This window comes from Curtobacterium phyllosphaerae (genome assembly GCF_049341865.1).
GTDB classification, from domain to species: domain Bacteria; phylum Actinomycetota; class Actinomycetes; order Actinomycetales; family Microbacteriaceae; genus Curtobacterium; species Curtobacterium phyllosphaerae.
This window is the reverse complement of record NZ_JBMPIU010000002.1, coordinates 1-56230: the sequence shown is the minus strand read 5'-3', so window position 1 is coordinate 56230 and position 56230 is coordinate 1. Positions and strand designations below refer to the sequence as shown.

Annotated in this window: 51 protein-coding genes and 2 tRNA genes (1 of these 53 cut by a window edge); 32 read left to right on the top strand and 21 right to left on the bottom strand. The window is 69.2% G+C overall.

Annotated features, from left to right (window positions below; genetic code table 11):
* Positions 1–310 carry the 5' end (the start) of a class E sortase gene (locus ACO0E0_RS03390; protein WP_422869998.1) on the bottom strand. The gene continues 455 nt to the left of window position 1, outside the view, so only the first 310 of its 765 coding nucleotides appear in the window; its start codon is at positions 308–310; its stop codon lies beyond the left edge, outside the window.
* Positions 311–509: 199 nt separating this feature from the next.
* Between ACO0E0_RS03390 and ACO0E0_RS03385 the strand changes: the two genes are divergently transcribed.
* A complete protein-coding gene (locus ACO0E0_RS03385) occupies positions 510–764 on the top strand; it encodes a cell division protein CrgA (RefSeq protein WP_422869997.1) in 255 nt (84 codons plus the stop codon).
* Positions 765–1000: 236 nt separating this feature from the next.
* On the opposite strand, the gene ACO0E0_RS03380 is transcribed toward ACO0E0_RS03385, so the two are convergent.
* Positions 1001–1855 carry a rhomboid family intramembrane serine protease gene (locus ACO0E0_RS03380; RefSeq protein WP_422869996.1) on the bottom strand — a complete coding sequence of 285 codons (855 nt, stop codon included), beginning with the start codon at positions 1853–1855 and terminating at the stop codon, positions 1001–1003.
* An 8-nt stretch (positions 1856–1863) separates the two neighbouring features.
* On the bottom strand, positions 1864–2394 hold the full coding sequence (locus ACO0E0_RS03375) for a peptidylprolyl isomerase (protein WP_422869995.1): 531 nt from the start codon (positions 2392–2394) through the stop codon (positions 1864–1866).
* A 121-nt stretch (positions 2395–2515) separates the two neighbouring features.
* Between ACO0E0_RS03375 and ACO0E0_RS03370 the strand changes: the two genes are divergently transcribed.
* Positions 2516–3112: a hypothetical protein gene (locus tag ACO0E0_RS03370; RefSeq protein ID WP_422869994.1), complete on the top strand. Its 597-nt coding sequence runs from the start codon at positions 2516–2518 to the stop codon at positions 3110–3112.
* Positions 3113–4078: 966 nt separating this feature from the next.
* Here the strand turns inward: ACO0E0_RS03370 and ACO0E0_RS03365 are convergent.
* From ACO0E0_RS03365 to dnaA, 10 genes are all read right to left on the bottom strand, one after another.
* Positions 4079–4151: transfer RNA gene (locus ACO0E0_RS03365), tRNA-Ala, on the bottom strand.
* 62 nt (positions 4152–4213) lie between these two features.
* Positions 4214–4287, bottom strand: a tRNA-Ile gene (locus tag ACO0E0_RS03360).
* Positions 4288–4353: 66 nt separating this feature from the next.
* A complete protein-coding gene (locus ACO0E0_RS03355) occupies positions 4354–4761 on the bottom strand; it encodes a DUF3566 domain-containing protein (RefSeq protein ID WP_422869993.1) in 408 nt (135 codons plus the stop codon).
* A complete protein-coding gene (gyrA, locus tag ACO0E0_RS03350) occupies positions 4754–7390 on the bottom strand; it encodes a DNA gyrase subunit A (RefSeq protein ID WP_422869992.1) in 2637 nt (878 codons plus the stop codon). Before gyrA ends, ACO0E0_RS03355 begins: the two co-directional genes overlap by 8 nt.
* 128 nt (positions 7391–7518) lie before the next feature.
* The gene (gene gyrB, locus ACO0E0_RS03345) at positions 7519–9492 is read right to left on the bottom strand and encodes a DNA topoisomerase (ATP-hydrolyzing) subunit B (protein WP_422869991.1); all 1974 of its coding nucleotides are present in this window, start codon (positions 9490–9492) and stop codon (positions 7519–7521) included.
* A 156-nt stretch (positions 9493–9648) separates the two neighbouring features.
* Positions 9649–10152, bottom strand: coding sequence for a DciA family protein (locus ACO0E0_RS03340; protein ID WP_422869990.1), 504 nt, complete (start codon positions 10150–10152; stop codon positions 9649–9651).
* Between the two features lie 2 nt (positions 10153–10154).
* Positions 10155–11354, bottom strand: coding sequence for a DNA replication/repair protein RecF (recF, locus tag ACO0E0_RS03335; RefSeq protein ID WP_422869989.1), 1200 nt, complete (start codon positions 11352–11354; stop codon positions 10155–10157).
* A 28-nt stretch (positions 11355–11382) separates the two neighbouring features.
* Positions 11383–12267 (bottom strand): phosphogluconate dehydrogenase (NAD(+)-dependent, decarboxylating), encoded by an 885-nt coding sequence (gene gnd, locus ACO0E0_RS03330; protein WP_422869988.1) that lies wholly within the window; start codon positions 12265–12267, stop codon positions 11383–11385.
* A 121-nt stretch (positions 12268–12388) separates the two neighbouring features.
* Positions 12389–13543: a DNA polymerase III subunit beta gene (gene dnaN / locus ACO0E0_RS03325; RefSeq protein WP_422869987.1), complete on the bottom strand. Its 1155-nt coding sequence runs from the start codon at positions 13541–13543 to the stop codon at positions 12389–12391.
* Between the two features lie 479 nt (positions 13544–14022).
* A complete protein-coding gene (gene dnaA, locus ACO0E0_RS03320; RefSeq protein ID WP_422869986.1) occupies positions 14023–15510 on the bottom strand; it encodes a chromosomal replication initiator protein DnaA in 1488 nt (495 codons plus the stop codon).
* A gap of 360 nt (positions 15511–15870) precedes the next feature.
* On the opposite strand from dnaA, the gene rpmH reads away from it, so the two are divergent.
* From rpmH to ACO0E0_RS03280, 8 genes are all read left to right on the top strand, one after another.
* Complete coding sequence (gene rpmH / locus ACO0E0_RS03315) at positions 15871–16008, top strand: 50S ribosomal protein L34 (protein ID WP_003800212.1); 138 nt, start codon at positions 15871–15873, stop codon at positions 16006–16008.
* 59 nt (positions 16009–16067) lie between these two features.
* Positions 16068–16445 (top strand): ribonuclease P protein component, encoded by a 378-nt coding sequence (gene rnpA, locus ACO0E0_RS03310; RefSeq protein ID WP_422869985.1) that lies wholly within the window; start codon positions 16068–16070, stop codon positions 16443–16445.
* The gene (yidD, locus tag ACO0E0_RS03305) at positions 16442–16825 is read left to right on the top strand and encodes a membrane protein insertion efficiency factor YidD (protein ID WP_422869984.1); all 384 of its coding nucleotides are present in this window, start codon (positions 16442–16444) and stop codon (positions 16823–16825) included. The genes rnpA and yidD overlap by 4 nt, the downstream gene beginning before the upstream one ends.
* 7 nt (positions 16826–16832) lie before the next feature.
* Positions 16833–17813, top strand: coding sequence for a membrane protein insertase YidC (gene yidC / locus ACO0E0_RS03300; protein WP_422869983.1), 981 nt, complete (start codon positions 16833–16835; stop codon positions 17811–17813).
* A gap of 11 nt (positions 17814–17824) precedes the next feature.
* Positions 17825–18316, top strand: coding sequence for a Jag family protein (locus ACO0E0_RS03295; RefSeq protein WP_422870441.1), 492 nt, complete (start codon positions 17825–17827; stop codon positions 18314–18316).
* A 1-nt stretch (position 18317) separates the two neighbouring features.
* Complete coding sequence (gene rsmG, locus ACO0E0_RS03290; protein ID WP_422869982.1) at positions 18318–18974, top strand: 16S rRNA (guanine(527)-N(7))-methyltransferase RsmG; 657 nt, start codon at positions 18318–18320, stop codon at positions 18972–18974.
* Positions 18975–19064: 90 nt separating this feature from the next.
* A complete protein-coding gene (locus tag ACO0E0_RS03285; protein ID WP_422869981.1) occupies positions 19065–19958 on the top strand; it encodes a ParA family protein in 894 nt (297 codons plus the stop codon).
* Positions 19958–20926, top strand: a complete 969-nt coding sequence (locus ACO0E0_RS03280) for a ParB/RepB/Spo0J family partition protein (protein ID WP_422869980.1) — start codon at positions 19958–19960, stop codon at positions 20924–20926. The genes ACO0E0_RS03285 and ACO0E0_RS03280 overlap by 1 nt, the downstream gene beginning before the upstream one ends.
* A gap of 1627 nt (positions 20927–22553) precedes the next feature.
* Here the strand turns inward: ACO0E0_RS03280 and ACO0E0_RS03275 are convergent.
* From ACO0E0_RS03275 to ACO0E0_RS03255, 5 genes are all read right to left on the bottom strand, one after another.
* The gene (locus ACO0E0_RS03275; protein ID WP_422869979.1) at positions 22554–23516 is read right to left on the bottom strand and encodes a D-alanine--D-alanine ligase family protein; all 963 of its coding nucleotides are present in this window, start codon (positions 23514–23516) and stop codon (positions 22554–22556) included.
* A gap of 158 nt (positions 23517–23674) precedes the next feature.
* Complete coding sequence (locus ACO0E0_RS03270; RefSeq protein ID WP_422869978.1) at positions 23675–24982, bottom strand: aminotransferase-like domain-containing protein; 1308 nt, start codon at positions 24980–24982, stop codon at positions 23675–23677.
* A gap of 248 nt (positions 24983–25230) precedes the next feature.
* Positions 25231–25557 (bottom strand): thioredoxin, encoded by a 327-nt coding sequence (gene trxA / locus ACO0E0_RS03265; RefSeq protein WP_422869977.1) that lies wholly within the window; start codon positions 25555–25557, stop codon positions 25231–25233.
* 74 nt (positions 25558–25631) lie between these two features.
* Entirely contained in the window at positions 25632–26618 is a 987-nt protein-coding gene (trxB, locus tag ACO0E0_RS03260) for a thioredoxin-disulfide reductase (protein WP_422869976.1), read from the bottom strand.
* 105 nt (positions 26619–26723) lie between these two features.
* Entirely contained in the window at positions 26724–30887 is a 4164-nt protein-coding gene (locus ACO0E0_RS03255) for a DUF6049 family protein (RefSeq protein WP_422869975.1), read from the bottom strand.
* Positions 30888–30996: 109 nt separating this feature from the next.
* Here ACO0E0_RS03255 and ACO0E0_RS03250 point away from each other — a divergent pair, with 109 nt between their 5' ends.
* The 16 genes from ACO0E0_RS03250 (at position 30997) to dnaB (ending at position 48254) form a co-directional block, all read left to right on the top strand.
* Positions 30997–32421 carry a CCA tRNA nucleotidyltransferase gene (locus ACO0E0_RS03250; protein WP_422869974.1) on the top strand — a complete coding sequence of 475 codons (1425 nt, stop codon included), beginning with the start codon at positions 30997–30999 and terminating at the stop codon, positions 32419–32421.
* Between the two features lie 157 nt (positions 32422–32578).
* Positions 32579–32959 (top strand): 30S ribosomal protein S6, encoded by a 381-nt coding sequence (gene rpsF, locus ACO0E0_RS03245; protein ID WP_422869973.1) that lies wholly within the window; start codon positions 32579–32581, stop codon positions 32957–32959.
* Between the two features lie 2 nt (positions 32960–32961).
* A complete protein-coding gene (locus tag ACO0E0_RS03240) occupies positions 32962–33534 on the top strand; it encodes a single-stranded DNA-binding protein (RefSeq protein WP_422869972.1) in 573 nt (190 codons plus the stop codon).
* Between the two features lie 50 nt (positions 33535–33584).
* Positions 33585–33842 carry a 30S ribosomal protein S18 gene (gene rpsR / locus ACO0E0_RS03235; RefSeq protein ID WP_422869971.1) on the top strand — a complete coding sequence of 86 codons (258 nt, stop codon included), beginning with the start codon at positions 33585–33587 and terminating at the stop codon, positions 33840–33842.
* A 14-nt stretch (positions 33843–33856) separates the two neighbouring features.
* Positions 33857–34309 (top strand): 50S ribosomal protein L9, encoded by a 453-nt coding sequence (gene rplI / locus ACO0E0_RS03230; RefSeq protein WP_422869970.1) that lies wholly within the window; start codon positions 33857–33859, stop codon positions 34307–34309.
* Positions 34310–34568: 259 nt separating this feature from the next.
* Complete coding sequence (locus ACO0E0_RS03225; protein ID WP_422869967.1) at positions 34569–34862, top strand: WXG100 family type VII secretion target; 294 nt, start codon at positions 34569–34571, stop codon at positions 34860–34862.
* Between the two features lie 76 nt (positions 34863–34938).
* The gene (locus tag ACO0E0_RS03220) at positions 34939–35247 is read left to right on the top strand and encodes a hypothetical protein (protein ID WP_422869969.1); all 309 of its coding nucleotides are present in this window, start codon (positions 34939–34941) and stop codon (positions 35245–35247) included.
* On the top strand, positions 35247–36671 hold the full coding sequence (locus tag ACO0E0_RS03215; protein ID WP_422869968.1) for a hypothetical protein: 1425 nt from the start codon (positions 35247–35249) through the stop codon (positions 36669–36671). The genes ACO0E0_RS03220 and ACO0E0_RS03215 overlap by 1 nt, the downstream gene beginning before the upstream one ends.
* 353 nt (positions 36672–37024) lie before the next feature.
* Positions 37025–37318, top strand: a complete 294-nt coding sequence (locus ACO0E0_RS03210; protein WP_422869967.1) for a WXG100 family type VII secretion target — start codon at positions 37025–37027, stop codon at positions 37316–37318.
* 96 nt (positions 37319–37414) lie between these two features.
* The gene (locus tag ACO0E0_RS03205; RefSeq protein WP_422869966.1) at positions 37415–37720 is read left to right on the top strand and encodes a hypothetical protein; all 306 of its coding nucleotides are present in this window, start codon (positions 37415–37417) and stop codon (positions 37718–37720) included.
* Entirely contained in the window at positions 37720–39324 is a 1605-nt protein-coding gene (locus tag ACO0E0_RS03200; protein ID WP_422869965.1) for a hypothetical protein, read from the top strand. The genes ACO0E0_RS03205 and ACO0E0_RS03200 overlap by 1 nt, the downstream gene beginning before the upstream one ends.
* Before the next feature lie 115 nt (positions 39325–39439).
* Positions 39440–40090 carry a hypothetical protein gene (locus ACO0E0_RS03195; protein ID WP_422869964.1) on the top strand — a complete coding sequence of 217 codons (651 nt, stop codon included), beginning with the start codon at positions 39440–39442 and terminating at the stop codon, positions 40088–40090.
* Positions 40087–40767: a hypothetical protein gene (locus tag ACO0E0_RS03190; protein WP_422869963.1), complete on the top strand. Its 681-nt coding sequence runs from the start codon at positions 40087–40089 to the stop codon at positions 40765–40767. Before ACO0E0_RS03195 ends, ACO0E0_RS03190 begins: the two co-directional genes overlap by 4 nt.
* Complete coding sequence (locus ACO0E0_RS03185) at positions 40764–41759, top strand: hypothetical protein (protein ID WP_422869962.1); 996 nt, start codon at positions 40764–40766, stop codon at positions 41757–41759. Before ACO0E0_RS03190 ends, ACO0E0_RS03185 begins: the two co-directional genes overlap by 4 nt.
* Positions 41759–46336, top strand: a complete 4578-nt coding sequence (locus ACO0E0_RS03180; protein WP_422869961.1) for an FtsK/SpoIIIE domain-containing protein — start codon at positions 41759–41761, stop codon at positions 46334–46336. The genes ACO0E0_RS03185 and ACO0E0_RS03180 overlap by 1 nt, the downstream gene beginning before the upstream one ends.
* Before the next feature lie 550 nt (positions 46337–46886).
* The gene (gene dnaB, locus ACO0E0_RS03175; protein ID WP_422869960.1) at positions 46887–48254 is read left to right on the top strand and encodes a replicative DNA helicase; all 1368 of its coding nucleotides are present in this window, start codon (positions 46887–46889) and stop codon (positions 48252–48254) included.
* 182 nt (positions 48255–48436) lie between these two features.
* On the opposite strand, the gene ACO0E0_RS03170 is transcribed toward dnaB, so the two are convergent.
* From ACO0E0_RS03170 to ACO0E0_RS03160, 3 genes are all read right to left on the bottom strand, one after another.
* Complete coding sequence (locus ACO0E0_RS03170) at positions 48437–48931, bottom strand: hypothetical protein (protein ID WP_422869959.1); 495 nt, start codon at positions 48929–48931, stop codon at positions 48437–48439.
* 401 nt (positions 48932–49332) lie between these two features.
* A complete protein-coding gene (locus tag ACO0E0_RS03165; RefSeq protein WP_422869958.1) occupies positions 49333–49737 on the bottom strand; it encodes a hypothetical protein in 405 nt (134 codons plus the stop codon).
* Positions 49738–49788: 51 nt separating this feature from the next.
* The gene (locus ACO0E0_RS03160) at positions 49789–50145 is read right to left on the bottom strand and encodes an ArsR/SmtB family transcription factor (protein ID WP_422869957.1); all 357 of its coding nucleotides are present in this window, start codon (positions 50143–50145) and stop codon (positions 49789–49791) included.
* Between the two features lie 110 nt (positions 50146–50255).
* Here ACO0E0_RS03160 and ACO0E0_RS03155 point away from each other — a divergent pair, with 110 nt between their 5' ends.
* Genes ACO0E0_RS03155 through ACO0E0_RS03130 form a run of 6 tightly spaced genes read left to right on the top strand, consistent with a single transcriptional unit; the run spans position 50256 to position 55839 of the window.
* Positions 50256–51644, top strand: a complete 1389-nt coding sequence (locus ACO0E0_RS03155; RefSeq protein WP_422869956.1) for an FAD-dependent oxidoreductase — start codon at positions 50256–50258, stop codon at positions 51642–51644.
* Positions 51644–53047, top strand: coding sequence for an arsenic transporter (locus ACO0E0_RS03150; RefSeq protein ID WP_422869955.1), 1404 nt, complete (start codon positions 51644–51646; stop codon positions 53045–53047). Before ACO0E0_RS03155 ends, ACO0E0_RS03150 begins: the two co-directional genes overlap by 1 nt.
* 29 nt (positions 53048–53076) lie before the next feature.
* A complete protein-coding gene (locus ACO0E0_RS03145) occupies positions 53077–53493 on the top strand; it encodes an arsenate reductase ArsC (RefSeq protein WP_422869954.1) in 417 nt (138 codons plus the stop codon).
* Between the two features lie 19 nt (positions 53494–53512).
* Positions 53513–54913 carry an FAD-dependent oxidoreductase gene (locus ACO0E0_RS03140; RefSeq protein WP_422869953.1) on the top strand — a complete coding sequence of 467 codons (1401 nt, stop codon included), beginning with the start codon at positions 53513–53515 and terminating at the stop codon, positions 54911–54913.
* A 12-nt stretch (positions 54914–54925) separates the two neighbouring features.
* Positions 54926–55321, top strand: coding sequence for an arsenate-mycothiol transferase ArsC (locus ACO0E0_RS03135; protein WP_422869952.1), 396 nt, complete (start codon positions 54926–54928; stop codon positions 55319–55321).
* A 29-nt stretch (positions 55322–55350) separates the two neighbouring features.
* Entirely contained in the window at positions 55351–55839 is a 489-nt protein-coding gene (locus ACO0E0_RS03130; RefSeq protein WP_422870440.1) for a GNAT family N-acetyltransferase, read from the top strand.
* The last annotated feature ends 391 nt before the right edge of the window (positions 55840–56230 follow it).

The window sequence follows — 56230 nt, the reverse complement described above, 5'->3', positions numbered from 1 at the left end:
CGTACATCGTCCCGAAGACCTGGGTGTTCGCCGGTTGCGCACTCACCACGGGCGCACCCCAGCCGCCCGCCGGCTCCTTGGTGGGATCCACGACCGTGCCGAACGACTGGTTGATCTGCTGCGCGGCCTGCGCGTGCTGTCGACCGACCACGATGTCGTTGAACCACTGCTGCCAGCCGATGAAGAGGAGCACGAGCACACCGGCGGTGATGAGGACGTCGCCGAGGACGCCGAGGACCGTGACCCGAGGGCGGCGACGACCCGCTGAGGGTGACGCCTGGTGACGGCGCGGAGCATCAGTCGTGGTCATCGTGCAGCCGCTCCCCTCTGTCGTTCGCGTTCGCGTTCGCGTTCGCGTTCCCGTGATCCGGTCCGGCGGACCGTGCGCATCGCGGCCGGCGGCACCGGTCCGGCGCCGCGCGTCGTCTGCACGCTTGGCCGGCACGCTTGCTGCCGCGCGTCGTCGGCACGCAGCCGAGCCAGGATGTGTTGACGGTAGGATACCGGCCATGGCCAGAGACAAGGACCGCACCAAGCCCGCCCGGACGACCCGAGCCGACTCGGTCGACACGGCGGGCGACCAGCCCAACCCCGTGTGGTTCAAGCCGGTCATGTTCGGGTTCATGCTGATCGGACTCGCGTGGGTGATCGTGTTCTACGTGTCGCAGGGCACGCTGCCCGTGCCGTCGCTGAACTCGTGGAACATCCTGATCGGCTTCGGGATCATGTTCATCGGGTTCCTGATGACCACACGGTGGCGCTGAGTCGGTCCCCATCGGCCCGTTCACCCAGGTAGACGGCGAGTTACAGCGGTGTGATCATCCCCAATGTTCATAGACCTGTGGATAACTGGCTGTCCCCGCTACCCCACGTTCTGGGGGCACGGCGGCTGGCGGTCCCACCGGACACGGATCGCAGGACGCCCCCGGACCACATGGTCCGGGGGCGTTCCTGTGCGGGCTGATCGCGGCGACGCTCTGGTCGTCCGGTGCCGTGCCGTTCAGTAGTAGGAGAGGTACGCCCCGACGGCGATGACGATCGCGAGGACGGCCTCGGCGATCAGCAGACCGATCTGCAGGCCCCGCTGCCGGACGTTCCGCGTCCGGGCGAACACGTACCCGGTCAGGAGCCCGCCGACGATCCCGCCGACGTGCGCTTGCCAAGCGACCCCGGGCACGATGAACCCGATGACGAGGTTCAGCCCCATCACCACGAGCAGCTGGACGGCGTTGTTACCGAGGCTCCGGTGGATGACGAAGAACGCCGCGAACAACCCGAAGATCGCCCCGGACGCGCCGATCACGGAGGTCTGGGGTGCGAGGACCGCGACACCGACCGAGCCGAAGAGCCCGCTGATGAAGTACAGGGCCAGGAACCGCCAGGTCCCGAGCATCTGTTCGAGCTGCCGACCGAAGACCCACACCGCCCACATGTTGAACAGGATGTGGAGGATGCTCCCGTGCACGAACATCGTCGTCAGCATCCGCCAGGGCTGCGTCGCGATGTACGCCGGGTTGAACTCGAGCGCCCGCGTGACGGGATCGCCGAACGAGCCCGTCAGGAACTGCAACACCCAGATGACGACGCTGACCGCGACGATGACCGTCGTCGCCTTCTGGTCGATCATCGAGAACCGGCGGCGGGCGACGGTGAACCCGCTCGGGCCCATCGCCCGCCGTGTCTCGGTGAAGTGGGCACGCTGTTCCCGCACGCACTCCGGGCAGTGCACCCCGACGGCCGCGGGCGTCTGACACTCGGTGCAGATCGTCCGGCCGCACCGCTGGCAGAGGATGTAGCTCTGCCGGTCGGGGTGTCGGTAGCAGAAGCTCGCCCGGTCGCGTGCGGGATCGGTCACGAGCGGTTCTACGCCTCGGTCTTCACGTCGACGGAGGTGATGACGACGTCGTCGAGCGGCTTGTCACGGCCGTCCGTCGGCACGGCCTCGATCGCGTCGACCACCTTGCGCGACTCGTCGTCCGCGACCGCGCCGAAGATCGTGTGCTTGCCCTGGAGCCAGGGGGTCGCGACCGTCGTGATGAAGAACTGCGAACCGTTCGTGCCCGGACCGGCGTTCGCCATGGCGAGGACGTACGGCTCCTGGAAGGTGAGCTCCGGGGAGATCTCGTCCTCGAACTGGTAGCCCGGGCCGCCGATGCCCTGGCCGAGCGGGTCGCCGCCCTGCAGCATGAAGTCCTTGATGATGCGGTGGAAGACCACGCCGTCGTAGAGCTTGTCGGTGGAGACCTTGCCCGTTCCCGGGTGGGTCCACTCCTTGGTGCCCGTGGCCAGGCCGACGAAGTTGTCGACGGTCTTCGGGGCGTGGTTGCCGAACAGGTTGACGGTGATGTCGCCCTTGTTGGTGTGGATGGTTGCGACAGCGGTGTGCAGAGACATGTACCGATTCTCGCATGCAGCATCTGGACGCTCACACGACTACCAGCAAGGCCCCTGTGACCTGTCAGGCGACCTGGTGGCAGGATGGGCTGATCACCGCCCGATCCGATGGAGGTTGCTCATGACGACTCTCGAATTGTCACGCAAGCGCAAGAAGCAGATCAAGAAGCTCAAGGGTCAGACGGCCTCGCTCCTCGGCGAGCAGCGCAAGGTCCTGGCCCACGCCAACGCCGTCCTGGCCGAAGCACGTGCGAACGCGGCCGATGCCGCTCGCAAGGACGTCGCACCGCGCGTCAAGGACGCCATCGACAACGGTGTCCGTCCCGCCGTCGCGACGAGCGTGCACGCTGCGTCGACCGCGGCCGGTCACACGAAGGAGCGCCTCACGAACGAGGTGTTCCCGTCGCTCGTCTCCGCACTCGGCTCGGCGCTCTCCGTCGTCGACCTCGCGAAGGACCCCCGGGTCAAGAAGATCGTCAAGGAGGCCTCGAAGAAGGCCGCCAAGGCGCAGAAGAAGGGCTCGAAGGCGGCCAAGGTCGTCGCCAAGAACCTCCCGAAGCAGCAGAAGTCGGGCCTCGGCTTCGGTGGTGTCGCGCTCATCGTGGTCGGTGTCGTCGCCGTCGCGGGTGCCGCGTACGCCGCGTACCAGACCCTGCGTGCCGACGACGACCTGTGGGTCGCCGACGACTCCGACTCGGCCGAGAAGCCCAGCGCGTAACGAGCGGTTCGACGGGCGGGGTGTCCGGCGTCCGACGAGTGAGCAGCAATCGTCGCCCGGCCACCCCCCACCCGACAGTTCGCGCTCACTCATCACCGTGGCGCACCGGAGCCCGGCCCCGGCCCCGGCCCCGACGAGTGAGCAGCAGTCGTCGCCCGGCCACCCCCAACCCGACAGTTCGCGCTCACTCATCACCGCTGCGGTCCGCGAGGACAACGCCGGAACGAGCTGACGGAGCGAGGAACGAACGGGCCCGACTTCGATCCGCTCCACAACCCCAACGCGGAACGAGCGGCAGACCCCGACGAGTGAGCAGCAATCGTCGCCCGGCCACCCCCCACCCGACAGTTCGCGCTCACTCAACGTCGCACCAGCGCTCCGGGGCAACGACCGAACGAATCAGCCGAGCGAGGAACGAACGGGCCCGACGTCGATCCGCTCAACAACCCCAACGTGGAACGAGCGGTCCGACCTTCGACGAGTGAGCAGCAATCGTCGCCCGGCCACCCCCAACCCGACAGTTCGCGCTCACTCATCACCGCGGCGGCCCGGAGTCCGGCCCCTGACCTCCGACGAGTGAGCAGCAATCGTCGCCCGTCCACCCCCGACCCGACAGTTCGCGCTCACTCGCCGCCGCACCAGCACTCCGGGGCAACGACCGAACGAATCAGCCGAGCGAGAAACGAACGGGCCCGATGACTCCGACTCGGTCGACAACCTCGACGCAGAGCGAGCGGTCCGACGTCCGACGAGTGAGCAGCAATCGTCGCCCGGCCGCGCCCGACCCGACGATTCGCGCTCACTCATCACCGCGGCGGCCCGGAATCCGGCCCCTGACCCCCGATGAGTGAGCAGCAATCGTCGCCCGGCCGCGCCCGACCCTACAGTTCGCGCTCACTCAACGCCGCAACGGCGCGAGAAGCCGACGCGAGGACGACGAGCGCAGCACGGGCACCCTGGGTGAAGTGGAGCCTAGGAGAATCGAACTCCTGACCTCCTGCTTGCAAAGCAGGCGCTCTACCAATTGAGCTAAGGCCCCGTTCCGGTGATGGTCTCGGCCACCGGGATGTTGCAGATCTGCATGACGGCGGACCGTCGGTGTGGGGCTACTAGGACTTGAACCTAGGACCTCTTCGTTATCAGCGAAGCGCTCTAACCGCCTGAGCTATAGCCCCGAGACCGGATGAAAGCCTACATGACCCGCGACGTTTGCACGAATCGAGCGGCACGCACCCGAACGCTCAGTTGTTGGTGAACCCCACCAGGAGTCCGCCGGTGATCCGCACGCTGAGGTTGTACAGCACGCTGAGGATCGCCCCGAGCACGGTCCCGACGACCAGGTTGAGGAACCCGACCACGATCGAGAACCCCATCACCTGCCCGAGCGAGAACTGGTCCATGATCGAGTAGTTGTTCTGCCCGGTGATGTCCCGCAGCAGGTTGTCGAGCTGGGTGAAGACGCCGGTCTGGTTCAGGATGATCCACACCAGCATCGTCGCGACGACCATGACGATGCTGCCGGCGAGGGCGATCAGGAACGACAGCTTGACGCTCGACCAGAAGTCGACGTACACGAGACGAAGCCGGACCTGCTTGGTGCCGACGGGCCGCTTCGTCTTGCGCTGGAGCTTCTCGGCGACACTACTCATTGCTTGACTGGTCCTCTTCGGCCTCAGGGGCGGGGTCGGTGGGCTGTTCAGCGGCCTCGGCGGGGCTGACGTCCTCGACCGGGCCGGCGGCTTCGATCTCGGTATCGGCCTGGTCGTCCAGGTTCCGCTCACTGTTCCGGGCCACGGCGATGATCCGGTCGTTGTCCGCGAACCGAGCGAAGACGACGCCCATGGTGTCACGGCCCTTCGCGGGCACCTCGGCCACGGCAGACCTTACCACCTTGCCGCTGGCGAGAACCACGAGCACCTCGTCGTCCTCACCGACGATGAGACCACCGATGAGGTCGCCGCGGTCGACCGCGAGCTTGGCCACCTTGATGCCGAGCCCGCCTCGACCCTGCACGCGGTACTGGTCCGCGGCGGTCCGCTTGGCGTACCCGCCCTCGGTCATCACGAACACGTAGCCGTTGTCGCCGACGACGGCCGCGGTGAGCAGCTCGTCGTCCGCCCGGAACGTCATGCCCTTCACGCCGGAGGTGGACCGGCCCATCGGTCGGAGTGCCTCGTTCGTCGCGGTGAACCGGAGGGACTGCCCGTGCTTCGAGATGAGGAGCAGGTCGTCGTGCTCGTCGACGAGCAGCGCCTGGACGAGCTCGTCGCCCTCGCGGAGGTTGATCGCGATGATGCCGCCGGTGCGGTTCGTGTCGTACTCCGTGAGCGCGGTCTTCTTCACGAGGCCGTCACGGGTCGCGAGCACGAGGAACTGCGCGGCCTCGTAGTCCCGGATGTCGAGCACCTGCGAGATCTGCTCGTCCGGCTGCATGGCGAGCAGGTTCGCGACGTGCTGGCCCTTCGCGTCGCGGCCCGCCTCCTGCAGTTCGTACGTCTTGGCCCGGTAGACCCGGCCCTTGTCCGTCAGGAACAGCAGCCAGTGGTGCGTCGTCGTGACGAAGAAGTGGTCGACGACGTCGTCGGCACGCAGCTGCGCGCCCTTGACCCCGCGGCCGCCGCGGTGCTGCGAGCGGTAGTTGTCGCTCCGGGTCCGCTTGACGTACCCACCCCGGGTGATGGTGACGACCATCTCCTCCTCCGGGATCAGGTCCTCCATGCTCATGTCGCCGTCGTAGCCGAGCATGATCTCGGTCCGACGGTCGTCGCCGAACTTCGCGACGATCTCGTCGAGCTCCTCGCCGATGATGACGCGCTGCCGCTCGGGCTTCGCGAGGATGTCCTCGAAGTCGGCGATCTGCCGCTCGAGCTCCTCGGCCTCGTCGTGGATCCGCTGGCGCTCGAGGGCGGCCAGACGACGGAGCTGCAGGTCGAGGATCGCGCGCGCCTGGACCTCGTCGACGGCGAGCAGCTCCATGAGGCCGTTCCGCGCCTCCTCCACGTCGGGCGACCGACGGATGAGCGCGATGACCTCGTCGAGGGCGTCGAGCGCGGCGAGGTACCCGCGCAGGATGTGCGCGCGCTCCTCGGCCTTGCGGAGACGGTACCGGGTCCGGCGCTGGATGACGTCGACCTGGTGGTCGACCCAGTTGCTGATGAACCCGTCGAGCGGGAGGGTCCGCGGCACCTGGTCGACGATCGCGAGCATGTTCGCGCCGAAGTTCTCCTGGAGCTGCGTGTGCTTGTACAGGTTGTTCAGGACGACCTTGGCGACGGCGTCGCGCTTCAGCACGATGACGAGTCGCTGCCCGGTGCGCCCGGAGGTCTCGTCACGGATGTCCGCCACCCCGGCGAGCTTGCCGTCCTTGACGAGGTCCGCGATCTTGATGGCCAGGTTGTCCGGGTTGACCTGGTACGGCAGCTCGGTGACGACGAGGCAGGTCCGTCCCTGGATCTCCTCGACGTTGACCACGGCGCGCATCGTGATGGAGCCACGGCCGGTCCGGTACGCGTCCTGGATGCCCTTCGTGCCGAGGATCTGCGCACCGGTCGGGAAGTCCGGGCCCTTGATGCGGAGCAGCAGCGCGTCGAGGAGCTCGTCGCGCGTGGCGTCCGGGTGCTCGAGCGCCCACTTCGCGCCGTCGGCGACCTCGCGGAGGTTGTGCGGCGGGATGTTCGTCGCCATGCCGACCGCGATGCCGACCGACCCGTTGACGAGCAGGTTCGGGAACCGCGCCGGGAGGATCGCCGGCTCCTGCGTGCGGCCGTCGTAGTTGTCCTGGAAGTCGACGGTGTCTTCCTCGATGTCCCGCACCATCTCGAGCGCGAGCGGAGCCATCTTCGTCTCGGTGTACCGCGGGGCGGCGGCGCCGTCGTTGCCCGGCGAGCCGAAGTTGCCCTGGCCGAGTGCGAGCGGGTACCGGAGCGACCACGGCTGCACGAGACGGACGAGCGCGTCGTAGATCGCGCTGTCGCCGTGCGGGTGGAACTGGCCCATGACCTCGCCGACGACGCGCGCGCACTTCGAGTAGGCGCGGTCCGGACGGTAGCCGCCGTCGTACATGGCGTAGATGACGCGACGGTGCACGGGCTTCAGACCGTCGCGGACCTCGGGCAGGGCACGGCCGACGATGACGCTCATCGCGTAGTCGAGGTACGACCGCTGCATCTCGAGCTGCAGGTCGACCGGGGAGATCCGGTCACCGGAGACGACGATGTCCCCGGCGTCGCCGTGCACGATCTCGGGCCCGTCGGCCCCGGTGTCGTTGTCGTCAGCCATGTGCGTTGCTTCCCTTTCTGGAGACCGGGGACCGGTCTGGAGGCGGTGGTTCCGTCAATCGCGCCGGACGCGACCGCAGGTGGTCGGGACGGGTGTGCGCGACGGCTGCCGCGCCTCCCGTACGACCATCAGATGTCGAGGAACCGGACGTCTTTCGCGTTCTGCTGGATGAACTGCCGCCGCGACTCGACGTCCTCGCCCATGAGCGTCGAGAACACGCCGTCCACCGCGGCGGCGTCCTCGAGCGTCACCTGGAGGAGCGTCCGGGTGTCCGGGTTCATCGTGGTGTCCCACAGCTCCTTGTAGTCCATCTCGCCGAGGCCCTTGTACCGCTGGATGCCGTTGTCCTTCGGGATGCGCTTGCCGGCAGCGAGCCCGGAGGTCATCATGGCGTCCCGTTCACGGTCGCTGAAGACGTACTCGTGTGCCGAGTTCGACCACTTGAGGCGGTACAGCGGCGGCTGGGCGAGGTACACGTACCCGCGTTCGATGAGCGGCCGCATGTAGCGGAAGAGCAGGGTGAGGAGGAGCGTCGTGATGTGCTGGCCGTCGACGTCGGCGTCGGCCATCAGCACGATCTTGTGGTACCTGGCCTTGTCGGGGTCGAAGTCCTCACCGATGCCCGCACCGAACGCGGTGATCATCGACTGGATCTCCTGGTTCGCGAGCGCACGGTCGAGCCGGGCCTTCTCGACGTTCAGGATCTTGCCGCGGAGCGGGAGGATCGCCTGCGTCATCGGGTTCCGGCCCTGCACGGCAGACCCGCCGGCGGAGTCGCCCTCGACCATGAAGATCTCGGAGAGGGTCGGGTCCTTCGACTGGCAGTCCTTGAGCTTGCCCGGCATGCCGCCGGACTCCAGGAGCCCCTTGCGACGGGTGCTCTCCCGGGCCTTCCGCGCGGCCATCCGGGCCTGCGACGCCTGGATCGCCTTGCGGACGACGTCCCGCGCCTGTGTCGGGTTGCGCTCGAGCCAGTCGCCGAGCTCGGTGCCGACGACGCGCTGCACGAACGACTTGGCCTCGGTGTTGCCGAGCTTGGTCTTCGTCTGGCCCTCGAACTGCGGCTCGCCGAGCTTGACGGAGATGACGGCGGTGAGGCCCTCGCGGATGTCGTCGCCCGTGAGGTTGTCGTCCTTGTCCTTGATGATGTTCTTCTCGCGCGCGTACTTGTTGATCAGCGTCGTGAGCGCAGCGCGGAAGCCCTCCTCGTGGGTCCCGCCCTCGTGCGTGTTGATGGTGTTCGCGAAGGTGTGGACGCTCTCCTGGTAGGACGTGTTCCACTGCATCGCCAGCTCGAGGGAGATCTTGCGCTCGGTGTCCTCGGACTCGAGCGAGATGACGTCGGGGTGGATGACGTCGACCTTCTTGGTCGCGACCAGGTACTCCACGTAGTCGACGAGTCCGCGCTCGTAGAGGAACGAGTCCTTGCGGGCTTCTTCGCCCTCGTCCGGGACGCGTTCGTCGTGCAGCGACAGGCGCAGTCCCTTGTTGAGGAACGCCATCTGCTGGAACCGGCTGCGGAGGGTCTCGTAGTCGAAGTCGACGGACTCGAAGATCTCGGCGTTCGGCCAGAACGTGATCGTCGTGCCGGTCTCGTCGGTCGGTTCGTCCTGCGAGAGCGGCGCGACCGGGACGCCGTCGGTGTAGCTCTGGCGCCAGACGCTGCCCTGCCGGCGGACCTCGACGTCGAGCTCGGAGCTCAGCGCGTTCACGACGGAGGACCCGACGCCGTGCAGGCCGCCGGAGACCGCGTACCCGCCGCCGCCGAACTTGCCGCCGGCGTGCAGGACGGTCAGGACGAGCTGGACCGTCGAGATGCCTTCCTTCTCGTGGACGTCGACCGGGATGCCACGGCCGTTGTCGACGACGCGGACGCCGCCGTCTTCGCGGATCGTGATGTCGATCGTGTCGCAGAACCCGGCGAGGGCCTCGTCCACCGAGTTGTCGACGATCTCCTGCACCAGGTGGTGGAGACCGCGCGGACCCGTGGAGCCGATGTACATGCCAGGGCGCTTGCGGACCGCCTCGAGCCCTTCGAGCACCTGGATCTGATCGGCACCGTAGGAATCGTCGGGTGCGGCGTCGTTCGATCCTGATGACATGGTGATGGTGGCTCCTACCCGACTGCAGTTCGTCGTCGCCGAGGCCCGAACCGGGCACTCGTGCAACTGTGCAAGTCTACCGCAGGCGGGTCATCCGCACGGCTGAATTCGCCGATCTGCGGGCCGTTTTCGCTGCCAGAGGATGATTTTGCTCGTTCAACCGTAGGTATCGCGAGGACCACGCCCCTGAACCGATCTGAGGCCCCGTTTCCAGGTCGGGGCGTCCGGGGCGAGAACGCGCACCGACTCGACACCGGCCTCCGGGTACCGCTGGGCGATCGTCGTCGTGATCTGCGCGCGCATCAGCCGGAGTTGCGTGGCCCAGGCCGTCGAGTCGCACCGGATGACGAGTGCGTGCTCCTCGATCTGCATCGGCGTGGAGTGCGCCGCGAGCTCGTCGCCGACGACCTCGGGCCAGGCCGTGATGACCTCGGACTGCGCGAGCGGCTCCGTCCAGCCGAGCTCGTTCGTCATCGCGCCGACGACGTCACCGAGTCCGGCCGGCTCCCGACCGCGGCCGTACGGCACGGTGTCGGTGTCCCGTCCGCGGTTCTGCCGGCGGCGAGCGTCGATGCCGCGTCGGGCCGGGTCACCGAACACCGCCTTGAGGTGCTGGTAGAAGCGCGCCGGTTCGGCTGGGCGCACGGGCTTCGGTGCCATGGTCACGCCTCCGTCTCGTCGGCCGGGGCCGGTCCGTGGTCCGCGTCCACGATCCTCCCGGCCTCGATGTGCACCGTGTGCGCCGCGAGCACGGCGGGCACGTCGCCGTGCACGGCGGCCGTGATGAGGACCTGTTCGTACTCGGCCACCGCGCCGGCGAGCCGTCCGCGCCGCGATTCGTCGAGTTCGGCGAAGACGTCGTCGAGGATGATGATCGGATCGCCGAGGCTCGACTCGGTGCGCAGGATCGCTGCGCTCGCGAGCTTGATGGCCAGCGCGAACGACCAAGACTCGCCGTGACTGGCGTAACCGCGGGCCGGTAACCCGTTCAGACGGAACAAGACATCGTCGCGGTGCGGTCCGACGAGGGTCAGGCCCCGGTCGAGTTCGTCCCGCCGGCGTCGTCCGAGGGCGGCCCGGAACGCCTCGGCCGCCGCGGGGACCCCGATCGGCTCCGACTCCGCCGCGTCGAGCGCCGCGCTGTCGTCGGTCTCCGGATCGACGCCCCGGATGCTCAGCACCCCGGCCAACGAGGCGTCGTGGGACTCGCCCGCGACCGTGGCGTAGGCCTCGGTCACGAACGGTGCGAGCCGTCGGGTCAGGTGGTCCCGTGCCGCGACGATCTCGGCGCCGAGGCCGACGAGCCGGTCGTCCCAGACGTCGAGCGTCGACATCGCGTTCGCGTTCACCCCGGACCCCCGCGACGACTTGAGCAGGGTGTTCCGCTGCCGGAGCGTCCGGTCGTAGTCGGCGAGGACACCCTGCATGCGCGGGGCGATGAGCACGAGGAGTTCGTCGAGCATCCGACGGCGTCCGGACGGCTCGCCCCGGACCAGCGCGAGGTCCTCCGGTGCGAACAGGACGCTCGTGCAGTACCGCGGGAGCTCGCGCGGTCTGATCGCCGACCGGTTGACCTGCGCGCGGTTCGACCCGGTGCGGTTGATCTGGACCTCGGCGAGGATGCTGCGGTCCTCGAACGCGAGGCGTGCCCGGACGATCGCAGCGTCGCACCCGGCCCGGACGAGGGCGGCGTCCGTCGGCACCCGGTGCGATCCGAGGGTCGACAGGTACCCGACCGACTCGACGAGGTTCGTCTTGCCCTGGCCGTTCCGTCCGACGAAGAGATTCGGCCCGCGTGCGAAGTCGACCTCCGCCTCCCGGTAGTTCCGGAAGTCGGTGAGTTGCAGGTGGTCGACGTGCACGCGGGCCGAGTGGATTCGGTGGGCCCGACTAGGCCTTCTTGACGGCGTGGCCGCCGAACTGGTTGCGGAGCGCGGCGACGGCCTTCATCGTCGGGGAGTCGTCGCCCTGACGGGAGACGAACCGCGCGAAGATGGCGGCGCTGAGCGCGGGCATCGGCACGGCGTTCTCGATGCCCTCCTCGAGGGTCCAGCGGCCCTCACCGGAGTCCTCGACGTAGCCCTCGAGCTGGTCGAGCTTCGGGTCCTGCTTGAGCGCGAGGACCATGAGCTCGAGGAGCCAGGAGCGGATGACGGTGCCGCGCTGCCATGCGGTGAAGCTCGCCGGGACGTCCTTGACCAGGGGCTTCGCCTCGAGGAGCTCGAAGCCCTCGGCGTAGGCCTGCATGATCGCGTACTCGATGCCGTTGTGGACCATCTTGACGTAGTGGCCGGCACCGACCTCGCCCGCGTGGACGAAGCCCTCTTCGCGCGGACCCTCGGGGCGGAGCGCGTCGAAGACCGGCATCGCGCGGGCGACGTCCTCGTCTGCGCCACCGACCATGAGGCCGTAGCCGTTCTCGAGGCCCCAGACACCACCGGAGACGCCGGCGTCCATGTAGCGGATCCCCTTGGCGTCGAGCTGCTTGGCGTGGACCTCGTCGTCGGTCCACTTCGAGTTGCCGCCGTCGATCACGAGGTCGCCCTCGGACAGCACGTCGGCGAGGTCGGTGATGACATCGTCGGTGATCTTGCCGTGCGGCACCATCACCCAGACGATGCGCGGTCCCTCGAGTGCGGCCGCGAGGGCGCCGAGGTCCGCGACGTCCGACACGGCCGGGTTCGCGTCGTAGCCCACGACGTCGATGTCGGCGTTGCGCAGACGGGTGCGCATGTTGTTGCCCATCTTGCCGAGGCCGACGAGTCCGATCTGCATGGTTTCCCTTTTCCCGCCCCTGGGGGACGAATCGCGGAGGTCGTGCGGCGTGGTGGGCCGTCGCACTCGTGCTGCGGATCAGTGCAGCGGGGAACGCTGCGTCAGCGCAGCAGGAACTGCTTCACCGGAGCAGGAGGTTGGGCTGGAGCAGGTAGCGGTACCCGTCCGTCGCCGGCTCCTCGCGCGAGGACTGGCCGGTGATGAGCACCGGGCCGGGCTTGTTCGGGTTCTCGGTCTTGGTGAAGGAGATCCGGACGAATTCGGAGTGCACGGCGTTCAGGCCGTCGAGCAGGAACTGGGGCTTCAGCGAGACGACGGTCTCCGCCCCGGTGAGGAGGGCGTCGATCGCTTCGGACGCCTGCGCCTGCTCCGACCCGATCGCTTCGAGGGTGAGGCCGTCCGTGGAGAACGAGAACCGGAGAGCGGCTTCGCGTTCGAGGACGAGCGACACACGGCGCACGGCCTCGACGAGGTCGGCGGTGCTCAGCACGGCGTGGTCGTCCACGGTATCCGGGAAGAGTCGGCGGACCGGCGGGTAGTTGCCCTTGATGAGCAGCGAGGTGACGGTCTTGTCGTCGGCGCGGAACGCGATGAGCTCGCGGTCCTGGTTGCCGCTGAGGGAGACCGACACCGTGCTCGCGGAGCCGAACGTGCGCCCGACCTCCTGCAGGGTGCGGGCCGGGACGAGCGCGTGCCGCGGAGCCTCGGGCTCGTCGCCCTGCCGCCCGGAGTCCCACGCGATCGTGCGGACCGCGACGCGGTACCGGTCGGTGGCGACGAGGGAGATGTCCGTCTCGCCGACCTCGAGCTGCACGCCGGTGATCACCGGGGTGACGTCGTCCCGGCTGGCGGCGACGGCGACCTGGGACACGGCCTCGGAGAACGCGTCGCCCGGGATCACCCCGGTCTGGGGCCCGACCTCGGGCAGGGTCGGGTACTCCTCGACCGGCATGCTCAGCAGCGTGAAGTGTGCCGAGCCGCAGGTCACCGTGATCCGGGAGTCCTCGGTGGAGAAGACCACCGGGGCTGCGGGGAGGCGACTGGCGATGTCGTTGAGCAGGCGGCCCGAGACGAGCACCGTGCCCGGTTCGTCGATCTGGGCCGCGATGCTCGTCTGCGCGCTGACCTCGTAGTCGAACGACGACAGCGTCAGGTGGTCGTCCTCGGCGTGGATGAGCACCCCGGACAGGATCGGGAGCGTGGTGCGCTGCGGCAGGAGCTTCACTGCAAAGGAGACGGCATCGCTGAAGACGTCCCGGTTGACCTGAAACTTCACAGCTGGGACCCCTGTCGATCGGTGTACTTCTCCGGCGGCCCCCATTGTGGCACAGCGCGGCGTCGACGGATTTCTTGTCGTTCCGAGAGCCGGACGCCGTCCACAGGGTTGGCCCCTGGAGAGAGATCGTTAAAACGCAGTAACAGTGTTAACGCTTGTGCACACTGTGGACAACTCTGTGGATGCCAGTCGGCGAGCGGGAACTACAAGGGTGTGAGTTGTGAGTGGTCTGTGGTGTCCCGGGGGATGAGAAATGGTCATTATCGAATGACAGCGGTGTGACTCCACAGCTCGTCCGCTCGCCGCCAACAGGTCAGCGGCGTGTCCTCCACAGTTATCCACACACTTTCCACACTGTGAGAACCACGGCGGTCGACACCGGCTGGAGCGGTGACGCGCGGCGTCTGACGGCCGGTCCGGACGGGGCGGACGTGGTCCGGGCCTCCAGGCGGATGCGCCGATGACGACGGCGGCGGCGACTACTTGTAGCGGTGGTCCTGCTTGATGCGGCTCGTGAGCTCGGTGACCTGGTTGTAGATCGACCGGCGCTCCTTCATGAGCTCGGAGATCTTCTTGTTGGCGTACATCACGGTGGTGTGGTCCCGGTTGCCGAACAGCTGCCCGATCTTCGGCAGGGACAGACTGGTCAGCTCGCGGCAGAGGTACATCGCGATCTGACGGGCCGTGGCGATCGCCTGCGACCGGGACGAGCCGTAGAGGTCGTCGACCGAGAGCTTGAAGTACTCCGCGGTGTGGTTGATGATGTCGACCGGCGCGATGACGTTGTCCTCGTCGAGGGTGATGAGGTCCTTGAGCACGGTCTGGACCAGGGCGAGGTCGACGGGACTCCGGTTCAGGCTGGCGAAGGCCGTGACCCGGATGAGCGTGCCCTCGAGCTCCCGGATGTTGCTCGACACCTTCGACGCCATGTACTCGAGGATCTCGTTGCTGACCTGCAGGTGGTCGCTCTGTGCCTTCTTGCGGAGGATGGCGATGCGGGTCTCGAGGTCCGGCGCCTGGACGTCGGTGATGAGACCCCACTCGAAGCGGCTGCGCATCCGGTCCTCGAACCCGGTGAGGTGCTTGGGCGGCAGGTCGGACGTGATCACGAGCTGCTTGTTGTGGTCGTGCAGGGTGTTGAAGGTGTGGAAGAAGGCCTCCTGGGTGGAGTCCTTGCCCTGCAGGAACTGGATGTCGTCGATCAGCAGGATGTCGATGTCGCGGTACCGCTGCTGGAACTGGTTCGACCGGTTGTTCGCGATCGAGTTGATGAAGTCGTTCGTGAACTCCTCGCTCGACACGTAGCGGACGCGGATCCCGGGGTAGAGGCTCTCGGCGTAGTGGCCGATCGCATGCAGGAGGTGCGTCTTGCCGAGCCCGGAGTCGCCGTAGATGAAGAGCGGGTTGTACGCCTTGGCCGGTGCTTCGGCGACGGCGACCGCGGCTGCGTGCGCGAACCTGTTCGACCCCCCGATCACGAAGTTGTCGAAGTTGTACTTGGGGTTCAGCCGCGAGTCCGGGCGGCTCTGGCTCCCGAGGGCGTCCGTCGCGTTCGGGACGAACGGTGCCTCGATGTACTGCCGGGGTGCCGCACCATGCTCGATCGTGGTCGGCTCGCCGTAGGCCGGGACCGGTGTGGGCATCGTCGTCGCGTTCACCGCGGCGGCGACGGCGTGGTCGCCGCGGGGCTCCGGCGTCATGTCGGGGTTGACGGTGATCGCGAAGTTGGCCACGGTGTCGTCGCCGATCCGGGCGACCGCCTCGGTGATCGGGATCCGGATCCGCTGCTCGAGCATCCCCCGGGTCAGGTCGTTCGGGACCTCGAGGTACAGGGTGCCGGCGAGCACGCCCTTCGGGACGACGAGGTTCAGGAACCCGTGCAGCTGCGGGGTGATCCGGTCGTCGTCGTGGAGGATGCGGAGCACGGATGCCCAGAGGTCCTCGACGGGGTCGGCCGGCATCGTCATCGCACGCTTTCTCACAGGGTTGTCCACAGTCGTGTCCACGGACTCCGAGCTCGCTCCGGACCGGCTGCTCCTCGGTGTCTGCAGGGATCCGGCCCGTGGGTCCCCCAACTGTAAAGGGTCTCGGCGCGTCGTACACAACCCGAGTTGTCAACAGTGTGGAGAATGGGCTGCAACCGGTCCGCGCGGGTGGCTCGTCGCGCGTGGTTTGACCCCGGGGCCGTCCTCACGTACCGTTAAGCGGTTGACTGCGGCCTCCTACGGTCGCGTGGCCGTGTCTCGTGACGTCTTCGTCGCCGTGATGCGGTACCAACTGTCCAGACTGTGACCGGCCGCCCCGTGCGTCCGTGTGGAGACGAGATCATGAGCAAGCGCACCTTCCAGCCGAACAACCGCCGTCGTGCCAAGAAGCACGGCTTCCGCCTCCGCATGCGGACTCGCGCGGGCCGTGCGATCCTCGCCGCCCGTCGCGGCAAGGGCCGCACCGAGCTCTCGGCGTAGGTCCTGCCTCCGTTCCGGAACCAGTTCGGTCGCGGTCGGATCCGGAGCGGCGTCCGCGCATGCTGAACCGCACCTCCCGGATCGTCCGCGGTGACGACTACCGATCGGCCGTGCGCCGTGGTCGCAGGAGCGCCACGGCGCACGTCGTCGTCTCGGTGCTCCCGCGGTCCGGAACGGAACCGACGCGGTTCGGGTTCATCGTGTCGAAGGCGGTCGGGAACGCGGTCACGCGCAACCTGGTGCGCCGGCGGTGCAAGGCGATCGCGCACGATCTCCTCCCCGAGCACCCGGTCGGGCTCGACATCGTGATCCGTGCACTGCCAGCCGCTGCGCAGGCCGACTGGCTTACCCTCGTTGCAGACGTCACGCGGTGTCTCGACCGTTCCCTGGCGTCCCTGAGCGGTGTCGCCGTCTCCGAGCGTGTGAGGAAGGCATGAGCAGGGTCCTGGCCACGATCGCGTTGCTCCCACGCAACGCCTGTGCCGTGGTGCTCCGTGCCTATCGCACCGTGGTCTCCCCGCTCTACGGCGACGTCTGCCGCTACCACCCCTCGTGCTCGCGGTACGCCCTCGAAGCGATCCAGCAGTACGGCGTGGTCCGTGGCACGGCGATGGGCGCCTGGCGCATCGCACGGTGCAACCCCTGGTCCGCCGGTGGGATCGACGACGTCCCCGCTCGTCGTCGTCCATACCCGATCTCCCGTCTCGGCTTCGTGCTGGCGCCGTCGCCCGCCGCCCCCGAGACCCCTCGAACTCCCGCGCGCTCCTCCGGGGCGCCGCTGCCCCGGCTGACCTCCCAGCCCGCTCGAAAGGCGTGACCGCTCCATGGACTTTCTCGGAACCGTTCTCTGGCCGCTCAAGTGGGTGGTCTCCGCGATCCTCGTCGGCTTCCACGCGCTGTTCCAGGCGATGGGGATGGACCCGGCAGCCGGCATCACCTGGGTTCTGTCGATCATCGGCCTCACCCTGGTGGTGCGCGCGGCGCTGATCCCGATCTTCGTCCGGCAGATCAAGAGCCAGCGCCGGATGCTCGAGGTCGCGCCGCAGCTCAAGAAGATCCAGGACAAGTACAAGGGCAAGAAGGACCAGTTCTCGCGTGAGGCGATGTCCCGCGAGACGATGGCGCTGTACAAGGAGACCGGGACGAACCCGCTGTCCTCCTGCCTGCCGCTCATCCTCCAGATGCCGATCTTCTTCAGCCTGTACTCCGTGCTCCACACGGCGCAGATCAACAAGACCGGCATCGGCCTGCTCACCGAGCCCCTCGCCCGCAACTTCGGCAACGCGTCGTTGTTCGGGGCACCGCTGCACGAGACGTTCACGAACGCCAGCGGCTGGGAGGTCCGCGTGATCGCGGGCTTCATGATCGTCGTCATGACCGCGTCGCAGTTCATCACCCAGCTGCAGATCACGGCGAAGAACATGTCGCCGGAGACCAAGGCGAGCCCGATGTACCGCCAGCAGCGGATGATGCTGTACATCCTCCCGCTGGTGTTCGTGTTCTCCGGCCTCAGCTTCCCGCTCGGCGTCATGTTCTACTGGCTCGCCTCGAACGTCTGGACCATGGGCCAGCAGTACGTCGTCATCCGCCGCTCCCCCACCCCGGGCTCGGAGGCCGCCCTGGCTCGTGAGGCCCGTCTCGCCCGCAAGGCGCAGCGCCGCGAGGGTCCGGCACTGACGGCTGGTGGTGCGTTGGCCGCGGTGAACGACATCCGTGTGACCGAGATCGAGTCGCCGCGCGTCAACAACCAGCGTCAGCAGCCGGTCAGCAAGAACCGCGCGAAGAAGAACGGGAAGAACAAGTGACCGACGAGGAACTGCTCGCTGAGGGCGCCAACAGCACGATCGCGGAGGACGGCGACGAAGGCCGTGACGAGGCCGACATCGCGGCGGACTACATCGAGGAACTGCTCGACATCTGTGACCTCGACGGCGACATCGAGATCGAGGAGCGCGCCGGACGTGTGTACCTGTCGGTGACGGACTCCGGGGACAGCCTCCGGATGCTGTCGAAGCCGGACACGGTCACGGCGCTGCAAGAGCTCACCCGCATCGCGGTGCAGAGCGAGACCGGGGAGTTCAGCCGCTTGATCCTCGACGTCGGCGGCTCGCGGGATGCCCGTGCCTCGGAACTGGGGCGCCTGGTCGACACCGCCGTCGAGCGCATCGAAGCCGGTTCTGCATCCGCTGCGTTGCCACCGATGTCGTCGTACGAACGCAAGCTCGTCCATGACCTCGTGTCGGAGCGCGGGTTCCACTCGGAGTCCGAGGGCGAAGGTCGCGACCGTCACACCGTCGTCACGCGCTGACGTGACGGACGCGATCCCCGCGACCGAGCCTCCCGTCCTGGAGCTCGAGCCCAGCGCCGCTGCGTCGCTGTTCGGCACGACGATCGACACGGCGAGGTCGTTCACCGACGAGCTCGCGCGGCGGGGTGAGGAGCTGGGCCTGATCGGCCCGCTCGAACTCCCCCGGCTCTGGACTCGACACATCCTCAACTCTGCGCTCCTCGCTCCCCTCCTGGAGGCACGTGGTCGCGTCGGGGACGTCGGGTCCGGAGCAGGGCTCCCCGGCCTGGTGCTCGCGATCGCGCGCCCGGACGTCGAGATGGTCCTCATCGAGCCGATGGAACGGCGGGTCGAGTGGCTGCGATCCGAGGCAGGTCGTCTCGAACTCGCGAACGTGACGGTCCTGCGGGGGCGCGCCGAGGACGTGTCGTCGTCGGTGGTGCTCGACCAGGTCACCGCGCGCGCAGTGTCGGCGTTGTCGAAGCTGATCCCGATCACGGTGCCGCTCGTCCGGGACGGTGGTCAGCTCCTCCTGATGAAGGGTGCGCGTGTCGACGCCGAGGTCGAGGCCGCCCGCAAGGTGATCGCTCGACACCACCTCACGGACGTCGAGATCGTGGAGCTCGGAGCGGACGTGCTCGACGAGACCACTCGTGTCTTCCGGGCGACTGTCGACTGACGCTTCCGGGCTAGAGTTGTACGACGCCGTCCATCGTCACACCACGTTGCTTGTTCCACGTGGAACATCGACCCCGGGGAAGAGTACTTCGTGAGCCCATCGACTGACTACGACGAGTCGACGCCGCTCGCCCGCGAGGTCGCGGACCTGAACCGTCGGCGTCGCGCGATCGCGACTCGGCAGTTCCCGCTCCCCCCGAAGACTCGCGTCCTGACGGTGTCCAACCAGAAGGGCGGCGTCGGCAAGACCACCACGACGGTCAACCTGGCCGCGGCGTTGGCCAGGGGCGGCGCGAAGGTCCTGGTGATCGACCTGGACCCGCAGGGCAACGCCTCGACTGCGCTCGGGGTCGACCACCGTGCCGAGGTGTCCAGCGTCTACGACGTCATCGTCGACGAAGCGAGGATCGAGGACAGCGTCCAGCAGAGCCCGGAGTCGGAGAACCTCTGGTGCATCCCCGCGACGATCCATCTCGCCGGTGCGGAGATCGAATTGGTCTCGCTCGTGGCCCGGGAGCAGCGGCTCCGAACGGCACTCGACGAGTACCTGGCGTCGATGGACCAGCCGTACCACTACGTGTTCATCGACTGCCCGCCGTCCTTGGGACTCCTGACCATCAACGCGTTCGTCGCCGCACGGGAGGTCCTCATCCCGATCCAGTGCGAGTACTACGCGCTGGAGGGGCTCAGTCAGCTGCTCCGCAACATCGAACTCATCGAACGGCACCTCAACCCCGCGCTCCGGGTGTCGACCATCCTCCTCACGATGTACGACGGTCGGACAAACCTGGCGAACCAAGTGGCGGCCGAGGTCCGGGAGCACTTCGGCGACCAGGTGCTGAAGACGCTGATCCCGCGCTCGGTCCGCATCAGCGAGGCGCCGAGCTACGGGCAGAGCGTGGTCAGCTACGACACGAATTCCACCGGGTCGCTCTCCTACCTGGAGGCAGCGGCCGAGATCGCAGAACGAGGGGCACAGGGCTGATGGCACCGAAGCGGACCGGACTCGGGCGGGGCATCGGGGCGTTGATCCCCACGAGCAGTGACACTGCCGAGCGCCCGGTGGACGTGTTCTTCCCGACGAACTCCGGCGGTTCGACTGCGGCCGGGGGGACGGCGGAGGACCTCGTCGCCGTCCCCGGTGCACGGTTGGCGAACCTCAACCCACTCGACATCGTGCCGAACGGACAGCAGCCCCGTCTGGAGTTTCGAGAGGAAGAGCTCCAGGAACTCGTGCACTCGATCCGCGAGATCGGGGTGCTGCAGCCGATCGTGGTGCGGCCGATCGCCGGCGCTGCCGGTACGGACCCGCAATACGAGCTCATCATGGGCGAGCGGCGACTCCGTGCGACCAAAGAGCTTGGTCTCGCAACAATTCCGGCGATCGTCAAGGACACCCCTGACGACGCGATGCTCCGAGACGCTCTGCTGGAGAACCTGCACCGTGCCCAGCTGAACCCGCTCGAGGAGGCATCGGCCTACCAGCAACTGCTCGCCGACTTCGGGATCACCCAGGAGCAGCTCGCCGAACGGATCGGGCGGTCGCGGCCTCAGATCACGAACACCATCCGGTTGCTCCGGCTCCCCTCCCCTGTGCAGCGGCGCGTTGCGGCCGGTGTGCTGAGTGCCGGACATGCTCGGGCCATCCTCGCTGCGCCGGACGCCGAGTCCATGGAGTACCTGGCGGAGAAGATCGTCAACGAGGACCTCAGTGTTCGGGCCGCCGAGGCTGCTGCTGCGGCGTTGTCCACGAAGCCGGCGCGGGCGAAGCCGGTCCCCGGGAAGCGTCAGGCGCATCTCGACGACCTCGGCGAACGACTCGGCGACCGGCTGAACACCCGCGTACGGATCTCCCTCGGAGCCCGGAAAGGCACGGTGAGCATCGACTTCGCGACGATGACGGATCTGAACCGCATCCTCGGGGAACTCGGGCAGGACGACGTCGGCGCGTAGAGCAGAACAACAACTTTGGGTTCATAGGGCCGAGCCCGATGTTCCACGTGAAACCTTCGGTCATCCCGTCCTCGTGGTCGAAGGAGTGCCCGCGATGGCCCGTGCCGCTGTTCGGTAGCTGATCGGGCCGTATGGATTCCGTCAGTGGTGAGCCGGGTGTTGTACTGTGGCCGGATTGGTGTCGAGGGATGGAAATGCGCAGTTCCGTGGGTAGGTGAAACCTGAAACCCGGTGCGTCGCCGTCGGCCTGCTCCACGAGTACGGGATGCCGGAGGAACGGTGCTGCGTAGCGTTCCTGGTCTTGTTCGAACTGTGCTTCGTGGTGTGGGTGGGACCGGAGTGGTCCCGAATCGGAGCCTCGGCGCGACGTGGACAGACGCTCTGACCAGGCCCCTACAACGCGCTCGTGAACTGTGTCGTCGAATCCTGCTCCTGACCCGAGTGTCCGATCTGGGCGGTCGAGCCGGGCTTGCCGGGCCGGACGGAAGAGCCGGGCCGGGCTGTGCACCCGGACTGCGGGCCGGGTTGCGAGGCCGGTCCACCGCACTGCGCTGGGGCGCCTGCCTGCCGAACCGCGTTGTGGGGTAACTCCAGGGGTCGTCCGGTCGGGACTCAGCCGTCGTCAGCTCGGGTGCTCCACGCAGGCGAGAGGCCGACGGCTCAGTCGCACTCTGAGGCGGTGTGCACACGCGACGCGCGTTGGAGAGTCCATGATGGTCGTCTGCGAGCGCTCAGGTGACCCCACTGCATCGCCATTCGATGCGGGATGCGCCGTGCGGGTAGCGAACGCTCGACCACGTGGCGACGGACGGTCGGGCAGGACGTCGCTGTTGTCTGCCGCGAGCGCGAACCCCACCTTCACGATCCGCCTGGCATGCGGCGTCGTCGCTCTGCCAGGCCGCGGCGACACGGGACCGCCGTCACCAGCGCGGTACAGGTCATGCGGTCGTGATGCCGGTCACTACGCCACCGTGTTGATGGGGATGCCGAAACGGACAAACCACGACATGTCGACAGCGAGTCCCGCAGCGGTCAGTACGCATCGCTGTGTGCTGACGCGCGCAATGTTCCACGTGGAACGTTGAGCCGCAGGGAAGCGTTCCGCCGGAGGCAGGCGGCGGGCCTATTTGTCGGGAGTCGAGGTGAACGTTCCACGTGGAACATGGAACACTTGCGAAACGATGCATCGGTTCCAGGGAGATCGACGTCTCATCACGGACAGACACGAACGTTCCACGTAGAACCCGAGGACGAGACGTCCTACGGCCCGCATGCCGTACACCGTCCTCGTGTCAGGAATTCAAGTTCTGCAATGCGACGGCGCGGTGCCACCACAGGACACGACCATCACGCCCCAGGGACACACTCCATCAACTGACGCGGTCCGCGTTTGCTCGCCGTGGAGCCTCGGCCCGCAAGCAAGTTGCAGCACTTTCGATCGGCCGCCCGGCCGCCCGGCCGCCCGGCGGCTCGCGACTCCAAGTCGGACCATCACACACTGCGGTCCCCGCCCGACGATCAGGCACTGGGGCCTTGGCCCGACGATCACGCACTGGGGTCTCGGGCCACCCATCACGGCTGGTGGTCTCCGGCCCGACGATGAGGCCCGCCGGTCTCGACCGGCGGCTCAGGCGCGGTGGTCCCGGATGGCCTGCTCGGCCAACTCCGCGTACACCCACCCCAGGTCGTGGCCCGAGGCAAGCAGCGCCTGCGGCACGAGCGACGTCTCGGTGAGACCCGGGAGGACGTTCGCCTCGAGGAACCACGGCGTCCCGGCCCCGTCGACGATCATGTCGACACGCGAGATGTGCCGGAGCCCGAGCGCCTGATGTGCTGCCACAGCCGCTGAAGCGGCCTCTGCGGCGATTTCCGGCGCCAGACGTGCCGGGGTGTAGAACGTCGTCTCCCCGGCGTTGTAGCGGGCCTCGAAGCCGTAGACGCCCGAGCGCGGGACGATCTCGACGGCAGCGAGCGGTACGGGACCGTCACCGGTGTCGACGATGCCGACGGCGATCTCCGTCCCACTGATCATCTGCTCGACGATGACGTCGTCGCAGTACGTGTAGGCCGTCACCATTGCGCGGGGCAGGTCGCCCACGTCGGCGACGAGCGTGACGCCCTGCGCACTCCCTCCGCGTGCGGGCTTCACGACGAGCGGCACGGCGTGCTCGTCGGCGATGCTCTCGAGGACGCTCACCGCGCCGAGCTCACGGAACACGTCGTGCGACAGGGTCACGGAGCGCGGGGTGTGTCCTCCGGCCCGGCGGACGAGCGACGACGCGGTCGGCTTGTCCCACGCGAGCCGCGCGGAGGTGGACGCCGAGCCGACGAACGGCACGTCGAGCGCCTCGAGGACCCCTCGGAGGGCCCCGTCCTCACCGCTCGCGCCGTGCAGGACCGGCCACACGACGTCCGGGCGGTCCGTCGTGACGGCGGGGAGCAGTGATGCGTCGGCGTCGCGGAGGTCGACGTCCCAGCCGTACCCGGTCAGCGAGTCCGCGACTCGGCGACCTGACCGCAGTGAAACGTCCCGCTCGTGCGAGATCCCTCCAGCGACGACGATGACCTTGCGGCGTGCGAACTCGGCCATGCTGGCGGGACCTCTCCACGGTGGGGATCAAGGGTGGGGATCAAGGGGCGGGAATCAGCGGGTGGGGATCAGGAGGTGGGGATCCGAGAGCTGCATCAGGGACGGACGACGACGGGCGCGGACCCGGTGACCGACGATGCGGAGCCAGGAAACCCTGGTCAGGACAGGTTCGGCGGCGGCGACGACACAGTCGCACCCTGGTCGACGACCGCGACGGGCCTGGTCGCCGGTCCGAAGGTCGCAAGGAGCTCGAGTTCGTCGTTGACGACGTTCGCGAGCCGTTTCACTCCGACACGGATCTGTTCGGGCGTCGGGTAGCAGAACGACAACCGCATGTTCGTGCCGCCGCGGCCGTCCGCGAAGAACGCGGTACCCGGGGTGTAGGCGACGAGTTCCTTGACCGCCCGTGGGAGCATGCCCTTCGAGTCGAGTCCCTCGGGCAGGGTCACCCACACGAAGAACCCGCCGTTCGGCTCCGTCCACGACAGGTCGGGCAGGAACTCCCCGAGCGCGCTGAGCATGGCGTCACGGCGTTCGGCGTAGAGGCCACGGAACGTGTCGATCTGGCCCTTCCAGTCCGTGGCGTCGAGGTAGGCGTTGACGACGTACTGCCCGAACGAGTTCGGCGCGAGGACAGCTGACTCGTTCGCCAGCACGAGCTTCTCGCGGATCGCGTGGGGTGCGAGCGCCCAGCCGACGCGGAATCCCGGCGCGAGCGTCTTCGAGAAGGACCCGAGGTACACCACGCCGTCCTCGTCGATGGACCGGATGGCCTGCGGTGCCGGCTCGTCGAACCAGAGCAGCCCGTACGGGTTGTCCTCGAGCACGAGGATCTCGTTCGACCGACAGATGTCGAGGATCTCGACGCGGCGCTCGCGGGACATCGTGACGCCCGCGGGGTTGTGGAAGTTCGGGATCGTGTACAGGAACTTCATCCGCTTGCCGGCGGCCCGGAGCGCGGCGATCGTCTCGCGCAGGGCCTCCGGGACGAGTCCGAGCGAGTCAGTCGCGACGTGCACGGTCTCGGCCTGGTACGAGCGGAACACACCGATCGCACCGACGTACGACGGCGACTCGGCGAGCACGACGTCGCCCGGGTCGATGAACAGGCGCGTGACGAGGTCGAGCGCGTGCTGCGATCCGGTGGTCACGACGACGTCGTCAGCACTGGCGCGGATGCCCTCGAGCGCCATGATGTCGACGATGTGCTCCCGGAGCGACCGGAGCCCCTGCCCGCCGCCGTACTGCAGCGCCATCGCCGCGTCCTCCGTCATCACACGGTCGATGGCGCCGGTGACGAGTTCACGGGGCAGGGCGGACACGTACGGCATGCCACCGGCGAGCGAGACGACCTCGGGACGGGAGGCGACGGCGAACAGGGCTCGGACCTCGGAGGCGCTCAGCCCGGCGGTGCGCTGGGCGTAGGAGTCGTACCACGGGTCGAGGCTCGTTCCCCGGTTCGTCATCTGCTGACCTCATCTGTCGGGCTCCGGGCCGTCGAGAGCAGTCCGTGGAGCGCGCGCCGGTGCACGGCGTTCCGGCCACGATACGGCATCACCCCCGGCGAACCGGTGCGTTGGATGAGGCCACCCACAGACCGGTGGCCGGACGGGAGGCACGGATCACCGCATCCAGGACCGGGTGCCCGACGATGCGGTCGGGAACGCACGAACGCCCCGCCGTCCGGGGACGGCGGGGCGTTCGTAGGGGGTGACTACGCCAGGAACTCGGCGAGGTCGGCCTCGAGCGCCGGCTTCGGCTTCGCACCGATGACGGTCTTGACGACCTCGCCACCGCGGAAGACCTTCATCGCGGGGATCGACGTGATCTGGTACTGCATCGCCGACTGCGGGTTGTCGTCGACGTTCAGCTTGACGATCTCGATCTTGTCGGCGTGCTCGGCGCCGATCTGGTCGAGGATCGGCGAGACGGCGCGACACGGGCCGCACCACTCGGCCCAGAAGTCGACGAGGACCGTCTTGTCGGACTTGAGGACGTCGTCGGAGAACGTGGCGTCGGTGACTGCCTTGGCGGTGGACATGTCTGCTCCTTCTTGAAGTCGTTGTTCCCCACAACAGCGCTGTGGGGATGGCCATTCCCGGGTCGGGAGGAGCCCTAGGCGGAGATGGTCACGGGCTCGGACGGCGCGTTGCCGTCGGCGCGTGCGACGAGTTCCGGGTCGAGGTCGGCCAGGAACTTCTCGGCGTCGAGCGCCGCGACGGCACCGGACCCGGCGGCCGTGATCGCCTGCCGGTACGTGTGGTCGAGGACGTCGCCGGCGACGAACACCCCGGCCACGCCGACCGCGCGCGAGGTGCGGCCCTCGACCGCGATGGTGCCTTCCGGGGCCAGTTCGAGCTGGTTGTGGACGAGGTGCACCCGCGGGTCGTTGCCGATCGCGATGAACAGGCCGTCGAGCGCGAGTTCCGAGGTCGTCCCCGTCACGGTGTCCGTCAGGGTGACACCCGTGACCGCGGACTCGCCGTGGATCGCGGTGACCTCCTTGTTCCAGGCGAACTCGATCTTGGGGTCCGCGATCGCACGGTCCTGCATGATCTTCGACGCCCGGAGCGTGTCCTTGCGGTGGATGACCGTCACCTTGTCGGCGAACCGGGTCAGGAACGTCGCTTCTTCCATCGCGGAGTCGCCACCGCCGACCACGGCGATCTCCTTCTGGCGGAAGAAGAAGCCGTCGCACGTGGCACACCAGCTGACGCCGTGTCCGGACAGCTGCTCTTCCTCCGGCAGGCCGAGGTGCCGGTACGCGCTGCCGGTGGCGTAGATGACCGCGAGCGACTCGTACGTCGTGCCGTTGCCGACCGTGACCTTCTTGACGTCGCCGGTGAGGTCGACCTCGACCGCGTCGTCGTACAGGACCTCGGCGCCGAACCGCTCGGCCTGGTCCTGCATCTTGATCATGAGGTCCGGGCCCTGGATGCTCTCGGGGAACCCGGGGAAGTTCTCGACCTCGGTGGTCTTGGTGAGCTCACCACCGGTCTCGACGCTCGACGCGATGATGAGCGGCTTGAGCTCGGCACGCGCGGCGTAGATGCCGGCGGTGAACCCGGCGGGACCGGAACCGATGATGATGAGCTGGCGCATGCCTGACTGCCCTTCCGTTGGGTGCTGACCGGGGTCGCTGTCCGGGTCAACACATGCTACCCAGGCCGTATTCCGCGCGCCCCGAGCGTGCGGGTCCGTGGCGGACTAGCGGCCGAGCCGGGCGCGGAGCAGTGCCACGGCGTTGCCGATCTCGCCGTTCTTCGCCACGACGAGTGCGCCGAAGTACACGATCCCCATCACGCCCGCGGCGAGCACGAGGGTGATGAGCGCGCTCGTGACGTCGGTCATCGCGAACCCGCCGCGGTCGAACCCGCCGAAGAAGTTCACGACGAGGAGCCCGGCCACCCCGGCGATCACGGCGGCGAACACGAACTGCACGTGCGACCGGGTGACGAGCGCGCCGTCGATGCCGTCCAGCCGGCGTCGGACGATGACGAGCGCGACGATCGTCTGGGCGGTCCCGGCGACGGTGGTGACGCCCGCGACCCCGATCCCGATGAGCGACCCCGGGAAGGTCGCCACGGCCGTCGCGCCGACCACGAACAGCACCGACTGGACGACCTGCATGAGGAACGGCGTGCGGTGGTCGTGCATCGCCCAGAACGCCCGCTGGATGATGAACAGCATGCTGAACAGGACGAGACCAGGCATGTAGGCCAGGAGCACCTCGGCCATCGCCTGGACGTCGCCGAACGAGTGCTCGTAGAGGCGCGCGAACGGGAACGCGACGACCATCAGGGCGACGCTCGCGAACACCGTGAAGAGCCCGACGATGCGGAGCGACAGGGAAAGGTTCCGCCGGACGGCCCCGAGGTCGCCGCGCTCGGCGTCGTGGCTCATCCGCGTGAAGTACGCGGTCGCGATCGACACCGTGATGATCGAGTGCGGGAGCATGAACAGCAGCCACGAGTTCTGGAGCGTCGCGTTGCCGGCGCCGGTGCCGAGTGAGCTGACCCGCGACTGCACGACGCCGGCGGCCTGCGTGACGAGGATCATCGCGAAGAGCCAGCCCGCGGCGGTGCCGGTGCTCCGGAGGCCGACGCCCCGCCACCGGAAGTCCGGGCGGTACGTCAGGCCCGCGCGGCGCCAGAAGAGCAGGAGGAACGCCGCCTGCGCGGCGACGCCGAGGGTCGCGGTGCCGGCGAGCACCATGATCTTGGTCGGGGTCCAGTCGGTCGGGTCCGCGTTGTCCGCCCGCGTGCCGAACAGTGCGATGAACACGACGAGTCCGGTGATCGCGATGACGTTGTTGAGCAACGGCGCCCAGGTGAACGGTCCGAACACCTGCCGGGCGTTGAGCACCTCGCCGAGCAGCGAGTACAGCGCGTAGAAGAGGATCTGCGGCAGGCACCAGAACGCGAACGCGACGGCCAGGGCGGTGGTGTCGCTCGCGAACCCCTTGCCGCCGGCGCCCGCGGACTGGCTGTACACCCCGACGAGCACCGGTGCGGCGATGGTGGCGACGATCGTCACGGCGACGAACACCACGCCGCCGATGGTGACGATCTTGTCGATGTACTTCTGTCCACCGTCCGGGTGCTTGGTGGCTCGGACGATCTGCGGGATGAGCGCCGCGCTCAGCAGGCCGCCCGCGATGAGCGTGTAGACGCTGTTCGGCAGCTGGTTCGAGACCGCGAACGCGTTCGCCGCCGCGCTGCCGGACTGACCGATCGCCGCCGCGAGCACGAACGTCTTGACGAACCCGAGCACCCGGGACACCAGGGTGCCCGCGGCGAGCAGCGCGCTCGCGCGGCCGAGACCGCGTTCGGCGGCGGGTGCCGCGTCGACCGTCGTCTGCGGACCGGGCGCGCTCATCGGCATGTCGCCGTCGAACCGGTCGGGCACGTCGGCGCTGCCCACGGCCCGTCCGACACCGGCCTGGAGGCCCGACTCACCACCCGCGGGCGGGGTCGCCTCCGCCACGGTGGTCGCCGGTGCACCGGCGGCGAGGGCGGTCTGGGCGGTGACGTGCACCATCTCGCGCGCGTCGGCCTCGGTGTCCGTGTCGGTGTCGGTGTCGGTGTCGCTGTCGTCCAGCGGGCGGTTCGGGTCGTCGTCCGACGTCGGTTCCGCGCCGGCGCGACGCCGGAGCCGTCGGCGGATGTTGCGGAGGATCCCGAGGCCGAAGACCACGACGACCGCCGACGCGGCGACACCGGTGATGATCGTCTCCCACTGCGCCTGGACGTTGATCTCGACCGTGCTCGGGTCCGCGACCCGGACGCCCGTGGCACTCGTCAGGGCCAGGTCGAGCTGCACCTTGCCGTTCGCGACGGACTGCACCGGGAACGTGATGCGTGTCTGCGAATCCGGTTGGATCGTCACCTCGAGGGCGTTCTTCTCGACCCGGAGCACCGAGCTCGACGGTGTCACGGTCAGGTAGACGGTCACCGCGTACGCCGACTTGTTCCGCACCGAGATCGGCAGGGAGGACCGGTCGGCGAACAGGTTGATGTTGCTCGAGTCCACGATCCCGACGCTCGCGACGATCCGGGCGGCGCGGGCGGTCTCGGTGCCGACGGCGTCCGCGAAGCCCGAGGGGTCGGCACGCCACGCGTTCGACGCGACCGCGAGGACCCGCAGCCGCGTCGGGGCGGTGAGGTCCGTCGCGGTCTGGAGCGCCGTCGAGAAGTCCGTGATGTTCCGCTCGGCACCGACCAGGGACCGGAGCTCGGCGATGCGGGCGGTGCTCTCCGGGTGGCTCGACAGCGAGACCCCGCCCGGTGACGTCGCGCTCGCCGTGGACAGGTCCGTCGGCGACACCCACGGCGTCGACTCGAGTGCCGTGAGCGTCTGGTCGAGCCGCCCGGTGTCCGTCGGCCAGGTGCGCCCGAGGGTGAGGAGCATCGGCCCCGACCCGCCCGTCCGCGTCGCGGTCGCGAGCTCCGCGGTCAGGTCCGACATCGCGGACTGCCACGCGTTCTCGGTCGCGGCGGTCGCGGCGGTCCGGAGGAGGTCGGACAGGCTCGAGTCGGAGACGAGCACGGCGTCGTCGCCGATCCGTGCGGACGCGCCGATGTTCGTCGACCGGGCCGCGGTCGTGTTCGTGCTGGCGAGGATCGTGCGCTGCGTCCCGGCGGCGGTGAACGCGGGCAGGTCGTCCGTGGCGACCGTGTCCTCGAGCGGCCAGGCGATGTTCGTCACCGTGTACGGGTAGGCCAGGAGGCTCGCCGTCGTGGGGAGCGTCGGTGCGGGTGCGGCGGTGGCGCTGCCGCTCGGTTGCCCGGTGCCGCCGGTCTGCCCGTCCGCCCCGTTCTGCCCGGTGCCGCCGGTCTGCCCGTCCGCCCCGTCCTGGCCGTCCGTGTCCGCGCCCGAGGTCGCACCGTCCGTCGGCGCCGCCGTCGCACCCGTGCTCGCGGAGCCGCTCGGCGCGGGCGTCACGGCCCCCGGGAAGTTGTCCGGGTCGACGGCCTGGTCGAGCGAGATCGGACCGAGGACCCCCGCGGTGCCGGCCTGGCGGAGCCCCGCGACGTCCGAGTCCGCCCACGAGAGCGCGAACGTCTCGTTCTTCGCGGACTGGAGGCGGGCGAGCCAGGCGAGGGCCGAGTCCGGGGCGGCGTCGCCGAGGATCCGGATCGACGCGATGATGCGCGGGTCGATCCCGATCGCGACGTTGTGGTCGAGCACCGCGGCGAGCTGCTGGGTGAGGGTGCCGTCGACGGCGGTGTAGGACGCGAGGTCCTGGGCGGAGAGGAGTCCGGTGCCGGTCGTCGTCGCCGGGACCGTGATCGGCACCGCGACGCTCACCCCGGTCGGCGACTGCTCGAGCGACGGGTACCAGGTGATCGCGGACCGCTCGACGACCGACACCGCGCCCGCGTCGTACGTCATCGCGATGCGACGCGCCCCGAAGGAGTAGCCGTTCAACGCGACCGTGGCGGCGGGGACCGTGACGTCGTCGACGGTGACCGAGCGGTGCGCCGGGACAGCCGGAACGCTCACAGAGGCCATCCTGGTCCCGGGGTAACCGTCGCTGCTGGTGTCACCCTCCCAGTCGTCGAGCTCGTCCCGGTCGCCGACGACGCTCCGGAGGATGGAGAGCCTCCCGGTCGCGGCCGGCAGCTCGTCGTCCGTGGCGTTCGTCACGGTCACGGCGAGGTGGAGGTCCTGGCCCGGTTGGAGGACGCCCTGGTCCCTCGGCGAGAGGGTGATCGTCGCGGACCCGGCCGCGGTCGCCGACGGCGTGGACGAGGCGCTCGCCGACACTCCCGGGACCGTCGCGGCGTCGGCCACGGCGGGCGCACCGACGACGCCGAGGGCGACCAGCGCGGTCACGGCGGCGAGGAACGGGGTGCGGAATCTGGTCATGTGCGGCGGCCCGGCGATGGTTCGGGACCTCGGTCGAGTGTAGGAGGGAACGCCCTGGACGATCCTCCGCACGCGCGGCCCGGGCCGCGTCTGGGATGATCGACTGGTCATGCACTCCGTCGCCCAGGCCCTCGAGCGACTCGGCCGCCTCGCCGAGTCCGCACCCGTCGCCACCCTCGCCGTCGCGTTCGCCGACGCCGGCCACGAGCTCGCACTCGTCGGCGGGCCGGTCCGCGACGCGTTCCTCGGCCGACCGGTCACCGACCTCGACTTCACCACCGACGCCGACCCGGCGACGATCCTCCGCATCGTCGAGCCGCTCGCGAGCGCCACGTGGGACGTCGGTCGGCAGTTCGGCACGATCGCCGCGCGGGTCCGGGGCGAGCAGGTCGAGATCACGACCTACCGCAGCGACGTCTACGACGGTGCGACCCGGAAGCCGGAGGTCACGTTCGGGAGCTCGCTCACCGACGACCTGGTCCGCCGCGACTTCACGGTGAACGCGATGGCGCTCCGACTCCCGTCCCGTGAGCTCGTGGACGACGGCGGCGGTGTCGAGGACCTCCTCGCCGAGCGCCTCACCACGCCGCAGGCGGCCACCGTCTCGTTCCGCGACGACCCGCTCCGGATGATGCGCGGCGCCCGGTTCTCGTCGCAGCTGGGCTTCACGGTGTCGGACGAGGTGCGCGCCGCGATGACCGAGCTCGCGGACTCGATCGGGAACATCTCCGCGGAGCGGGTCCGCGACGAACTCGTCAAGACGCTGTCCACGGACGACCCGGTGCCCGGGCTCCGACTCCTCGTCGAGACGGGCATCGCCGAACGGATCCTGCCGGAGCTCCCGGCGATGCGCCTCGAGATCGACGAGCACCACCACCACAAGGACGTCTACGAACACTCGCTGACCGTGCTCCGCCAGGCGATCCAGTACGAGCACGAACGGCACCCGGGTGACGCCCCGGACGTCGTGCTCCGCGTGGCCGCACTGCTCCACGACATCGGCAAGCCCGCGACCCGCAAGCTCGAGCCGGGCGGTGTGGTGAGCTTCCACCACCACGACCTCGTCGGCGCGAAGGCCGCCCGCAAGCGTCTGAAGGCCCTGCGGTTCGACAACGACACCATCGCGTCCGTCAGCACCCTGATCGAGCTGCACCTCCGGTTCTTCGGCTACACCGAGGGCGCCTGGACGGACTCCGCGGTCCGGCGGTACGTCCGTGACGCCGGCGACCAGCTCGAGCGGCTGCACGAGCTCACCCGGTCCGACGTCACGACCCGGAACCGCCGGAAGGCCGACCGACTCGGGTTCGCCTACGACGACCTCGAGGACCGCATCACGACGCTCTCCGCCCAGGAGGAGCTCGACGCGATCCGCCCGGACCTCACCGGCGACGACATCATGCGGATCCTCGACATCCGACCGGGGCGCGAGGTCGGCGAGGCCTACCGGTTCCTCCTCGAGGCCCGGATGGACGAGGGCCCGCTCGGCCCGGACGTCGCGGCGGAGCGTCTGCGGGCGTGGTGGGCCGCGCGCTGACGGTCCCGAGCCGATCCGCCGGACGGTGGACGCGCCTCCCGTTCGTCGGCTAGTCTTGTCAGGTTGTGCCTGCCGCACCTGCGGCGCCGCACACATGCATCAACCCTCCTGCTCCGGATCGTCCGGGGCCGTCAAGACCAAGGGAGGTGGGTTCCGCATGCACCAGTACGAACTGATGGTCATCCTCGATCCCGAGATCGACGAGCGCACGGTCGCTCCGTCACTCGACCGGTTCCTCGCAGTCATCCGCAACGACGGTGGCACCGTCGACAACGTGGACGTCTGGGGCCGTCGTCGTCTCGCCTACGAGATCAACAAGAAGACCGAGGGCATCTACGCCGTCGTCAACATGACGGCCAGCTCCGACGCCACCAAGGAGCTCGACCGCCAGCTCGGTCTCTCCGAGGCCGTCCTCCGCACCAAGGTCCTCCGCGCCGAAGAGGCGATCGCGATGGTCGCCACCGCCAAGAAGCTCGCCGACGAGAAGGCTGCCCGCAAGGCGACCCTCGCGGCTGCCGCTCCGAAGGCCGCCGAGTAACCATGGCCGGCGAGACCGTCATCACGGTGGTGGGCAACCTCACCAGCGACCCCGAACTGCGGTACACGCAGAACGGGCTCGCGGTGGCGAACTTCACCATCGCCTCCACCCCCCGGACGTTCGACCGCCAGGCGAACGAGTGGAAGGACGGCGACGCGCTGTTCCTCCGCGCGTCGGTGTGGCGCGAGTTCGCCGAGCACGTCGCCGGATCGCTGACCAAGGGCTCGCGCGTGATCGTGCAGGGTCGTCTGCGTCAGCGTTCCTACCAGGACCGCGAAGGCCAGCAGCGCACCAGCATCGAGCTCGAGGTCGACGAGATCGGCCCTTCGCTCCGCTACGCGACCGCACAGGTCACCCGTGCACCGGGTGGCGGCGGTGGTGGTGGCCGCGGCCAGGTCGGCGGCGGTGCCGGCTCCGGGTACAACGGCGGCGGCAACGGCAACGGCGGCAACACCGGTGGCCAGTCCGACGAGCCGTGGTCACCGCAGGGTGGTCAGGGGAACAACACGTCCTCATCCGACGTGTGGAACTCCCCCGGCAACGGCGGCGGCTACGACGACGAGACACCCTTCTGATCCGCAGCCCCATCTGCGTTTGATCTCAACGAACACCTAAGGAATCCCCAATGGCTGGAAAGAGCAGCGGCGACCGCCGCAAGCCTCGTGGCAAGGGCGGCAAGAACGCCGCTCCCGCGAAGGCGATCAAGGTCGGCGTCATCGACTACAAGGACGTCGCGACCCTTCGCAAGTTCATCTCCGAGCGTGGAAAGATCCGCGCCCGCCGCATCACCGGCGTCTCCGTCCAGGAGCAGCGCCTCATCGCCCGTGCCGTGAAGAACGCCCGTGAGATGGCGCTCCTCCCCTACGCCGGCTCCGGCCGCTGATCAGGAGGATCACCATGTCGAAGCTCATCCTCACCCACGAGGTCACCGGCCTCGGTTCCGCCGGCGACGTCGTCGACGTCAAGAACGGCTACGCCCGCAACTACCTGATCCCCCAGGGGTTCGCGGTGTCGTGGTCGAAGGGCGGCGAGAAGCAGATCGAGTCGATCCGTGCGGCCCGCGCCGCTCGCGAGCTGGCCACGATCGAAGAAGCACAGGACCTCAAGCTCAAGCTCGAGAACGCCGTCGTCACCCTGACGGTCAAGTCCGGCAAGGACGGCCGCCTGTTCGGGTCCGTCCGCCCGGCCGACGTCGCCGCGGCGGTCGAGAGCCAGGGCATCGGCTCGCTCGACAAGCGCAAGGTCGAGGTCCCGGCCTCGATCAAGACGACCGGTGACCACGAGGCCACTGTCCGTCTCCGCGAGGACATGGTCGCCACGATCTCGCTGAAGGTCGTCGCCGCCAAGTAGCAGCAGCACGCACCGCTGGACGGCGGGTCTCCCTGACGGGAGGCCCGCCGTTCGTCGTTCCCCGGGTCGCGTCGAGCGCCATGGTGCACACGGATGCGCACGTTCATGGTCGGCGTGCAACGTTCGGCGACGAGTTCGGAACCCGTCGCGGGCGCGCAGGTGAACAACGCTCGAACTCCCCCGTCCGGGGGGTTCCCGCTCGCTAGCGTCGTCTCGGCTCGTCACCGCGGCGGGTTCGAGAACGCGACAGGAGCAGGACATGCCCAACTTGAACGTGACGTACGGCGACATGCAGGACGCGGCTGGTCGTCTGGTGAACGGTGAGCAGGACATCGAGTCGAAGCTGCGGGAGCTGAAGTCGTTGGTGGACTCGCTGATCTCGGGTGGGTACGTGACGGATCAGTCGTCGGTGGCGTTCGGGTCGTCGTACCAGGAGTTCAACGACGGTGCGACGAAGACGGTCGAGGGTCTGAACGGGATGAGCGACTACCTGAACAAGGCGGCCGAGGCGCTGCAGCAGACCGACTCCGAGCTCGCCAAGGCACTCAAGTAGGACCGGCGTCCGGGCCGGGCACGCGTCTGCGTGCCCGGCCCGAGCCTCCACAGCCCACGACCGGAGCACGGGAGCCATGGCAGACCTCATCATCACGAAGGCGGTCCTCGAGGACTCGGCCTCGAAGCTGCAGCACATCCACGACGAACTCGACCACCAGAAGTCCGACGACGGTTCCCTCGCCGAGGTCTACGGCCAGCACGACGTCCAGGACGCGATGCACGACTTCTCCGGCGACTGGAAGATCCACCGCGAGAAGATCCGCGACGCCGTCGGCAAGCTGCACGAGCTCATGCAGAAGTCCGTCGAGTCGTGGACCGGGCTCGAGCAGGACCTCGCCGGCGCGCTGACCACCGAGAACACCACCACCGGGGCGGGTGCCTGATGCCGGCGCGCGGTGGTGACTGGACCCTCGTCGGCGAGGCCTCGGACCCGATCGTCGCGGACGTCGCGGCGCTCGAGGACCTCGTCACGTACTACACGACCCTCGCCGACCAGATCACGTCCGAGGCGTCGGTGCTCGGCGCGATCGGCGACGGCGACGAGTCGCAGTTCAAGGGCCAGGCGGCGGACAAGGTCCGGTCGCGGAGCAAGGAGGTCGCGGACTCGCTCCGGATCATGTCCGGGAGGTACGACGCTGTCCGGAACGCACTCTCCGCCTACCGTCCGGAACTCGAGCACGCCCTCGACGAGTCCGCGGCGGCGCTCCGGGACGCGACGGACGCGGCGGCAGCCGGGTCGCGCGGCAGCGCCATGCCGGACCCGAGCGCGAACCGCGCCCAGGACGCTCCGCCCCTGACCGCCGACGAACAGGGCGAGGTCGACGCCCGGAACCGTGCGATCTCCGCCGCGACGTCGAGCGCCGAAGCGGCGACGGCGCGCCTCCGAGCCGCAGTCGACGGTCTGGACGGTGCCGGCCGGACCGCGGCGAACACGATCCGAGCGGCCTGGCACGACGGCCTGCACGACACGCTCGGCGACAAGATCAAGGCGTTCTTCGCCAAGCTGCTGAAGATCATCGTGAAGATCTTCACCTACATCGGCATCGCCTTGGCCGCCCTCGCGATCCTGATCCCCGGCCTCGGGTTCATCACCCTCGCGGCGGCGATCGCGACGACGGTGACGTTCGTCGCGAACGTCGCACTCGCCGCGATGGGCGAGGGGTCGTGGCTCGACGTCATCATGTCGGCGGTCAGCATCGCGTTCGTCGGGGCGGGCGCCCTCGTGACGAAGGCAGCGTCGGTCGCGAAGGCCGGCATGCTCGCCAAGGGGATGCCCGGCGTCGAGAAGGTCGCCGGGACGAAGATCGTCGCGCTGCAGGCGGAGCGGATGACCGCGATCCGGACGGCGCTGTCGTCGACGATGCGGATCAGCGACTCGGTCCGGCAGGTGCAGCGCATCAGCCAGGAGGTTGCCGCGGTCCAGAAGGAGCTGTCGATCGCCAAGTCGACGAACGTGATCGGCAAGTTCAAGGAGAAGGCCGACTGGTTCGACCCGCGGACGTTCAAGCAGCTCGCCGCCGAGGACCGGGCGAAGATCGCCGAGGGGTACTCGAAGGGCTACCGGTGGGACCGCTTGTTCAGCGTCGACCGGCAGCAGGAGCTCGCCGAGATGCGCTCGGTCCTCCGGACGCAGTACGGGATCGGCGTGCAGACGGTCCCGGCGTGGCATGCCTGGTTCCAAGCCACACGGGTGTCCTACGGCTGGGGAAACATCGTGTTCGGACAGAGCGTCAAGCCGACCGGGTGGGGGTCCGACCAGGGCTGGGTCCCGGCGTACGACGCTGCGAGTGGCGCGCTGACGACCTGAGTACGCCGGGTCCCGGTCGAACCGGTCCGCTAGAAGGCGGACACGGCGCGGACATCGAGAACCCCTATCCGGCCCCGGTTGTCCGCGACACGCCGAACAGCCAGATCCGTTGACGGTGCCCGAGCGTCTCGGATGTCCGTTTCGGTGGGATTCAGTGCCCGGATCAGTCCGCCTGTGGACCGGTCCATCGCGGAGAACTTGCACGGAGGCGTGCAGTGGCGATGTCCGTTCGGGCGTCGAAACGTACCCCGCCGCTTCGTTCCACCGTGAAATAACATCAGTTCCACCCCCATGCAGGGGACACCACCTCCCCGGCGTGGGGCGGCGGGCAACCCATCGTGAAGGAGCAGGACATGCCCAACTTGAACGTGACGTACGGCGACATGCAGGACGCGGCTGGTCGTCTGGTGAACGGTGAGCAGGACATCGAGTCGAAGCTGCGGGAGCTGAAGTCGTTGGTGGACTCGCTGATCTCGGGTGGGTACGTGACGGATCAGTCGTCGGTGGCGTTCGGGTCGTCGTACCAGGAGTTCAACGACGGTGCGACGAAGACGGTCGAGGGTCTGAACGGGATGAGCGACTACCTGAACAAGGCGGCCGAGGCGCTGCAGCAGACCGACTCCGAGCTCGCCAAGGCACTCAAGTAACACGCGTCGCCAGGTCCCGTCCCCGCACCGATCGGGGACGGGACCTGCCGATTCCGCGGACCTCCACCGGCCGCCGCAGCGAGAACAGGACCGAACATGGCGAGCACCCAGCGACTCTTGATCACGGACATCCTCGTGACCGACTCACGTGATCGCGTCGGCCGCGTCGACGACGAACTCCAGCACCAGAAGTCCGACGACAAGGCCGATCGCGGCGTCTTCGGCGAGGGGCACCTCGAGCACACCTACCGGGACTTCTCGGGTGACTGGAAGCTGCACCGCGAGAAGCTCCGGAAGAACGTCGACAAGCTCCACCAGAACCTGATCAACATGAACGACGCGTTCACCGACGTGCAGCAGCAGCTCACCGACGGACTCAAGGTCAGCGAGGAGCAGCGCTGATGGCGAACCGACCAGGGCGCTGGGACCTCCTCGGCCACGACGCCGACCCCATCACCACGCGACCGGACGAGGTCGCCGAGCTGGCCAAGTACTACCGGGACATGGCGAACGACATCGAGACGGCGGCAGCGCAGCTCCGTCCGGTGGGCGACGACGACCTGTCCGCCGGCGAGGGCGAGTCGGTCGACGCCGTCCGCGGCCGGGCGAAGGACGTCGCGGCATCGCTCACCCAGATGCACGGGCGGTACAGCTCGGCCGCCGAGGCGTTCGACGGCTTCCACGCCGCGGTCGGCCTGGAGAGCGACGGCGCCGGCGGCGGCACCGTGATGGCCGTGTCGATGGCGGCGCTCCACGCGGCGGAGGAGGCCGACTCGGCACTGACGCAGGTCTCCGGGACGGCCGACCCGCTCCAGGCGGCGAAGGACGCGAACCGGCCGCCGACCGCCGAGGAGACGGACGACGCGAACCGTCGGACGAGCGCGATCGACCAGCAGAAGGGCGCGTTGGGGGCCGCCCACAAGCAGCTCGACCAGGCGTTCTCGATGCTCTCCGACGCCGGGCAGCGGGCCTCGTCCACGATGAGGGGCGCATGGGACGACGGGCTGCACGACAGCGGCTGGTACAAGTTCCTGCACATGCTCATCAAGATCTTCACGATCATCGGGATGATCCTCGCGGTGCTCGCGTTCTTCATCCCCGGGCTCGGACTCGCCGCGATCGTCGGCGCGATCGGCGCGGTGTTCGCCGTCGTCGCCGCGGGGCTCAAGTTCGCGGTCGGCGAGGGCAGCGTGCTCGACGTGATCCTGTCCGCGATCGGTCTGCTGACGCTCGGTGCGGGGTCCGCGATCACTAAGATCACGGCGAACGCGATCGGCAAGGGCATCAGTGCCGGCAAGAACGCCATCCGGATCCAGGGCAACGCCAGCGTCCGGATCCAGCAGGGCATCCAGACGAGCGCGACCCGGGCGACGAGGGTCGTGCAGGATCGGATCGCGACCATCAGCCGGGAGCTGAGCGGCAACACGGGCAGCATCCCGAAGATCCAGGAGCTCCGGAGGCTGACCGCCGACCTGCCGAGGATCCAGGCCGCGAACAAGCTCAAGTTCGACACCGCGACGGCGGAGATCAAGCGCCTGACGACGCAGAACGCGTTCCGGAAGCTCGACTTCGAGACGAAGTTCAAGGACGACCCGAACTGGTGGAACCTCACCAAGTTCAAGACCGTCGCCGGGAACGACAAGCAGCTCATCAAGGACCAGTTCACGCTCGCCAAGGGCCTCGGCGGGACCTTCAAGAGCTGGGGCGAGCGGTTCGCCGGGATCGACGGCATGGCCAAGCGCGGGAACATCGACAGGTGGTTCACCGACAACGGCATGAAGGTGCCGTTCACCGTCGCGGCACCCCAGTGGCACTTCGCCGTCGGGGCGTGGGGCAGCCTGTGGGGCAAGGGCACCGCGGTCGCGACGACGACGGTGTTCCCGACCGGGATCGGCAACGACACGTCACGGCCGTGGACACCGTGGGTGAACGACCACAAGGGCGCGTTCCCGGACATCCACACGCTGTGGAACCCCGACGTGACGGGCCCCGCAGCGCACGCCTGACGAACGACGGACCGGCACGATCGGCGCCGGTCCGTCGCCACGCAGGCCCAGCACCCAAGCCCGGCACCCAGGCCCAGCACCCGAGCGCAGCACCCGAGCGCAACGAAGGAACATCATGCAGGCATCACCGGTCCTCACCTCGGTCATCGACGTCGACCTTCCGGAGTGGCTCCTGGTCCCCCGGACGGCCACCGCGGAGTGGCGCGCCGCGGTCGAGGACGTCTTCGACACGGTGACCCGGGTCGAACGGGAGACCCCGGCGGAGTCGCGTCTGTTCGAGGACGGCATGGTGATCGACGCCCCCCTCGCCGTCGAGACGCTCCTCCGGATGGCCGCCGACCTCGACGGCGACGACCGGCTCGTCGCGTCGCTCGCCGTGCCGAACCGGTGGCCGCTCCCGGTGATCGTCTCCGTCGGCGCCACGGACCCCGAGGCGGACGTGCTCGACCTGGCGGGCGCGACCGGGGGCCTCCCGGTCGACACGCCGCAGGTCGACGAGCTCCCGCCGGAGTCCGGCGGCGAGGGTCCCGTGGTGACCCGGTTCGACCTCGCGGAGGACGGCTCGGTCATGGCGACCGTGTGCATCGTCCGCCGTGCGGACGGCGTCGACACCCGCGTGCTGTGGCGCACGAACGACCTCGCCGTCGTCCCGGTGTTCCTGCCGACGCTCGTCGGACTCGTCGGCGCCGTGCGGAACGCGGTGCAGGACGGCGACGCGGTGCACGACGGCGATGCGGTGCAGGACGGCGACGAGGTGTCGGCATGACCCGTGTCGGTGCGCCGTTCGCGATCGTGGTCCCGCCCGGGTGGGCGCGGATCCCGGCGCGCGAGGAGGACGACCGCGACCGGGCCGCGGTGATCGACGCGATCATCGCCACCGGCATCCCGGACACCCTGCCGAGCGACAGCGTCGGACCGTGGCGGCACGAGATGCGCAAGCGGCTCACGGCGATGGTGGCGGACGCCGGCGAGAACGGTGCGACCGCGTGCTGGATCCCGACGCAGTCCGTCGACGGGTTCACCCCGCCCGCGTCCATCATCGAGTCCGAGGTCGAGGACGAGACCGAGGAGTCCCCGACCGACGTCGTCGCCCGGATCCTGCTCGACGCCGGCCAGCTCCAGGACGGCATCCGCGAGGTGGACGGCGCGATCGCGGCCCGCACCGAGACGACCATCCGCCGGGTGCGGGTGATGGACGACCTGCCGGACCTCGACGACCGCCAGGTGGTCTACACCGTGTCCGTGCCGCACCGCCCGGGGACCTGGGTGATGCTGTCGTTCTCCGCCGTGAGCGACCCCGAGGCCGATCCGCGGCTGACCGACGCGCTCGTGATGCTGTTCGATGCCATCATGACGACGTTCCGGTTCGTGGAGGTCCCCGACGCCCCACCGAGCGACCTCGAGCTGCGGGTCGGCGAGCTCCTCGACGGGGCGGACCGGTGATCGCCGCGTCCTGGTCGGCGGTCCAGCCGCTCGACCACCTCGCCGTCTCGATCGCGGCGGTGCTGTTCCTCGGCGCCGTCGCGTTCACCGTGCCGGTGTTCGTCGGGCGGCGCCGTCGTCAGGCGCCGGACGCCGTGCGGTGGGCGGACGGCAGCCGCCGCGAGGACGGTGCCGCCTGGGCCGCGGACCGCGTGCTGCGCGGGGCGAAGAGCTCGTGCACGACCGCCGGCGTCGTGTTCCCGGGCCTCGTCCGCTGCAGCGTCGGTGCGACCGTGCGGATCGACCTCGCCGCGCCGACGATCGCACCGCCGGCGCCCTGGACGACCACGCCGGACGGCCGCGTGTGGTCGACGCCGATGGCGAGCCTGCAGGCCGTCGCACTCGACGCCGCGCCCGGCGACGACTTCGCGGTCGTGGTGGCCCTCGGCAACACCGACGAGTCGACGGTCCTCGCCGACCTCCGTCGAGCGGCCGGACCGATCCAGTTCACCGGGGACGCCGAGGCGGTGCAGGCCGTCGCGCGCCGCATCGTCGACCAGCTGCACACCGACCCGTGGTCCGTGACGACGCCCGTGCTCTCGGTCGGCGTGCACGCCGGCGACCTCGGGACGACCGCGCCGGTCTCGCTCGCGGACGCGGTGGCATCGGTGCAGGAGAACAGTGCTCCGGGACTGCTCGTCCTCGCCCGCGCACCCCGCGGTGCCCACGCCACGGCGCTGTCCGCGGCGCTCGCACTCCCCGGGAACCGGTGGGCGGTGCTCGTGCTCGGTCGCGCCCGGTTCAGCCGGTGGTCGTTCGAGGTCTCCCGCGACGGCACGATGACGAGCCCGGAGTTCGGCGAGCTCCGCTGGGCGGACATCGCGCTGTCGGCACCGCGGGAGACCGCCGCGGGTGACCGGGACGACCTGGCCGACACCGGGTCGGAGCCGTCGACGCGCGTCGAGGCCCGACCGTCCCGCACCGCGAACCGCCGCACCCGGACGTCCTCCTGATGCGCGTCGTCGTGACGGTCGTCGACGACCTGCGGGACGAGTCGCTCGACGTGCTCATCGACGCGCCGGGCAGCACGCCGATGCGGTCCATCGTGGACATGCTCGGTCGCCGGTACGGGTCGTCGATCCTGCCGGACGGTGCGGCGGACGCGGACACCACGTTCCGGCAGAGCGGCCTCGTCGACGGCGCGGTGCTGCACATCGGCTCGACCCCGGCGGTCTCGCCGGAGCTCGGCATCGTCGCGCTCCGCTGCGTCGGCGGGGTGGGCGCCGGACGAGTGGAGCGCCTCCTGCCCGGCACGGTCGCGATCGGACTCGACCGCACCGGCGCGCCGGTCGTCGGGACCGCCCAGGCGGACACCGTCCTCGTCCTGGAGGCACGGGTCGGCTTCGACGCGTCGGTGACGGTCCGGAGCGTGGTCGCGGACGACCCCGAGCCGCTGCCCGACGGCCCGCCCGGTGCCGTCGAGCCCGGGATGCCAGGCCCGGCGGTGCTCTCCCCCGCGGCTGCCGCCGGCCGCGACGTGTCCGGCGCGGACGTCGTCGCCGGCAGCGGGGCGACACTCGACGACGAGCCGATCGGCGACACGTGGACGCCCTGGCCCGCCGAGGCCGTCCTGCGCGTCGGCGACACGCTCCTCACCGCCGCGCCCGTCGGTGTCGACGACACGGTGCTGCTCCGCCCGCCGGACTCCGGGCTGCTCGACTACAACCGCCCGCCGCGCCTGCTGCCCCCGATCCTCCCGACGGCCTTCAAGATCCCGCGTCGGCCGATCCCGCCGCAGCCCTCGGCGATCCCGTGGATCATGGTGTTCGTCCCGGCGATCTTCGGGATCGCGATGGCGGCGATCTTCCGGCAGCCCTTCTACCTGATGTTCGCGCTCATGTCGCCGATCATGGTGCTCGGGCAGACGATCACGTCGCGGAAGGGCGGCAAGAAGAGCCACCGGCGGCTGCTCGCCGAGCACGCCGAGCGTGTGACGCTCATCGAGGCGGCCGTCTCCGCGGCCGTGCTCGCGGAGCGCGACCGTCGTCGGGACGTCGCGGCCGACGCGGGGGCGCTCGCCGTCGCCGCGACCCGGCCGACCCGGCGCCTCTGGGAACGCCGCCCCACCGACCGGGACCACCTCGACGTCCGGATCGGCGTCGCCGACCTGCGGTCCGCCGTGACGGTGACCGACGACCGTGACCAGGACCGGCTCGACGAGGCGGTCCGGTGGACGCGGACCGTGCCGGTGACCGTCCCGCTCGGCGAGTTCGGCGTCGTCGGCGTCGCCGGACCCGGGGCGTGGCCGCGGGCGCTCGGCAAGTGGATGGTCGGGCAGCTCGCCGTCACGCAGAGCCCGCGGGAGCTGCAGTTCGTCGTGCTCACCTCGCCCGCCGCGATCGACGACTGGGCCTGGCTCAACTGGCTCCCGCACATCCGCCCCGCGAGCGGCCAGGACGCCCTGAGCCTGATCGGCGCCGACTCCGAGACGATCGGCCGCCGGCTGGCCGAGCTCACCCGGATCCTCGGCGACCGCCGGACCGAGGCCGACAAGAGCGGCATGCGGACGCCCCGGTTCTCGCCCGACATCGTCGTCGTGCTCGACGGCGCCCGCCGACTCCGCGCCATGCCCGGGGTCGTCGGACTCCTCCGCGACGGGCCGACCCACGGCATCCGCGTGGTGTGCCTCGACGAGGAGGAGTGGCAGCTCCCCGAGGAGTGCGCCGCCGCGGTGCTGTACCGCTCCGACGAGCAGCTGGTGCTCCGCCGGCAGCACATGGTCGACATCGACGAGGTGCTCACCGACCGGGTCGACCCCGAGTGGTACCCGCTCGTCGCGCGGTCGCTCTCCCCCCTCCGCGACACGAGCGGCTCGGACGGCCAGGGTGCCGTCCCGGACTCTGCGCAGCTGCTCGCCGTGCTCGGGCTCGAGGCACCGTCCGGCGACGTCATCGTGGACCGCTGGCGGACGAGCGGGGCATCGACGGAGGCGGTGGTCGGCGTCGGGATCGACGGTGCCTTCGCGCTCGACCTGGTGCGCGACGGCCCGCACGGTCTCATCGCCGGCACGACGGGGTCCGGCAAGTCCGAATTCCTGCAGACCCTGGTCGCGTCGCTGGCCGTCGCGAACCGACCGGACGCCATGACGTTCGTGCTCATCGACTACAAGGGCGGCGCGGCGTTCAGCGTCTGCTCCGACCTGCCGCACACCGTCGGGCTCGTCACCGACCTCGACCAGCACCTCGTCGAGCGCGCGCTCCGGTCCCTCCGTGCCGAGCTCACCCGCCGCGAGCACGTCCTGGCGCTCAGCGGCGCGAAGGACATCGAGGACCACGAGCGGCACCTGCGCCGCGGCGGCGTCGGCGAGCAGCTCCCCCGGCTCGTCCTGGTCATCGACGAGTTCGCCGCGATGGTCAAGGAGCTCCCGGACTTCGTCGCGGGGCTCATCGGCATCGCGCAACGGGGTCGGTCGCTCGGCGTGCACCTGATCATGGCGACGCAGCGACCGTCCGGCGTCGTCTCCCCCGAGATCCGCGCGAACACGAACCTGCGCGTCGCGCTCCGGATGACGGACACCTCGGAGAGCTCCGACGTCATCGACATCGGCGACGCGGCCCGCATCCCGAAGAGCGTGCCCGGTCGCGCCTACGCCCGCCTCGGACACGCGTCGGTCGTGCCGTTCCAGTCGGCACGCGTCGGCGGTCGGTGGAAGGACGGCGACGACGCGGCGACGGTCCGCCCGTTCGTCCGTGCGCTCGGCTGGCGGGAGTTCGCCTCGAGCGTCCCGGAACGGCCCCGGAGCGAGGACGACGGATCCGCCGCGACCGACCTGTCCGTGCTCGTCGGTGCGCTCGCCGAGGCGAACAGGACCCTCGGTCTCGGCCAGCAGTACCGGCCGTGGCTGCCGCCGCTCCCCGAGCTGCTCGTGCTCGACGACGCACAGGTCGGGAGCTCGCCGCTCGACGCCGACGACGCGCTCGCCACCGACAGCGACGGCGTCCGGCTGTCGTTCACCTGGGCCCGCGAGGACCTGCCCGACCGGCAGGAGCAGCGCCCGGCCGTCATCGACCTCGACCGGTTCGCGCACCTGTACGTCGTCGGTGCTCCGGGCTCCGGACGGTCCCAGGCGCTCCGGACGATCGCGACGTCGGCCGCCGCCGCCACGTCGAGCTCCGACCTGCACCTGTACGGGATCGACTGCGGCAACGGTGCCCTCGCCGCGATGGCGGCACTCCCGCACTGCGGGGCCGTCGTCCAGCGCACGCAGACCGACCGGGCGACGCGGCTCATCGAGCGGCTGTCGACGGAGATGCAGCGCCGGCACGACGTGATCGCCGCCGCGAACGCCGCGAACATCACCGAGCAGCGCCTCCGCGCCGAGCCGGGCGACCGTCTGCCGCACCTGCTCGTGCTCATCGACCGGTGGGAGAACTTCGCGTCGACCCTCGGCGAGGTGGACGGCGGCTCGCTCACCGACCGCGTCCAGGCGATGCTCCGCGACGGCGCCTCGGCGGGCATCCACGTGGTGATCGCGGGGGACCGGTCGCTCCTGACGAGCCGGATGAGCGTCCTGACCGACGACAAGGTGATGCTGCGGCTCACCGACCGGCTCGACTACTCCCTGGGCGGCGTCAACCACCGCTCCCTGCCGAACGAGATCCCGGCCGGTCGCGGATTCCGCTCGGACAGCGGGCTCGAGCTGCAGATCGCGACGCTGTCCCTCGACACGAGCGGGCAGGGGCAGTCCCGCGCGATGACGTCGCTCGGCGAGCGGCTGCACGCGGACGAGACCGCCGCGCTCGCCGCCGGGGGCGCACCCCGCATCCGGCCGTTCCGGATCGACGCCCTGCCGAAGGACCTGGACCTCGACGCGGCGTTCGAGCTCGACGGGGCGCCCGCTCCGCGGCCGATGTGGATGGTGCTCGGCGTCGGTGGCGACGAGGCGGAGCTCCGCGGCTTCTCGTTCGCCGAGGAGGGTCCGACGTTCATCGTGGCCGGCCCTTCGCGGAGCGGTCGGAGCGGGATGCTCGCCGTGATGGCGCGGTCGCTGCTCGCGGGCGGCACCGAGCTCGTCATCGCGGCACCCCGCCCCAGTCCGCTCCGGCAGCTCGCCGGGCTCCCGGGCGTCCGCGCGGTGTTCACCGGCGACGACCTGGTCGAGGACGAGCTCCGCGCCGTGCTCGACCCGGACGACGACGACGTGGTGTTCGTCGTCGACGACGGGGAGCTCCTCATCGACGCGACGGCCAAGCCGTGGCTGCGGAACTACGTCCGGTCGGCGGCGGACCACCGGCGTGGGCTCCTGCTCGGCGGGAACACCACCGGGCTCGCCGCGGGGTTCGGCGGGTGGCAGGTCGACGCCAAGAAGAACCGGATGGGGGCGCTCCTCAGCCCGCCGGACGCGCTCGCGGGCGACCTCATCGGCATCCGGATCGCCCGGTCGTCGATCTCGTCGCAGGTGGTGCCCGGGCGGGCGCTCGTGCACCTCGGGACGGGGCTGTCGTCGATCGTGCAGGTGCCGATCGTGCACGCGGCCACACGCGTCGGTGGCGTCACGCCGACGGGCACGGGCGTCCTGGCGGACGACTGACTACGTCGGTCCCGGGCACGCGGTGCGGAGCCCGCACCCACCGGACGGGAGGCTCGGGGTACGGCCGCCCCGCGCCTCCCGTCCGAGGGTGGGTGGTGTCGCGCGCCACGGCGCGACATGCCGCTCGGGGCAGCCGACGCGACCCTGTCTGGCCGGGGTACAGACACTGGGAGCGACCCGTGTGCGATCCCACAGATCGAGCGTTTGTCAAGTCTTTTCTCCACAGCACGACGTCAAATCAAGAACCTTCGACCACCGCTCTAAACAAGGTTCTCCACACAGGTGTGGGTTGACAAAATGCCTGATCGGGACCGGTGTAGGAGGCGAATCCGGTCGCCTCTCCACACCTGTTTCCACAGATGTCTGCACCACTTTCCGGCGTGTTCCCCGTGTCTTCCACAGAGTTGTCCACAGGACCCTTTTGTGTGGATAACTTGCACCCCATACGGTGTGCAAGCATCGCGGGGTCGGGCTCCCGTGGGGGTGGTGTCGGCGGCTGCGGGCACGATGCCGGTGGCCTGTCCGGCCGGAGACAGAGGAAGGAGCGCTCGTGACGATCGCGCATCTGGGGGCTCCCCAGGACATGGCGGGGCGCGGCGGCGGGATGGAGCGCACTCCGCCGCACGACCTCCTCGCGGAGCAGTCGACCATCGGTGGGATGCTGCTGTCCAAGGACGCCGTCGCCGACGTCATCGAGACCGCACGCGGCATCGACTTCTACATCCCGAAGCACGAGGTCATCTTCGACGCGATCCTCTCGCTGTACTCGCACGGGGAGCCGACCGACGTCATCGCCGTCACCGACGAGCTCACCAAGACCGCGCTGCTGTCCCGCGCCGGGGGAGCCGAGTACCTGCACAGCCTGACCTCGCTCGTCCCCACCGCGGCCAACGCCGGGTACTACGCCGCGATCGTCGCCGAGAAGGCCGTGCTCCGACGGCTCGTCGAGGCCGGGACCCGGATCGTGCAGATGGGCTACGCGTCCGAGGGCGAGGTCACCGACCTCGTCAACAACGCCCAGGCCGAGGTCTACAACGTCGCCGGGGGAGTCCAGACCGAGGACTACGTGCCCCTGACCGAGGCGATCGGGACCGCGATCGACGAGATCGAGGCCGCGAAGGGCCGCGACGGCTCGATGACCGGCGTGCCGACCGGGTTCGCCGGCCTCGACGCGCTCACCAACGGGTTCCACCCCGGGCAGCTCATCATCGTCGCCGCACGCCCCGCGCTCGGCAAGTCGACGCTCGCGCTCGACCTCGCCCGCGCCGCCGCGATCAAGCACAACCAGACCGCCGCGTTCTTCTCGCTCGAGATGGGGCGGAGCGAGATCGCGATGCGCCTGTTGTCCGCCGAGTCGAGCGTGCCGCTGCAGAACATGCGGAAGGGGACCGTCGACTCCCGCGACTGGACCACCATCGCGCAGACCCGAGGGCGGATCAACGACGCCCCGTTCTTCATCGACGACTCCCCGAACATGACGCTCGTCGAGATCCGGGCCAAGTGCCGGCGGCTCAAGCAGCAGCACGACCTCAAGCTAGTGGTCATCGACTACCTGCAGCTGATGACCTCAGGGAAGCGCGTCGAGAGCCGGCAGCAAGAGGTGTCGGAGTTCTCGCGGGCGCTGAAGCTCATGGCGAAGGAGCTCCAGGTGCCCGTCATCGCGCTGTCGCAGCTGAACCGTGGGCCGGAGCAGCGGGCGGACAAGAAGCCGGCGATCTCGGACCTCCGCGAGTCGGGGTCGATCGAGCAGGACGCGGACATGGTGATCCTCCTGCACCGTGAGAGCGCCTACGAGAAGGACAACCCGCGGCAGGGGGAGGCGGACTTCATCGTCGCGAAGCACCGCAACGGGCCGACGGACACGATCACTGTGGCGTTCCACGGGATGTTCTCGCGGTTCGTGGACATGCCGCAGTAGGGCTGTATGTGTCGTCCGCCAACTAAGTTGTCCAACTGCCACACAACCTGTCCTGAAATACGGAGGTGGACACCTTATTTGGCAGTCCTGTCGGTCTCCCTCAGACCTGAGTGACGACGCGGTGGCGTCGTGACCGCTCCCAACCTCGGTGCCCGCGAGGAGTCGTGCACCCCTACTCTGAATTAAGCGAGCCCGGAGCTCAGGTCGTCCCGCCGAACTGCCCGCCGTCGATGCTCGATGCTGACTCGGTCGGGGAACAGGTTGATGAGTACCAGTAGGTACGCCTCGTACCATTCATCTGCGATCTGTTCAGCGCGGTGGATGCGCTGAAGATCCTGCTCGGCGAAGCTGATCAGCTCGGGATATTCGTCTCCGTCGACCGGTTCGTAGGTGCGAGCATCCAACCAGCGACGTTCGTCTGCTTCCCAGATCAGGCCAACCCACTCGTCCTCTGCGCCGGACAGGAACTCGAAGTCGAACTGCCAGTTGTCAGCCCACGCCTTTCCGGTCGAGCATGCGGCGTAGCCGTCGGGTTGCGGCGTCTCGTCGGGGATCGGTTCATGGGGGTACCGCATGATCGTGTTTCCGTACGCCGCGTAAAACAGGACCTCACCGGTGAGCAGGGCGTCAACGACCGAGTGACGTTTACGTCGGCTCCCCAGGTCGCCGCGGAACATCCACAGCGCCCTGTCCGCCTGCTTCTGCCAGTGGTCCCATGCCTCCTCGGGCCCCGGCAGCGTTTCACCGGCTGGCTCGATCGTCCACGTGCCTCGATCCCCAAGGACCCATGTGAGAGTGGCCGGTCGGAAACGAATCGGGCTGGAACCGCAATGTTTCTGGCCCCTTCTCTTCACCGGTGACGGTCAAGCGCGGAGCGTTGAAGTGACGGCGGACCGCAGAGTGGTCTACCTGGTGCACTGGCCACTGATAGCGGATCTCGAGCACTCCCGTTGTCACGCGAACCTCCCGCGACTCCGAGCTGATCGCTGACTCATCGGGCCGTATCTGTAGACGGGCACGTCACTAATGATCGCCACTGCGGACCCATCCTGCAGAACCGCTGCACCGGATCGTGCGATCAGAATTGGACGTAGCCGTTCCAGGCCGCCTCTGCTTTTACTTCGTCATCGCCGAAGATGTCGGGGTCGACCGGGAAGTGCTCGTTCCGGAAGCGGTCCAGCTCCAGCTGCGCGCGATCTCGAAGCGTCGCTCGGTCCTGGTCAGGGTGCCCCAAAGCAAGCATGGCAGTGCGCCGCTCGACAACGGCGGCCCACAGTTGTCGTCGGCTGACCTCCGCGATCAGCTGCGAAGCAACGAGCATCGAGTTGAACTCGAGCGATCCAGCGGACCGGTCCATCAAGGTGACGAGGTCCCTGTCCTTCACCTCGGTGAACACCTTCGGCTGCTTGCGTTGCTGCTTCATCATCCAGCGGATCTGTGCACGGGCGTCCGCAATCGGATTCGGTTCCTGCTCGTCGGTCATGTCTTCATCCTCACCGTGCGGAGGCTTCGCCGCGAGGGAAGTTCCGTCGTCTCAGCGTGTGGGCGAGGTCAGCAGAGCGGCGACGGACTCGAGCGCGCCGGGGATGAGGGAGAAGTAGGCCCAGGTGCCGCGCTTTTCGCGGTGCAGGATGCCGGCGTCGACGAGCACCTTGAGGTGGTGCGACACGGTCGGCTGGGACAGGCCGAGCGGTTCCTGCAGGTCACAGACGCACGCTTCCGCGCCCTCGTGCGCGGCGACCATCGAGATCAACCGCAAACGGGCGGGATCTGCGATCGCCTTCAACGACTTCGCCAGGACCTCCGCGGACTCCTGCGTCATCGCTTCGGTCGTGACGGGCGAGCAGCACGCGGGGACGTCCTGGATGGGGAGCAGCTCGATCGTCGTCATCACACCATCATCCCACGGACTTCGACACACGTCTATATTTGCCTTTATCGATATCGACATGCTTCGATGTCCTTGCTTGTCTCCCGCTGATCTGTGAAGGACCGACCACGATGACTCACCTTGTTGCCGTTGGCGGCAGCGACGCTGGCATCGCCGCGGCGCTGCGCGCCCGTGAGCTGGACCCGTCGACCGATGTGACCGTGGTCCTTGCGGACGAGTTTCCGAACTTCTCGATCTGCGGCATCCCTTACTGGGTCTCGGGCGACGTCGTCACGGAAGCGTCCCTCGCGCACCGCACCCGCGCCGATCTCGAAGCCGCCGGCATGACCGTCCGCTCCTCCACATGGGCCTCTGCGGTCGACGTGGACCGTCGCCGCCTCACGGTCACCGGACATGGCGGTGAGGAAGAGCTGCCGTACGACGAGCTGCTGATCGGGACTGGCGCTGAGCCGGTCCGCCCGGCCGGGATCCCGTTTGGTGAGCCCGGGATTCACCTGCTGCACTCGATGACCGACGCCGAGCAGGTCGTCGCTGCCCTGGAGCTGCTGCCTACCGGCAGCCGCGTCGCGGTCGTTGGCGCCGGCTACATCGGCCTCGAAATGACCGAGGGACTCGTCGCCCGCGGGTTCGACACGACGCTGATCCAGCGCGGCCCGGAAGTGCTCTCCACCCTCGATCCGGAACTCGGGTCCCTGGTCACCGCGGAGGTCCGCCGACACGGCGCAACCGTGCTGACCGGGGGGGCCGTCACCGGCATAACCCCAACCAGAGGCGGGCAGTGGCGGGTGACGACGGCGACAGCCGCTGGGGATGAAGAGGGCACGTTCGCGCTCGTGGTGGTCTGCGTCGGCGTGCGGCCGATGACGGACCTCGCGACCGCAGCGGGTGCGCAGCTCGGGCAGGCCGGCGCGATCGTCGTCGACGAGCAGATGCGCACCGGGGTGCCGCACGTGTGGGCTGCGGGCGACTGCGTCGTGACGCATCACCGGCTGCTCGGGACGACGTGGCTGCCGCTCGGGACGACGGCGCACAAGCAGGGCCGTGTCGCCGGGGAGAACATGCTCGGCGGGTCCCGGACCTTCGCCGGTTCGGTGGGGACGCAGGTGGTGAAGGTGTTCGACCTCATCGCCGCCCGCACGGGCCTCCGCCACCACGAGACCGCTGCGCTCGACGTGTCGCCGCTGACCCGGGTGACGGTGGCGGATGACCACAAGCGGTACTACCCGGGTGCGGTGCCGCTGACGATCAGTGTCACCGCCGACCAGCCGTCCGGCAAGCTCCTCGGCGCGCAGATTGTGGGGCAGCGCACGGCGGAGATCAGTAAGCGCATCGACACGTACGCCGCCGCCCTCCACGCTGGCTTCACCGTCGACGACATCATCGACCTGGACCTCAGCTACACGCCGCCGCTCGGGTCCCCGTGGGATGCCGTGCAGGTCGCCGCGCAGGGCTGGGAGCGCGCCGCCGCGGCGGCGAACCAGGCCGGGGTGAGCGGCTGATGGTGCTGGCGGTCGTCGCTGCCGCGATCTTCGTCGCGACGCTCGTGGTGGTGATCTGGCAGCCCAAGGGCTTCCCGATCGGCTACACCGCGCTTATCGGCGCGGTCATCGCCCTCGCGACCACGGTCGTTGGGCTCGGGGACGTGCCGACGGTGGTCGGGATCGTGTGGAACGCGACGCTAACGTTCGTCGCCGTGGTGCTGATCTCGTTGATCCTCGACGAGGCCGGATTCTTCGAGTGGGCCGCGCTCCACGTGGCGAGGTGGGGTCGCGGGAACGGGCGGCTGCTGTTCGTGCTGATCGTCGGTCTCGGCGCGGTCATCGCGGCCGTGTTCGCCAACGACGGGGCTGCGCTGATCCTCACCCCGATCGTTGTCGGGATGCTCCGCGCCTTGAACATGCCGGCGAAGGCGGCGCTGGGGTTCATCCTCGCCACCGGGTTCATCGCCGACACCGGCAGCCTGCCGCTGGTGGTGTCGAACCTGGTCAACATCGTCTCAGCCGACTACTTCGGCCTCGGGTTCGCCGAGTACGCCGCCGTCATGGTGCCCGTCGGCATCGTGTCCGTGCTGGCGTCCCTCGGGATGCTGCTGGCGTACTTCGGCAGGTCGATCCCGAAGCGGTACGACGTCCTCGCGCTGACTCGGCCCGCCGGCGCGGTGAAGGACCGGGCGACGTTCCGCGCCGGGTGGGTGGTCCTCGCCGTGTTGCTGGTCGGCTACTTCGCCGCCGACCCGCTCGGGGTTCCTCTCGCCGCGGTTGCTGGTGTCGGCGCGGTCGTGATCGTTCTCGTTGCCGCCCGGCAGCCCGCGTTCCTCTTCGCCCGCCAGGCTGCGTCCCCGGTTCTCGTCACGACCGGCGGCACCGCCACCGTCACCGCCGACAGCGGTGGAACCGGTGGCGGGTCGGGGCGGGTGATTCCGGTGTGGAAGACGATCCGGGAGGCGCCGTGGCAGATCGTGCTGTTTTCGATCGGTATGTACCTCGTCGTGTACGGGCTGCAGAACCAGGGCCTCACCGACTACCTCGCCCGCCTGTTCGACGTGTTCGGGGACCACGGGGTCCTCGTCACCGCGCTCGGGGTCGGGTTCGTGATCGCGATCCTGGCGTCGCTGATGAACAACATGCCGACGGTGCTGATTGCCGCCCTCGCGATCGGCGGTGCCGGCGCGACCGGGCTGACGCACGAGGTGATGGTCTACGCCAACGTCATCGGTTCCGACCTCGGCCCGAAGATCACTCCGATCGGGTCGCTGGCGACGCTGCTGTGGTTGCACGTGCTCGACCGGAAGGGCATCCACATCGGCTGGGGGCAGTACTTCCGCACCGGCATCGTGCTGACCGTCCCCGTCCTCGCCGTCACCCTGGCAGCCCTCGCCGGCTGGCTCACCCTCATCCGATGACCACGCCCACGCCTACCGAAAGCACCGCCATGACCGCGACCCCCACGATCCTGTTCGTCTGCGTCCACAACGCTGGCCGCTCGCAGATGGCCGCCGGCTACGCCCAGGCCCTCGGCGGCGACCGCGTGCAGGTTCTCTCCGCAGGCAGTGCACCGAAGGACCAGATCAACCCGATCGCGATCGAGGCGATGGCGGAGGACGGCATCGACATCGCCGGGAACCAGCCGAAGGTCCTCACCACCGACGCCGTCCGCGAGTCCGACGCGGTGATCACGATGGGCTGCGGCGATGCGTGCCCGATCTTCCCCGGCAAGCGGTACGAGGACTGGGACCTCACCGACCCCGCCGGGAAGGGCATCGACGACGTCCGCCCCATCCGCGACGAGATCAAGACCCGCGTGCAGGCGCTCCTGGCCGAGCTGCTGCCCACCGAAGCATCCGCCTGACCGCCGGAAGGACCACCCCATGACGCTCACCCTCACCGTCCCACCGCGGACCGACGCCAACCGCCTGACCGGGCTGCCCGTCGCCGTCATCGGCGCCGGCCCCGTCGGGCTCGCAGCCGCCGCGCACCTCCTCGAGCGAGGCCTGCCCGTCGTCGTCTACGAAGCCGGCGACCAGGTCGGCACGAGCGTTCGTGCGTGGGGGCACACCAGGCTGTTCTCCCCGTGGCGGTACGTCATCGACGACGCCGCCCGCCGCATCCTCGAACCCACCGGCTGGACTGAGCCCCGCCGGTCGTCGCTGCCGACCGGGCACGACCTCGTCGCCCAGTACCTCGAACCGCTCGCTCAGACGCCCGAGCTGGCACCGGTGATCCGGTACGGCGTGCGTGTCGACGCGGTGTCCCGGCAGGGCATGGATCGCACCCGCTCCGCCGGCCGCGCCGACACCCCGTTCCTCCTCCGCCTCCACACCGCGGATGGTGTCGAGGACGTCACCGCCCGTGCCGTCGTAGACACGTCCGGCACGTACACGTCCTCGAACCCGCTCACAGCCGCCGGCCTCGCCCCCACAGCGGACCTCGGCGACCGCATCGTGCACGCCCTCCCCGACGTGCTCGGCGAGGACCGTGACCGATTCGCCGGGAAGCGGGTCCTCGTCGTCGGGGCCGGGCACTCGGCCGCGAACACGCTCATCAAGCTCGCCGCCCTCGTCAAGGACGAACCCGGCACGACGCTGCTGTGGGCGATCCGGAACGCCGGCACCGCCCGCCTCGGCGCGGACGCCGCCGACGGGCTCGCCGCCCGCGGGCAGCTCGGCTCCACCGTGCATGGCCTCGTCGAGTCCGGGCTCATCGAGCAGCTTGCGTCGTTCGAGATCGACGACGTCCGTCCCGACGGTGACCAGGTCACCGTCACCGGCCGCCGCGCCGGGGAGCCGTTCACCGTCACGGTCGACGTTGTGGTGAACGCGACCGGGTTCCGGCCCGACCTCGACATGCTCCGCGAGATCCGGCTCGGACTGGACGACATCGTCGAAGCACCCCGCGCGCTGGCGCCGCTGATCGACCCGAACCTGCACTCCTGCGGCTCCGTGCCTCCGCACGGCGTTGCCGAGCTGGCGCACCCGGAACCGAACTTCTTCATCGCCGGCATGAAGTCCTACGGCCGCGCCCCCACCTTCCTGCTCCTCACCGGCTACGAGCAGGTCCGCTCCATCGCCGCGGAACTTGCCGGCGACCACCAGGCCGCCCGCGACGTGCAGCTCGTGCTCCCCGAGACCGGCGTCTGCACCACCGACGTCGGCGGGTCATCCTCCTGCAGCGTCCCCGCGACCACGACCGAGGCGTCGGAGGGGTCGTCGTGCTGCGCCGCCCCCGCGCCGGCCGCCGCGCCCGCCAGCAGCTCCTGCTGCACGAACTGAACCGGACCCCGCATGACCGACAAACCCACCGTGCTGTTCATCTGCAAGCACAACGCCGGCCGCTCCCAACTCGGCGCCGCCCTCCTCGAAATCGCTGCCGACGACCGCTACACCGCCACCTCCGCAGGAATCGCTCCCGCCGACGAGGTGAATCCGTCGATCGCCGCAACCGTCGCGGAACTCGGCGTCGACATCAGCGATCGCACCCCGCGGAAGGTCACGCCCGAGCTGCTGGATCAGGCCGACGTTGTTGTGCTGATGAAGCCCGGCCTGATCCTGCCCGCGACGCCTCGCGGCACGGTGTTGCAGTGGTCGTTCCCGGACCCGGACTCCTGGTCCCCCGACGACGTCCGCCCCATGCGCGACGCCGTCGTCGCCCGCATCCAGGACGAGCTACTGCACCCGTGACGGACAGCACCACGGTCACCGTTCGGCCGATGACCGCCGGCGACTGGCCAGCCGTCGAGGCGATCTACCGGGACGGCATCGCCACCGGAAACGCGACGTTCGAGGCGGAACCGCCGACATGGGAGGCATTCGATGCGGGGAAGCTACCCGACCACCGGGTCGTCGCCCTAGGCGGCGACGAGGTCCTCGGCTGGGTGGCGGTCTCCCCGACCTCCGCCAGGCCGGTGTACCTGGGCGTCGTCGAGCACTCCGTGTACGTCGCCGCCGCGGCTCGTGGTCGCGGTGTTGGACACCTGCTCCTTGACGCCCTGATCGCGTCGACCGAGGCTGCCGGCATCTGGACCATCCAGTCCGGGATCTTCCCCGAGAACACCGCCTCCCGAGCCCTCCACGCCCAACACGGGTTCCGCGAACTCGGCACCCGAGAACGCATCGGCCTCATGACGTTCGGGCCGTCGACCGGGCGGTGGCGCGACAACGTCCTCGTCGAGCGCCGAAGCCCGCACGCCAGCTCCTGAGCAGGGGCGGCACGCTTCGATCCGCATGCTTGCAGGTATGTTCCAGAACCCGCTATGCTGTGGCACGCGTCATTAGTGCGCGCAAAAAGCCAGTCCATCGGACTGGCTTTCGTCATGTCCGGCCCGAACCGTAGGCTGGAACCGCTCGATACGACTCTGCCCTCAGCGCAGCACCCGAGCACCACGAACAGGCCGGTCCCGTCAGGGCCGGCCTTTTCCATGCCCTCACGCGCGGAGCGCACACCAGACCGCTCGCTCCGGGCATAGGGCCTCTGCGCGTCCACCGGGCGCACGCGCCGACCTGGCGCTCTAGATGTACTGAGCCATCAGGTTGGTGACACTCGGGCTGCGGGAGTGAGTCCGTGGCTTGAGTGGATCCGGTCAGTGTTGT

Bases quoted from the DNA above. Each gene is read 5' to 3' on its own strand.
- ACO0E0_RS03275 (WP_422869979.1), bottom strand. From the start codon at position 23,516: ATGGCCGAGTTCGCACGCCGCAAGGTCATCGTCGTCGCTGGAGGGATC.
- ACO0E0_RS03370 (WP_422869994.1), top strand. From the start codon at position 2,516: ATGACGACTCTCGAATTGTCACGCAAGCGCAAGAAGCAGATCAAGAAG.
- ACO0E0_RS03170 (WP_422869959.1), bottom strand. From the start codon at position 48,931: ATGTTCCGCGGCGACCTGGGGAGCCGACGTAAACGTCACTCGGTCGTT.
- ACO0E0_RS03140 (WP_422869953.1), top strand. From the start codon at position 53,513: ATGACGCTCACCCTCACCGTCCCACCGCGGACCGACGCCAACCGCCTG.
- ACO0E0_RS03205 (WP_422869966.1), top strand. From the start codon at position 37,415: ATGGCGAGCACCCAGCGACTCTTGATCACGGACATCCTCGTGACCGAC.
- ACO0E0_RS03225 (WP_422869967.1), top strand. From the start codon at position 34,569: ATGCCCAACTTGAACGTGACGTACGGCGACATGCAGGACGCGGCTGGT.
- rpsF (WP_422869973.1), top strand. From the start codon at position 32,579: ATGCACCAGTACGAACTGATGGTCATCCTCGATCCCGAGATCGACGAG.
- ACO0E0_RS03355 (WP_422869993.1), bottom strand. From the start codon at position 4,761: ATGAGTAGTGTCGCCGAGAAGCTCCAGCGCAAGACGAAGCGGCCCGTC.
- ACO0E0_RS03165 (WP_422869958.1), bottom strand. From the start codon at position 49,737: ATGACCGACGAGCAGGAACCGAATCCGATTGCGGACGCCCGTGCACAG.
- ACO0E0_RS03180 (WP_422869961.1), top strand. From the start codon at position 41,759: ATGCGCGTCGTCGTGACGGTCGTCGACGACCTGCGGGACGAGTCGCTC.
- ACO0E0_RS03130 (WP_422870440.1), top strand. From the start codon at position 55,351: ATGACCGCCGGCGACTGGCCAGCCGTCGAGGCGATCTACCGGGACGGC.
- ACO0E0_RS03150 (WP_422869955.1), top strand. From the start codon at position 51,644: ATGGTGCTGGCGGTCGTCGCTGCCGCGATCTTCGTCGCGACGCTCGTG.
- gyrA (WP_422869992.1), bottom strand. From the start codon at position 7,390: ATGGCTGACGACAACGACACCGGGGCCGACGGGCCCGAGATCGTGCAC.
- rpmH (WP_003800212.1), top strand. From the start codon at position 15,871: ATGAGCAAGCGCACCTTCCAGCCGAACAACCGCCGTCGTGCCAAGAAG.
- ACO0E0_RS03240 (WP_422869972.1), top strand. From the start codon at position 32,962: ATGGCCGGCGAGACCGTCATCACGGTGGTGGGCAACCTCACCAGCGAC.
- ACO0E0_RS03145 (WP_422869954.1), top strand. From the start codon at position 53,077: ATGACCGCGACCCCCACGATCCTGTTCGTCTGCGTCCACAACGCTGGC.
- ACO0E0_RS03375 (WP_422869995.1), bottom strand. From the start codon at position 2,394: ATGTCTCTGCACACCGCTGTCGCAACCATCCACACCAACAAGGGCGAC.
- ACO0E0_RS03135 (WP_422869952.1), top strand. From the start codon at position 54,926: ATGACCGACAAACCCACCGTGCTGTTCATCTGCAAGCACAACGCCGGC.
- ACO0E0_RS03200 (WP_422869965.1), top strand. From the start codon at position 37,720: ATGGCGAACCGACCAGGGCGCTGGGACCTCCTCGGCCACGACGCCGAC.
- ACO0E0_RS03155 (WP_422869956.1), top strand. From the start codon at position 50,256: ATGACTCACCTTGTTGCCGTTGGCGGCAGCGACGCTGGCATCGCCGCG.
- ACO0E0_RS03190 (WP_422869963.1), top strand. From the start codon at position 40,087: ATGACCCGTGTCGGTGCGCCGTTCGCGATCGTGGTCCCGCCCGGGTGG.
- ACO0E0_RS03250 (WP_422869974.1), top strand. From the start codon at position 30,997: ATGCACTCCGTCGCCCAGGCCCTCGAGCGACTCGGCCGCCTCGCCGAG.
- rnpA (WP_422869985.1), top strand. From the start codon at position 16,068: ATGCTGAACCGCACCTCCCGGATCGTCCGCGGTGACGACTACCGATCG.
- ACO0E0_RS03210 (WP_422869967.1), top strand. From the start codon at position 37,025: ATGCCCAACTTGAACGTGACGTACGGCGACATGCAGGACGCGGCTGGT.
- ACO0E0_RS03160 (WP_422869957.1), bottom strand. From the start codon at position 50,145: ATGACGACGATCGAGCTGCTCCCCATCCAGGACGTCCCCGCGTGCTGC.
- ACO0E0_RS03195 (WP_422869964.1), top strand. From the start codon at position 39,440: ATGCAGGCATCACCGGTCCTCACCTCGGTCATCGACGTCGACCTTCCG.
- yidD (WP_422869984.1), top strand. From the start codon at position 16,442: ATGAGCAGGGTCCTGGCCACGATCGCGTTGCTCCCACGCAACGCCTGT.
- dnaA (WP_422869986.1), bottom strand. From the start codon at position 15,510: ATGACGATGCCGGCCGACCCCGTCGAGGACCTCTGGGCATCCGTGCTC.
- rpsR (WP_422869971.1), top strand. From the start codon at position 33,585: ATGGCTGGAAAGAGCAGCGGCGACCGCCGCAAGCCTCGTGGCAAGGGC.
- ACO0E0_RS03270 (WP_422869978.1), bottom strand. From the start codon at position 24,982: ATGACGAACCGGGGAACGAGCCTCGACCCGTGGTACGACTCCTACGCC.
- ACO0E0_RS03215 (WP_422869968.1), top strand. From the start codon at position 35,247: ATGCCGGCGCGCGGTGGTGACTGGACCCTCGTCGGCGAGGCCTCGGAC.
- trxA (WP_422869977.1), bottom strand. From the start codon at position 25,557: ATGTCCACCGCCAAGGCAGTCACCGACGCCACGTTCTCCGACGACGTC.
- trxB (WP_422869976.1), bottom strand. From the start codon at position 26,618: ATGCGCCAGCTCATCATCATCGGTTCCGGTCCCGCCGGGTTCACCGCC.
- gnd (WP_422869988.1), bottom strand. From the start codon at position 12,267: ATGCAGATCGGACTCGTCGGCCTCGGCAAGATGGGCAACAACATGCGC.
- ACO0E0_RS03385 (WP_422869997.1), top strand. From the start codon at position 510: ATGGCCAGAGACAAGGACCGCACCAAGCCCGCCCGGACGACCCGAGCC.
- ACO0E0_RS03255 (WP_422869975.1), bottom strand. From the start codon at position 30,887: ATGACCAGATTCCGCACCCCGTTCCTCGCCGCCGTGACCGCGCTGGTC.
- ACO0E0_RS03280 (WP_422869980.1), top strand. From the start codon at position 19,958: ATGGCACCGAAGCGGACCGGACTCGGGCGGGGCATCGGGGCGTTGATC.
- gyrB (WP_422869991.1), bottom strand. From the start codon at position 9,492: ATGTCATCAGGATCGAACGACGCCGCACCCGACGATTCCTACGGTGCC.
- rplI (WP_422869970.1), top strand. From the start codon at position 33,857: ATGTCGAAGCTCATCCTCACCCACGAGGTCACCGGCCTCGGTTCCGCC.
- yidC (WP_422869983.1), top strand. From the start codon at position 16,833: ATGGACTTTCTCGGAACCGTTCTCTGGCCGCTCAAGTGGGTGGTCTCC.
- ACO0E0_RS03220 (WP_422869969.1), top strand. From the start codon at position 34,939: ATGGCAGACCTCATCATCACGAAGGCGGTCCTCGAGGACTCGGCCTCG.
- ACO0E0_RS03340 (WP_422869990.1), bottom strand. From the start codon at position 10,152: ATGGCACCGAAGCCCGTGCGCCCAGCCGAACCGGCGCGCTTCTACCAG.